General features: G+C 66.5%; 56 protein-coding genes and 1 tRNA gene (1 of these 57 cut by a window edge). 33 read left to right on the top strand and 24 right to left on the bottom strand.

What is annotated here, in order from left to right; genetic code table 11:
* The 6 genes from NUW87_RS09115 to NUW87_RS09090 all read left to right on the top strand — a co-directional run.
* A protein-coding gene (locus NUW87_RS09115; protein WP_269028184.1) for a response regulator transcription factor crosses the window boundary here: on the top strand, positions 1-540 show its 3' portion. 63 nt of this gene lie to the left of the window's left edge; the window shows 540 of its 603 coding nt (coding positions 64-603); the start codon falls outside the window, past its left edge; its stop codon occupies positions 538-540.
* Between the two features lie 320 nt (positions 541-860).
* Positions 861-1,097, top strand: a complete 237-nt coding sequence (gene rpmB / locus NUW87_RS09110; protein ID WP_034999474.1) for a 50S ribosomal protein L28 — start codon at positions 861-863, stop codon at positions 1,095-1,097.
* Complete coding sequence (gene rpmG, locus NUW87_RS09105; RefSeq protein ID WP_006841072.1) at positions 1,097-1,261, top strand: 50S ribosomal protein L33; 165 nt, start codon at positions 1,097-1,099, stop codon at positions 1,259-1,261. The genes rpmB and rpmG overlap by 1 nt, the downstream gene beginning before the upstream one ends.
* A 3-nt stretch (positions 1,262-1,264) precedes the next feature.
* Positions 1,265-1,570 (top strand): 30S ribosomal protein S14, encoded by a 306-nt coding sequence (gene rpsN, locus NUW87_RS09100; RefSeq protein ID WP_070472882.1) that lies wholly within the window; start codon positions 1,265-1,267, stop codon positions 1,568-1,570.
* Between the two features lie 11 nt (positions 1,571-1,581).
* Positions 1,582-1,833 (top strand): 30S ribosomal protein S18, encoded by a 252-nt coding sequence (rpsR, locus tag NUW87_RS09095; protein ID WP_172796731.1) that lies wholly within the window; start codon positions 1,582-1,584, stop codon positions 1,831-1,833.
* 147 nt (positions 1,834-1,980) lie between these two features.
* Positions 1,981-2,664: a TetR/AcrR family transcriptional regulator gene (locus NUW87_RS09090; protein WP_269028182.1), complete on the top strand. Its 684-nt coding sequence runs from the start codon at positions 1,981-1,983 to the stop codon at positions 2,662-2,664.
* Here the strand turns inward: NUW87_RS09090 and NUW87_RS09085 are convergent.
* From NUW87_RS09085 to NUW87_RS09060, 6 genes are read right to left on the bottom strand one after another with little or no spacing between them, the layout of a single operon-like run.
* On the bottom strand, positions 2,661-3,473 hold the full coding sequence (locus tag NUW87_RS09085; RefSeq protein ID WP_269028180.1) for a hypothetical protein: 813 nt from the start codon (positions 3,471-3,473) through the stop codon (positions 2,661-2,663). The two genes, NUW87_RS09090 and NUW87_RS09085, sit on opposite strands and share 4 nt — an antisense overlap.
* Positions 3,474-3,484: 11 nt before the next feature.
* Positions 3,485-4,057, bottom strand: coding sequence for a hypothetical protein (locus NUW87_RS09080; RefSeq protein WP_269028178.1), 573 nt, complete (start codon positions 4,055-4,057; stop codon positions 3,485-3,487).
* 9 nt (positions 4,058-4,066) lie between these two features.
* The gene (locus NUW87_RS09075) at positions 4,067-4,915 is read right to left on the bottom strand and encodes a serine hydrolase (RefSeq protein WP_269028176.1); all 849 of its coding nucleotides are present in this window, start codon (positions 4,913-4,915) and stop codon (positions 4,067-4,069) included.
* A gap of 35 nt (positions 4,916-4,950) precedes the next feature.
* On the bottom strand, positions 4,951-6,489 hold the full coding sequence (gene purH, locus NUW87_RS09070; RefSeq protein WP_269028173.1) for a bifunctional phosphoribosylaminoimidazolecarboxamide formyltransferase/IMP cyclohydrolase: 1,539 nt from the start codon (positions 6,487-6,489) through the stop codon (positions 4,951-4,953).
* Positions 6,482-7,066: a phosphoribosylglycinamide formyltransferase gene (purN, locus tag NUW87_RS09065; RefSeq protein ID WP_239217384.1), complete on the bottom strand. Its 585-nt coding sequence runs from the start codon at positions 7,064-7,066 to the stop codon at positions 6,482-6,484. Before purN ends, purH begins: the two co-directional genes overlap by 8 nt.
* A gap of 10 nt (positions 7,067-7,076) precedes the next feature.
* Positions 7,077-8,312: a cell division protein PerM gene (locus NUW87_RS09060; protein WP_239217385.1), complete on the bottom strand. Its 1,236-nt coding sequence runs from the start codon at positions 8,310-8,312 to the stop codon at positions 7,077-7,079.
* Between the two features lie 306 nt (positions 8,313-8,618).
* Here NUW87_RS09060 and NUW87_RS09055 point away from each other — a divergent pair, with 306 nt between their 5' ends.
* Entirely contained in the window at positions 8,619-9,359 is a 741-nt protein-coding gene (locus NUW87_RS09055; RefSeq protein WP_269028170.1) for a M23 family metallopeptidase, read from the top strand.
* A gap of 316 nt (positions 9,360-9,675) precedes the next feature.
* On the top strand, positions 9,676-10,374 hold the full coding sequence (locus NUW87_RS09050) for a M23 family metallopeptidase (protein ID WP_269028168.1): 699 nt from the start codon (positions 9,676-9,678) through the stop codon (positions 10,372-10,374).
* A gap of 4 nt (positions 10,375-10,378) precedes the next feature.
* On the opposite strand, the gene pcrA is transcribed toward NUW87_RS09050, so the two are convergent.
* Positions 10,379-12,820 (bottom strand): DNA helicase PcrA, encoded by a 2,442-nt coding sequence (gene pcrA / locus NUW87_RS09045; protein WP_377734660.1) that lies wholly within the window; start codon positions 12,818-12,820, stop codon positions 10,379-10,381.
* Between pcrA and NUW87_RS09040 the strand changes: the two genes are divergently transcribed.
* A complete protein-coding gene (locus NUW87_RS09040) occupies positions 12,759-13,052 on the top strand; it encodes a chorismate mutase (protein ID WP_034999457.1) in 294 nt (97 codons plus the stop codon). The genes pcrA and NUW87_RS09040 overlap by 62 nt on opposite strands.
* Before the next feature lie 6 nt (positions 13,053-13,058).
* Here the strand turns inward: NUW87_RS09040 and NUW87_RS09035 are convergent, their stop codons facing one another.
* Positions 13,059-13,397 carry an antibiotic biosynthesis monooxygenase family protein gene (locus NUW87_RS09035; RefSeq protein ID WP_269028166.1) on the bottom strand — a complete coding sequence of 113 codons (339 nt, stop codon included), beginning with the start codon at positions 13,395-13,397 and terminating at the stop codon, positions 13,059-13,061.
* 110 nt (positions 13,398-13,507) lie between these two features.
* Between NUW87_RS09035 and pgi the strand changes: the two genes are divergently transcribed.
* Genes pgi through NUW87_RS09020 form a run of 3 tightly spaced genes read left to right on the top strand, consistent with a single transcriptional unit; the run spans position 13,508 to position 17,301 of the window.
* Positions 13,508-15,145, top strand: a complete 1,638-nt coding sequence (pgi, locus tag NUW87_RS09030) for a glucose-6-phosphate isomerase (protein ID WP_269028164.1) — start codon at positions 13,508-13,510, stop codon at positions 15,143-15,145.
* A complete protein-coding gene (locus NUW87_RS09025; protein WP_269028163.1) occupies positions 15,145-16,632 on the top strand; it encodes a glutamate-cysteine ligase family protein in 1,488 nt (495 codons plus the stop codon). Before pgi ends, NUW87_RS09025 begins: the two co-directional genes overlap by 1 nt.
* 15 nt (positions 16,633-16,647) lie before the next feature.
* On the top strand, positions 16,648-17,301 hold the full coding sequence (locus NUW87_RS09020) for a DedA family protein (RefSeq protein ID WP_239217391.1): 654 nt from the start codon (positions 16,648-16,650) through the stop codon (positions 17,299-17,301).
* Here the strand turns inward: NUW87_RS09020 and NUW87_RS09015 are convergent.
* Positions 17,231-18,073 (bottom strand): DNA-formamidopyrimidine glycosylase family protein, encoded by an 843-nt coding sequence (locus NUW87_RS09015; protein ID WP_269028162.1) that lies wholly within the window; start codon positions 18,071-18,073, stop codon positions 17,231-17,233. The two genes, NUW87_RS09020 and NUW87_RS09015, sit on opposite strands and share 71 nt — an antisense overlap.
* 11 nt (positions 18,074-18,084) lie before the next feature.
* On the opposite strand from NUW87_RS09015, the gene NUW87_RS09010 reads away from it, so the two are divergent.
* Together NUW87_RS09010 and NUW87_RS09005 are read left to right on the top strand one after the other, a co-directional pair.
* Positions 18,085-18,324, top strand: coding sequence for a YciI family protein (locus NUW87_RS09010; RefSeq protein WP_239217393.1), 240 nt, complete (start codon positions 18,085-18,087; stop codon positions 18,322-18,324).
* Positions 18,325-18,414: 90 nt separating this feature from the next.
* Positions 18,415-19,962 carry an HNH endonuclease signature motif containing protein gene (locus NUW87_RS09005; protein WP_269028160.1) on the top strand — a complete coding sequence of 516 codons (1,548 nt, stop codon included), beginning with the start codon at positions 18,415-18,417 and terminating at the stop codon, positions 19,960-19,962.
* Positions 19,963-19,985: 23 nt separating this feature from the next.
* Here NUW87_RS09005 and NUW87_RS09000 read toward each other — a convergent pair whose 3' ends face one another.
* Positions 19,986-24,617, bottom strand: coding sequence for an ATP-dependent helicase (locus tag NUW87_RS09000; RefSeq protein ID WP_269028158.1), 4,632 nt, complete (start codon positions 24,615-24,617; stop codon positions 19,986-19,988).
* Positions 24,618-24,647: 30 nt separating this feature from the next.
* On the opposite strand from NUW87_RS09000, the gene NUW87_RS08995 reads away from it, so the two are divergent.
* Genes NUW87_RS08995 through NUW87_RS08980 form a run of 4 tightly spaced genes read left to right on the top strand, consistent with a single transcriptional unit; the run spans position 24,648 to position 26,977 of the window.
* Positions 24,648-25,421, top strand: a complete 774-nt coding sequence (locus NUW87_RS08995) for a 3'(2'),5'-bisphosphate nucleotidase CysQ (RefSeq protein WP_239217396.1) — start codon at positions 24,648-24,650, stop codon at positions 25,419-25,421.
* Entirely contained in the window at positions 25,418-26,215 is a 798-nt protein-coding gene (locus NUW87_RS08990) for a thymidylate synthase (RefSeq protein WP_269028156.1), read from the top strand. The genes NUW87_RS08995 and NUW87_RS08990 overlap by 4 nt, the downstream gene beginning before the upstream one ends.
* A complete protein-coding gene (locus NUW87_RS08985) occupies positions 26,212-26,691 on the top strand; it encodes a dihydrofolate reductase (protein ID WP_269028155.1) in 480 nt (159 codons plus the stop codon). The genes NUW87_RS08990 and NUW87_RS08985 overlap by 4 nt, the downstream gene beginning before the upstream one ends.
* Position 26,692: 1 nt before the next feature.
* Positions 26,693-26,977: a mycoredoxin gene (locus NUW87_RS08980; RefSeq protein ID WP_126858355.1), complete on the top strand. Its 285-nt coding sequence runs from the start codon at positions 26,693-26,695 to the stop codon at positions 26,975-26,977.
* Here the strand turns inward: NUW87_RS08980 and NUW87_RS08975 are convergent.
* A complete protein-coding gene (locus tag NUW87_RS08975; RefSeq protein WP_269028150.1) occupies positions 26,961-28,361 on the bottom strand; it encodes a phytoene desaturase family protein in 1,401 nt (466 codons plus the stop codon). The genes NUW87_RS08980 and NUW87_RS08975 overlap by 17 nt on opposite strands.
* Positions 28,362-28,390: 29 nt before the next feature.
* On the opposite strand from NUW87_RS08975, the gene NUW87_RS08970 reads away from it, so the two are divergent.
* Positions 28,391-29,422 carry a hypothetical protein gene (locus NUW87_RS08970; RefSeq protein ID WP_269028149.1) on the top strand — a complete coding sequence of 344 codons (1,032 nt, stop codon included), beginning with the start codon at positions 28,391-28,393 and terminating at the stop codon, positions 29,420-29,422.
* 28 nt (positions 29,423-29,450) lie between these two features.
* On the opposite strand, the gene NUW87_RS08965 is transcribed toward NUW87_RS08970, so the two are convergent.
* Positions 29,451-29,523 (bottom strand) — tRNA-Arg (locus NUW87_RS08965).
* A gap of 119 nt (positions 29,524-29,642) precedes the next feature.
* On the opposite strand from NUW87_RS08965, the gene trhA reads away from it, so the two are divergent.
* Together trhA and NUW87_RS08955 are read left to right on the top strand one after the other, a co-directional pair.
* Positions 29,643-30,341 (top strand): PAQR family membrane homeostasis protein TrhA, encoded by a 699-nt coding sequence (gene trhA, locus NUW87_RS08960; protein ID WP_269028148.1) that lies wholly within the window; start codon positions 29,643-29,645, stop codon positions 30,339-30,341.
* A gap of 16 nt (positions 30,342-30,357) precedes the next feature.
* Positions 30,358-31,182, top strand: coding sequence for a DUF1906 domain-containing protein (locus tag NUW87_RS08955; RefSeq protein WP_377734624.1), 825 nt, complete (start codon positions 30,358-30,360; stop codon positions 31,180-31,182).
* Positions 31,183-31,241: 59 nt separating this feature from the next.
* On the opposite strand, the gene NUW87_RS08950 is transcribed toward NUW87_RS08955, so the two are convergent.
* The 5 genes from NUW87_RS08950 to NUW87_RS08930 form a co-directional block, all read right to left on the bottom strand.
* Positions 31,242-32,891, bottom strand: coding sequence for a monocarboxylic acid transporter (locus tag NUW87_RS08950; protein WP_269028145.1), 1,650 nt, complete (start codon positions 32,889-32,891; stop codon positions 31,242-31,244).
* 3 nt (positions 32,892-32,894) lie between these two features.
* On the bottom strand, positions 32,895-33,233 hold the full coding sequence (locus tag NUW87_RS08945) for a DUF485 domain-containing protein (protein ID WP_181890168.1): 339 nt from the start codon (positions 33,231-33,233) through the stop codon (positions 32,895-32,897).
* 223 nt (positions 33,234-33,456) lie between these two features.
* Entirely contained in the window at positions 33,457-34,284 is an 828-nt protein-coding gene (locus NUW87_RS08940) for an aldo/keto reductase (RefSeq protein ID WP_269028143.1), read from the bottom strand.
* A 9-nt stretch (positions 34,285-34,293) separates the two neighbouring features.
* A complete protein-coding gene (gene fkpA / locus NUW87_RS08935; RefSeq protein WP_063938216.1) occupies positions 34,294-34,653 on the bottom strand; it encodes an FKBP-type peptidyl-prolyl cis-trans isomerase FkpA in 360 nt (119 codons plus the stop codon).
* Between the two features lie 148 nt (positions 34,654-34,801).
* Entirely contained in the window at positions 34,802-36,097 is a 1,296-nt protein-coding gene (locus NUW87_RS08930; protein WP_239217406.1) for a citrate synthase, read from the bottom strand.
* Positions 36,098-36,306: 209 nt separating this feature from the next.
* Between NUW87_RS08930 and sepH the strand changes: the two genes are divergently transcribed.
* A complete protein-coding gene (gene sepH / locus NUW87_RS08925) occupies positions 36,307-37,362 on the top strand; it encodes a septation protein SepH (protein ID WP_269028141.1) in 1,056 nt (351 codons plus the stop codon).
* An 18-nt stretch (positions 37,363-37,380) separates the two neighbouring features.
* Complete coding sequence (locus tag NUW87_RS08920; RefSeq protein ID WP_269028139.1) at positions 37,381-38,226, top strand: DUF6928 family protein; 846 nt, start codon at positions 37,381-37,383, stop codon at positions 38,224-38,226.
* A 34-nt stretch (positions 38,227-38,260) separates the two neighbouring features.
* Here the strand turns inward: NUW87_RS08920 and NUW87_RS08915 are convergent, their stop codons facing one another.
* Genes NUW87_RS08915 through NUW87_RS08905 form a run of 3 tightly spaced genes read right to left on the bottom strand, consistent with a single transcriptional unit; the run spans position 38,261 to position 41,270 of the window.
* The gene (locus NUW87_RS08915) at positions 38,261-39,061 is read right to left on the bottom strand and encodes a TrmH family RNA methyltransferase (RefSeq protein ID WP_269028137.1); all 801 of its coding nucleotides are present in this window, start codon (positions 39,059-39,061) and stop codon (positions 38,261-38,263) included.
* On the bottom strand, positions 39,062-40,531 hold the full coding sequence (locus tag NUW87_RS08910) for an NCS2 family permease (RefSeq protein ID WP_269028135.1): 1,470 nt from the start codon (positions 40,529-40,531) through the stop codon (positions 39,062-39,064).
* Positions 40,532-40,589: 58 nt separating this feature from the next.
* Complete coding sequence (locus tag NUW87_RS08905) at positions 40,590-41,270, bottom strand: DUF3027 domain-containing protein (protein WP_239217411.1); 681 nt, start codon at positions 41,268-41,270, stop codon at positions 40,590-40,592.
* A gap of 39 nt (positions 41,271-41,309) precedes the next feature.
* Here NUW87_RS08905 and NUW87_RS08900 point away from each other — a divergent pair, with 39 nt between their 5' ends.
* The gene (locus NUW87_RS08900) at positions 41,310-42,104 is read left to right on the top strand and encodes a glutaminyl-peptide cyclotransferase (RefSeq protein ID WP_269028132.1); all 795 of its coding nucleotides are present in this window, start codon (positions 41,310-41,312) and stop codon (positions 42,102-42,104) included.
* Positions 42,105-42,115: 11 nt separating this feature from the next.
* Positions 42,116-42,619: a DUF2771 family protein gene (locus tag NUW87_RS08895; RefSeq protein WP_239217413.1), complete on the top strand. Its 504-nt coding sequence runs from the start codon at positions 42,116-42,118 to the stop codon at positions 42,617-42,619.
* 15 nt (positions 42,620-42,634) lie between these two features.
* Here the strand turns inward: NUW87_RS08895 and NUW87_RS08890 are convergent, their stop codons facing one another.
* Positions 42,635-43,018, bottom strand: a complete 384-nt coding sequence (locus tag NUW87_RS08890; protein ID WP_034999423.1) for a cold-shock protein — start codon at positions 43,016-43,018, stop codon at positions 42,635-42,637.
* A 253-nt stretch (positions 43,019-43,271) separates the two neighbouring features.
* Between NUW87_RS08890 and NUW87_RS08885 the strand changes: the two genes are divergently transcribed.
* Positions 43,272-43,994 (top strand): resuscitation-promoting factor Rpf1 domain-containing protein, encoded by a 723-nt coding sequence (locus NUW87_RS08885; RefSeq protein WP_239217414.1) that lies wholly within the window; start codon positions 43,272-43,274, stop codon positions 43,992-43,994.
* Between the two features lie 248 nt (positions 43,995-44,242).
* Here NUW87_RS08885 and NUW87_RS08880 read toward each other — a convergent pair whose 3' ends face one another.
* Positions 44,243-44,437, bottom strand: coding sequence for a hypothetical protein (locus tag NUW87_RS08880; RefSeq protein WP_034999421.1), 195 nt, complete (start codon positions 44,435-44,437; stop codon positions 44,243-44,245).
* A 53-nt stretch (positions 44,438-44,490) separates the two neighbouring features.
* Between NUW87_RS08880 and NUW87_RS08875 the strand changes: the two genes are divergently transcribed.
* Positions 44,491-46,548, top strand: coding sequence for a helicase-associated domain-containing protein (locus tag NUW87_RS08875; RefSeq protein ID WP_269028126.1), 2,058 nt, complete (start codon positions 44,491-44,493; stop codon positions 46,546-46,548).
* Here NUW87_RS08875 and NUW87_RS08870 read toward each other — a convergent pair.
* A complete protein-coding gene (locus NUW87_RS08870) occupies positions 46,545-49,361 on the bottom strand; it encodes an FAD-binding and (Fe-S)-binding domain-containing protein (RefSeq protein WP_269028124.1) in 2,817 nt (938 codons plus the stop codon). The two genes, NUW87_RS08875 and NUW87_RS08870, sit on opposite strands and share 4 nt — an antisense overlap.
* 84 nt (positions 49,362-49,445) lie before the next feature.
* Here NUW87_RS08870 and NUW87_RS08865 point away from each other — a divergent pair, with 84 nt between their 5' ends.
* From NUW87_RS08865 to NUW87_RS08850, 4 genes are read left to right on the top strand one after another with little or no spacing between them, the layout of a single operon-like run.
* Positions 49,446-49,703 carry a helix-turn-helix transcriptional regulator gene (locus NUW87_RS08865; RefSeq protein WP_063938196.1) on the top strand — a complete coding sequence of 86 codons (258 nt, stop codon included), beginning with the start codon at positions 49,446-49,448 and terminating at the stop codon, positions 49,701-49,703.
* Entirely contained in the window at positions 49,700-50,197 is a 498-nt protein-coding gene (locus NUW87_RS08860; protein WP_269028122.1) for a hypothetical protein, read from the top strand. Before NUW87_RS08865 ends, NUW87_RS08860 begins: the two co-directional genes overlap by 4 nt.
* The gene (locus tag NUW87_RS08855; RefSeq protein WP_239217418.1) at positions 50,194-51,072 is read left to right on the top strand and encodes an ABC transporter ATP-binding protein; all 879 of its coding nucleotides are present in this window, start codon (positions 50,194-50,196) and stop codon (positions 51,070-51,072) included. Before NUW87_RS08860 ends, NUW87_RS08855 begins: the two co-directional genes overlap by 4 nt.
* Positions 51,072-52,274 carry an ABC transporter permease gene (locus tag NUW87_RS08850; protein ID WP_239217419.1) on the top strand — a complete coding sequence of 401 codons (1,203 nt, stop codon included), beginning with the start codon at positions 51,072-51,074 and terminating at the stop codon, positions 52,272-52,274. The genes NUW87_RS08855 and NUW87_RS08850 overlap by 1 nt, the downstream gene beginning before the upstream one ends.
* 242 nt (positions 52,275-52,516) lie before the next feature.
* Here NUW87_RS08850 and NUW87_RS08845 read toward each other — a convergent pair whose 3' ends face one another.
* Entirely contained in the window at positions 52,517-52,747 is a 231-nt protein-coding gene (locus NUW87_RS08845) for a type II toxin-antitoxin system ParD family antitoxin (RefSeq protein WP_239217420.1), read from the bottom strand.
* Positions 52,748-52,782: 35 nt separating this feature from the next.
* Between NUW87_RS08845 and NUW87_RS08840 the strand changes: the two genes are divergently transcribed.
* Complete coding sequence (locus NUW87_RS08840) at positions 52,783-54,423, top strand: DNA repair helicase XPB (protein ID WP_269028116.1); 1,641 nt, start codon at positions 52,783-52,785, stop codon at positions 54,421-54,423.
* Positions 54,424-54,443: 20 nt separating this feature from the next.
* Complete coding sequence (locus tag NUW87_RS08835) at positions 54,444-55,088, top strand: DUF3239 domain-containing protein (protein ID WP_239217429.1); 645 nt, start codon at positions 54,444-54,446, stop codon at positions 55,086-55,088.
* Positions 55,089-55,621: the final 533 nt, after the last annotated feature.

Raw genomic sequence — 55,621 nt, 5'->3', positions numbered from 1 at the left:
CTGGAAACCGACGACCGGGTTGAGGTTGTCGCTACAACTACAGACGGCGCACAAGCGATCAAACTGGCCCGGCGCTGGGACGTCGACGTGGTGGTCACCGACGCTGCCATGCCGGGAACCGACGGCGTCGGGGTCGCAAACGCCTGCAATCCGCACTTCCCTGTGCTCGTCCTCACCACTTTTGACGATGCAAACTTGGTCAAGAAACTACTCGACGCTGGGGCCTCCGGCTACATCCTTAAAGATGTGTCCCCGGAAGAATTATCGAGCGCCATTGTCGCCACCGCCCAGGGCGGTCTCGTCCTCGACCCGCGGATTGCGCGCTACGCCGCAGGTAACCCTCAGCTGACGATTCTGACCCCGACAGAGCGCTCCGTCGCGGAGAAGGTCGCGCGAGGTATGAACAACCGGGAAATTGCTAGTGCTCTCTTCCTGGCTGAAGGAACCGTAAAAAACCACGTGTCTGCATTGCTCCGGAAACTCGAAGCGCGCGACCGCACGGTACTCGCGCTGCACCTTGCCAAAGCTCTCGGGCTCTAGACTTCAACTTCGTGCGTCTTGCGTTCAACGATGCCTCTGCCGCCTAGGTAGCACGAACTCCCCCTTGGCCTGTGTATATGACGTTTAGTGGTGTACTGGCGTCACTCGCTGTGTCGCTGGGAAGCCTCGCCACCCGAGATTAGGAGTTTCGGCGCTGAACATGTACTGTTTACTCTCGCTGTTGTCGAAGTACACGTATACGCCTGCGTCAACCGATTGCACTTGCGCTGGTCGCGGACCCTCACTCCGCTTCTCACCTGGCGCTTTTCCTCACATAGCGATCGTGTCGTGGGCGGCAAGAAGAGTAAGGAAGCTAACCCATGTCGGCACATTGCCAGGTCACGGGACGTAAGCCGTCTTTCGGCAAGACCGTCTCGCACTCGCACCGCCGCCACTCGCGCCGTTGGAACCCCAACGTGCAGAAGCGCCGGTTCTACCTGCCCTCCGAGGGCCGTACCATCACCCTGAACGTCTCCACCAAGGGTCTGAAGATCATCGATCGCGACGGCATCGAGTCCGTCGTCGCCAAGATCCGCGCACGAGGTGAGAAGATCTAATGGCACGTAACGATATCCGCCCGATCATCAAGCTCAAGTCCACTGCGGGCACCGGTTTCACCTATGTGACCCGCAAGAACAAGCGCAACAACCCGGATCGCATCACGCTGAAGAAGTACGACCCGGTTGTTCGCAAGCACGTCGAATTCCGCGAGGAGCGATAATCCATGGCGAAGAAGTCCAAGATCGCTAAGAACGAGCAGCGTAAAGAGATCGTCGCCCGCTACGCGGAGCGTCGTCAGGAGCTCAAGGCCATCATCAAGAACCCGGAAACCTCTGACGAGGACCGTCTTGAGGCACAGTTCGAGCTCAACCGTCAGCCGCGCGACGCCTCCCCGGCCCGCGTGCGCAACCGTGACTCGCGTGACGGCCGCCCCCGCGGCTACCTCCGCAAGTTCGGTGTTTCCCGTGTCCGTATGCGCGAGATGGCTCACCGTGGTGAGCTGCCTGGCGTCCGTAAGTCTTCGTGGTAAGGAGGACTCACATTATGAAGCGCAACAATTCGCGTAAGCCGCGCATTGAGCAGTCCCGCCGCCCGAAGAAGAACCCGCTGAAGGCGAAGGGCATCGAGTCGGTCGACTACAAGGATGTTGAGACCCTGCGTCTGTTCATCTCCGACCGCCACAAGATCCGTTCCCGCCGCGTCACGGGCCTGACCCCGCAGCAGCAGCGCCAGGTCGCTACCGCTGTGAAGAACGCGCGCGAGATGGCTCTTCTGCCGTTCACCACCCGCTAATTAGCCGGTTGACGATGACAGCGTAGAGTCTTCGGCTCAAAAGAAGCACCCGCACTCCCCTCCCCGGAGGGTCGAGAGCGGGTGCTTTTCGTCTATAGTTATCCCGCGCAACCGTACACAGAGAGCTCCCTGGAAAGGACGCAAGGCATGGCGAAACCGGTCGGACGGCCACGCAAGCAAAGCCCCCGCCGCAGAGGCGCCACCGCGCGCGAGGAGATCCTCGACGCCGCCTCCGAACTGTTCACCCGCAAAGGTTTCGCCACCACCTCCACCCATGACATCGCGGACGCGGTGGGCATGCGCCAGGCCTCGCTGTACTACCACTTCCCTTCCAAGCGCGACATCTTCCTCACGCTGCTGATGGGCACGATCCAGCCGGCCCTGGCGCTCGCGTCGGACCTGGCCAAGACCGACGAGTCGGCCGCGGTGAAGCTGTGGGCGCTGGTTGCCGCGGAGTCGCGCATCCTGCTGTCCTCGAATTGGAACATCGGCAGGCTTTATCAGCTGCCGGTGCTGTTGTCCGAGGAGTTCACCGAGTACCACGAGGCGCGACAGGAGCTGGAGGGGATCTTCCGCAAGCTGTCGGGGCAGATCGTCGGCGAGGACGACCCGCGCATCGACCTTCCATTCCACATGACGCTCGCGGCCATCGAGATGAGGGACAACACCGGCACCGCGCCCTACCCGCTTGTCGACGACGCCCTGCCCGCCCCCGCCGTCACCATCGCCGACGCCGTGCTGGACGTCCTCCACACGGACCTGCCGGACCGCCGCACGGAGCGCATGCTCGAGCTGGTGGACCTGGTCTCACGCAAGAACGAGCAGAACTAGGGCTGGCAGGCCGCCACCGGCAACTGCATCGGATCGGCGGCCAGTGTTTCCGCAGCAGCGCTCAGCATGGCCTGGCCCGTCTCGTAGGTCCCGTCCGCGGGCAAGGCCGTAATCGCGACCGGCGCCCACGTGCCGTCGCCGCGCGGGACGAGTCCGAACTGCCGTATTTGGTAGGCCCCCGTGGTGTCCGGACCCCAACCTCCCTTGAACAGCGCCCCAATAGTCCCCAGTCCGTACGCCTGCGAAGGGTCGACCTGGCCCATGAGCGCAAGCACGGGGCCAGCACCGTCCACGCAGGCGACCTGGCCTGCGAGCACGGCTTCGTCGGCCACGCTGAGCTGGGTTTGTCCGTAGGTGGAAAACTCGGGCCGGAGCGGTTCCGTGTTCAATCCCGTGGCAAGTCCGACCTGGGAAAGCACCCCGTCGACGGCCTCTGCTCCGACGGCGTCGTAGAGGCGTTGCGCCGCCGCGTTGTCCGACGCGCTCACCGCGGCGCGGGCGTCTTCCTCGAGTCCGGGAAAAGCGCGCATGGCGGCTACGACGATTGGCACCTTGATAGTGGACCAGGCGGGGCTCGGGGCGGTGAATCCGGCCGCTACCGGTCCCTCATTCCCTACCGTGGCGATACCCAGCTGGCCGCCGTAGATGGATTCGACGTGCGCGACCGTGGCGTCGAGAAGCAATTGCGCATCGGGGACGGAGGCCGGCGCCTCCGTGACCTCAGAGGTGACCACGGAAGTAACGGTCGCGGCTTCTTGGCCGCCCGAACAGGCGGCCAAGAACACTGCGCCGGCTGCGGCGAGTCCCAAGCGCCAGCGAGCTACCAAATCTTGACCCGGGCGTTGTCGCCGCCAGTGCAGTACACCGTCTCCCCGCCAGAGCAGGTCATGCGGTAGGTGATTTCGGTGGCCGGGCTATACACGGACACCGTGAAGTCTGGCGTGCCGGTGCGGGCGTAGGTACCCTGGAATGCCTCGTACACGTTGGCGGCAAAGCCTGGGGTGGTCACCCCCGTATCCGGGGCGTACTGCGAGTACGTGCGCTTCGCCGGCTCACTGGGTCGCTGTTCGGGAGACTCCGATTTGGGCAGCGTACGAGTCTCAACCACTGTGCTGGTCACCGGCTCGCTAGAGCGGTTGAACGCGCCGGAACCGCCCATGAAGGCGAGCACACCGACAAGTGCGGCGAGCAGCAGCGCCGCGAGCACGTAGAGCCACGGGCTCGGCCCGCCGCGCTCTTCCACTGGCTCAGGCGGCTGGTAGCTCGTCTGGTACTCGTTGGGCTGGCCGTACTGCTGCTGTGGCACCGCGCTGAACTGCTGTGTGTGTCCTACGTCCGGATCCGTGAAGTGCGGCTGGTCCGGTGACCATTTGCTGGAGCCTTGACCGGTCATGGCGTGCCCCTAACAGCGCGACGTGGGCAGGTCGCCGCGCATGGCGTTCAGCCCGTTTGCGAGCTCGTCCAGCATGGCGAAGCTACCCTCGTAGCCCTTCGGGCTGTGGGCGGTAATCGCCACGGCGATGTCACCGTTCGGGCCCGGGATCAGGCCGAACTGACGGGCCAGGTGCCCGCCCTCGTGGTGGTTCCAGCCGCCCTTGAAGCGGGCGCCGCCGACGCGGCCCAGGCCCCAGTGCTGGTAGTCCACGATGCGCCCCATCATGTCCAGCACCGGCTCGTGCCCCGCAACGCAGCGCAGGCCCGAGGCGAACTCGGCCTGGTCGCTGGTGGTCCACATCGTGCCCATCTGGTAGCCGGCCGGGGTGGTCGTACGGGCACCCGCCTCGCGGATCACGCCCTCGTAACTCGCGGCCGGCACTTGGCCGAACATGCGGTGCGCGGCGGGGTTGTCGGAGCGGGTCACAGCGGCTTCAGCGTCCGGGTAAAACGCCTGGTCCTGGCGCAGCGCGGCAATGGCCAGCGGCACCTTCATCGTGGAAAACGCCGGCTCCGGCCGGTTGTCGCCTGCGGTGAAGGGGCCGACCGCCACGGTGGCGCGGCCACCATGGCGCCCCACCACGTCCGCCACGAGTCGGTCCAGCTGCGCCTGGACGTCCACGGCCGGTGCGACATGCTGCGCCTTGCCGGGCTTCGGGGTGGTCAGCGGCAGCGGCAAGCGGATGGCGTTTTTCACCTGCGGGGGCAGCTGATTGTAGGCCTGCACGATCGGCTGGCCAATCACGGGAATCTGATCGATTGCCGTGTAGGTCGGCACCGACGACATGGGAAACGCCAGGCCCGCGGTCAGGGCCAAGGCTGCAACTTTAGAGGGCACGGGAAACGATCTTTCTAGTGTGCGAAGTGGCGGGTGCCGGTCAGGTACATGGTCACGCCGGCGGCCTCGGCGGCGGCGATGACCTCCTCGTCGCGGATGGAGCCGCCGGGCTGGACCACGGCCTTGATACCGGAGTCAGCCAACAGCTGGAACCCGTCCGCGAACGGGAAGAACGCGTCAGAGGCGGCGACGGCACCGTTGGTGCGGTTGCGGCCCTCGTCGAGGGTGTTGGCGCGGTCCACGGCGAGCTTTGCGGAATCCACCCGGTTGACCTGGCCCATGCCAATGCCTACCGACGCCCCTTCGGCCGCGATCAGAATCGCGTTCGACTTCACACAACGCACTGCGCGCCACGCGAATTCGAGGTCCGCGAGGGTCTGCTCGTCGGCAGCCTCGCCGGCCGCCAGGGTCCAGTTGGCAGCACTGTCGCCCTCTGCCTGGAAGCGGTCGCGCTCCTGCACGAGCCAGCCGCCGGCGATCTGCTTGCGCTCCTCGTCCTGCTGCTTCGGCTCGACCTCGAGGATGCGCAGGTTGTTCTTCGTCTGCAGCAGCTCGAGCGCGTCCGCGGAGTAGGACGGCGCGACGACCACCTCGGTGAAGATCGGCTTGATCTGCTCCGCCAGCTCCAGGGTGACCTCGCGGTTGCAGGCGATCACGCCGCCGTAGGCGGAGACCGGGTCGCATGCGTGGGCCTTCTTGTGCGCGTCCGCGATGGAGACATCGGAGACGGCCACGCCGCACGGGTTGGCGTGCTTGATAATTGCCACGCACGGGCGCTCGTGGTCCCAGGCGGCGCGCCACGCGGCATCCGCGTCCTGGTAGTTGTTGTAGCTCATCTCTTTGCCACCGTGCTGGGTGGCGGCGGCAAGGCCCCAGCCCTCGTTTTCCAGGCGGGCGGCCTGGTGCGGGTTCTCGCCGTAGCGCAAGTCGGTGGTGCCTTCGCCGGCGCCGGAGGCGTCCGCGCCGAGCTGGTTGGACAGCCAGGAGGAGACCGCGGCGTCGTAAAGCGCAGTGTGCGTAAACGCCTCGAGCGCGAGCTGCTTGCGCTGCTCGATGTCGAAACCGCCGCCCTTGACGGCCTCGACGACCTCACCGTAACGGGCAGGCGAAGTGACCACGGCGACCGACGGGTGGTTCTTGGCCGCGGCGCGAACCATGGACGGACCGCCGATATCGATCTGCTCGACGCACTCGTCGAAGGTGGCGCCGGAAGCAACGGTCTCTTCAAACGGGTAGAGGTTGACCACAACGAGGTCGAACGGCTCGATGCCCAGCTCCTGCAGCTGGTCCACGTGGCTGTCCTTACGCAGGTCCGCGAGGATGCCGGAGTGCACGCGCGGGTGCAGCGTCTTCACACGGCCGTCGAGCACCTCCGGGAAGCCGGTCACGTCCGCGACCTCGGTGACGGAAACGCCCGCGTCCGCGATGCGCTTGGCGGTGGAGCCGGTGGAGACAATCTCCACGCCCGCCTGGCCGAGCGCGCGTGCCAGCTCCTCCAGCCCGGTCTTGTCGTAGACGCTGATCAGCGCGCGCTTAATTTCCCGCTTAGACATTAAATACAGCCTTTCCGTTTGCAATTTCGAGGTTGCGGAGCAGGTGAACGATCTGTTCGCGCTCCGCCTTCTTAATGCGTTCGTGGAGCTCCCACTCTGTATCCCCCGGCTGCACCTCAACGGCGCGCTGGGCGATGATCTCGCCGCTGTCCAGGCCGGCGTCCACGTAGTGCACCGTGCAGCCGGTGACCTTCACGCCGTGCTCCAGCGCATCGCGCACCGCGTGCGCCCCCGGGAACGACGGCAAAAGCGACGGGTGGGCGTTAATTGTTCGCCCCTCGAATTCCTGCACGAACGCCGGGCCGAGCAGCCGCATGAACCCCGCAGAAACCACCAAGTCCGGCTCGACGGAGGCCACAGCGGCCACCATCTTGTCGTTCCAGGTGTTGCGGTTTGCCTCCATCGGCACCACGGCCGTACGGATGCCAGCGTTTTTAGCCCGTTGCAGCGCTGGACAAATTTGATCCGCCACCACGATGTCAACGCGGTAGCGGTTCTCTTGGTTATCGATGATCGCTTTCAGCAGGGTGCCGGTGCCCGACGCGAGGACGGCCACCGATTTCGCAGAGTCACTCACGGGCTTAAGTCTAACTACCGCTGCGCGCGGACGCGCGTTGCCTCACCAGCGCCACCCCGCGCACAAGCGCGCCGGTCAGCGCCACCCAGATAAACAGCGACAATGCGAGCGCGAACGGATCAGTTCCGACGAGCCCGTAGGCACCGGCACCCCCAGCCGAGAAGATGCCCAGCAGCGCTCCCATGAGCGCGGCCCAGGTCGCGGTCGCCGCGACGCCCTCGAGGGTCAGCGGCTTGACCACGAACGCATGCGCCAGCACCGCCGCCGGCACAACCAACAGCACCGGAGCCCACTGCGGCATCTGCGCCGGGATCGCCGCGAACAGCGGCAGCGGCGGGTAAGCCACGTTGGAGGCGGCGAACAGGCTCACGCCCGCCCCGGCGGCCTCGAAGCTGCCGCCGAGTAGCACAGCCAGCTGTGCGACCGCCGCGTTAGGCAGGTACAGCAGGCTCAGCACCGCCAGAGCAATTCCCCCGGCGACGCCGAGTTGCGGGAACTGCGAAACCAGCTCACCGACGCGGGCGTAGCCGACGGCGAGGGCGATAACGAAGACTACGGCCGCCGCCGCGAGCAGGCGAAGAATGAGGTCCGCAGCATTCGCCCCGGCATCGACAGTCTCGGCTGGGATGCCGCTGCGCTTTGCCAGGGCGTGCCACACCACGCGCCGTACGCCGATGATGAAGCCCAGCAGATGCACGATCAGCGGGTAGGCGAACGCCGCGACGACAGGCGGCGTCCCAACCGGGTACACGTGCGAGGCGTCAAAGACCATGAACAACGCGATGCCGCTGATCACGAGCGGCAGGCCGAGCGCAAGGCCGAGCAGAGTTAGCAGGTCAAGCACACTGACGCGGCCCGCGGTGGCTTTGCGCACCTGCACCGCCACCACAGCCGCGACGCCCACTGCGGGCAGGAGCGGCATTGCGGTGAGCGAGACGCCGTCGATAAGCAACGGCACGCCGTGGAGCGCGAACCATGCCTCACCGACCGCACCGGGAAAATACGTGAGGCTCCAACCGGCGATGAGGATCACCGCGAAGCACAACGCAACAAGCCCGAGCACCAACGCCAAATTGGGCACGATCGCGTACGGCAGGTAGTGGCGCACGCGCTCCTTCGCGGTGGCAGGAACCTTGTCGTTCGCAGCCGGGCGTTTGATGCCCGTGATCTTGCGCTTGCTTGCGCCTTTGCGACGCTGGCGGCGCGCATCCGACTGACGCGGCCTCTGGTTGGGTGTGGTGCTCATCGCGTCCCACTCTGCCACCCCAGGCGCATCGCCCACCACAATGACACCCGCACGCCCCGCCTTGAGCCCATGCCACCTGGTAAAAAGCGGCGTTGCACCTTCACCGCGCAACGGCGTGGCGCGCATCTCCAAAAAGACGGGGATGTAACGTTCACCCAAATAAGCCCGATTTAAGAATTATTTCAGCTTCTGTCTTGCTCCGACGAAACCAATTCGTTACAGTAGCCTCTCGTAGATAACAGGAAGGTTACGATTCTGCCGTGAACAGCGGGAGGAACGGCCAACGGAAGATCTCAAAGAGGGCTCATGTTCAACTCTAAGAAGCAGGGCGGCAAGCACCGCAAGCAGTCCCCTAACAAGGGGCGCGTTGCCGTCGTCGCAGCAGCCACTGGCGCTGTGTCCACCGCTGGTTTCTCCGGCCTGGTCGCCGGTGCCCTCACCAGCAACCAGGACGCCGAGCAGGGACAGAACATCAAGCTCGCCGCAGACGCCGACGAGCTGCAGAGCACCGATCCGGGCGTGGACGAGGTTTCCGCCGAGGAGACCCCGCAGATCCTCTCTATCGCCGAGTACAAGCCGGTGGAGAACCTCACCGAACAGCTGGACAAGGCTATCCAGCACTCCGACGAGGTTGCCCGCCTGGACGAAGCCGCCCGCGCGCCGCTGTTTACTAAGCCGGCCGAGGGTGCCTTCACCTCGGGCTTCGGCATGCGCTGGGGCTCGATGCACAACGGCATCGACATCGCCAACACCCCGGGCACCCCGATCCGCGCAGTTGCTGCCGGCACCGTGATCGACTCCGGCCCGGCGCAGGGCTTCGGCAACTGGATCCGTATCCGCCACGAGGACGGCTCCATCTCCGTTTACGGCCACATGCAGTCCCTCTACGTCGCCGTCGGCGAGGTTGTGCAGCCCGGTCAGCTCATCGCCGGCATGGGCAGCGAGGGCTTCTCCACCGGCTCCCACCTCCACTTTGAGATCTGGCCGGACGGCGCCACCCCGTCCGACCCGGCTTCCTGGCTGGCAGCCCGAGGCATCGGCCTCTAAACTTTTCAGCCCTTTTCCAACGGGGCCTTCCGCGCTTTTCGACGTGCGGGAGGCCCCGTTTTTGCGCAGTTGACGCGCGCAGCCTCTTTGACGGGGGTAAACGCTCTACCCCCGACCTCTAATACCATGCGCAACAATTTTCACATCAGCAACACGCCGGGTGAGCTGGACGGACTCCTAAGTTATGCCCAAAATTCGAACAAACGTGCACGTCACAGCATTGCCAGGGCCCATTTCGCCGGTTAGATTCTCTGCCTGTGTGCGTGGCCGAGACCGCGCCTAGCCCTCTACAGAGTTAGAAAAGGTATCCCCTAAAATGAATCGACGTCTCACTTCGAGCATCGCAGCCGTCTCGGCCGCAGCGGCAATGGCGCTCACCCTGGCGCCCGCGCCTGCTACCGCCCTGACCGTCACCGTGGGCGGCGCAACCATCTCCGACGCGGGCCAAGCTGCGGGCGCAGTTGCGAAAGCCGCAGGCGCCATCAAGGAAAACGGCGCGACGATTACCGTCGGCGACTACAAGATCGTCTACGACCCCCGCGCTCTCGACGCCCCGCTCTCCGCCGCGTTCGCTCCGGCAACGGACAGCGACTGGGTGGCGCCGCAGCGAGGCCGCACCGCCGACGGCCGCACCGTGGTCACCCCGACATCCGGCCGATTCACCTCTGGCTTCGGCCCGCGCTGGGGCACCATTCACCAGGGCATCGACATTGCTAATGACCTGGGCACCCCGATCTACTCCGTCATGGACGGCACCGTCATCTCCGCGGGCCCGGCACGCGGGTTCGGCAACTGGGTCGTAATTAAGCACGACGGCGGCGAGGTGTCCGTCTACGGCCACATGCGCCACTACGACGTCTCCGTGGGCCAGCGCGTCACCGCCGGACAGAAAATCGCCTCCATCGGCAGCGAGGGCCAGTCCACCGGCCCGCACCTCCACTTCGAGATCAAACCGGACGGCGTAAACCAGGTGGACCCGGTGCCGTGGTTCGCCGCCCAAGGCATCAAGATCTAGCGGGCTAGAGCTTCTCCATGGGCACGCCGCCGATCGTCATCAAACGGACGGTGCCCGAGGAGCCGAAGTCAATCGTCACCGTCTCCCGCACGCCCGAGCCCTCAACCGCCATTACGGTGCCAAGCCCGTACTTGGCGTGATTGACCCGGTCCCCCACAGCCAGGTTGAGGTTCTTGTGCACCTTGGCCCCGGACCCGCCCCGGCGGGAACGGGCCGGCGGGCGGGAGCGGGTGGGCGCGCCCCATGCGTCAGAACTGAACGAACGCTCCGGTTCCAACCGCCGCCAGTCGATGAGGTCCTCCGGGACCTCTGCGAGGAAGCGACTGGCGGGGTTGGTCACCGGGGAGCCCCATGAAGAGCGCAGGATCGCTCGCGTCAGGTAGAGCTGCTCCTTCGCGCGGGTGATGCCCACGTACGCCAGGCGGCGCTCCTCGGCGAGCTCCGCCGGATCCCCCAGGGCGCGCAGGTGCGGGAACTGCCCGTCCTCCCACCCGGTGACAAACACCACCGGAAACTCCAGGCCCTTCGCCGTGTGCAGCGTCATCAGCGTGACCACGCCTTGCTCGTGCTCCGGCAGCTGGTCCGCGTCCGCCACCAGGGAGACCTTCTCCAGGAACGCCTGCAGGGAGCCCGGGGCGGGTTCGCCTTCCTGCATCACCTCGTTGAGTTCTTCGTCTGTCATGTACGCCACCTGGTTGGCGGCCTCGGAGGAGAACTCCCGGGCGACAGAGACCAGCTCGTTGAGGTTGTCCAGGCGCGCGCCGTCCTGCGGGTCGTTGGACGCCTCCAGCTCGGCGCGGTAGCCGGTGTCCTCCAGCACCCGGGTGATCAACGCGCCCAAGTCCGGCATGCCCGTGACCTCGTTGCGCATCGACGGCATGTCGTCTCGTATCTGGCGGATCATGTCCACAAAGCGCGTGATCGAGTTTGTGGCGGCCTTGGCCAGCATGTCAACGTTGCCCGAGGTGGCGTCGACAAGCGATCGCCCGAAGCTTTGATTGTTGTTCTCCGAATGCAGCGCCACCATCGCCTGCGCCTTGTCGCCGATGCCGCGCTTGGGCACGTTGACAATGCGGCGCATGCTCACCGTGTCGTCCGGGTTCTCCAGGACCTTGAGGTAGGCGACGATGTCTCGGATCTCGCGGCGCTCGTAGAAGCGCGTGCCGCCGACGACCTTGTACGGGATGCCGGAGCGGATGAAGATGTCCTCGAGCGCGCGGGAGGCGTTGTTGGTGCGGTACATCACCGCCATGTCCGAGTACGGCACTCCCCTGTCGGCAAGGGTGTCGATCTCGGAGGCGATAAAGCGCGCCTCGTCGTGCTCATTGTCCGCGACGTAGCCGACGATCTTCTCGCCGGAGCCCTGATCCGTCCACAGCTTCTTCGGGCGGCGGCCCTCGTTCTGCGCGATCACCGCATTCGCCGCGCCCAGGATGTTCTGCGTGGAGCGGTAATTCTGCTCCAGCATGATCGTGGTGGCGTTCGGGTAGTCTCGCTCAAACTCCTCGATGTTGCGGATGGTCGCGCCGCGAAACGCGTAGATGGACTGATCCGAATCGCCCACCACCGCAAGCTCCGGCGCATCCGGGCCGTCGCCGACAAGGGTGTGGATGAGTTCGTACTGAGCGTGGTTGGTGTCCTGGTACTCGTCCACCAACACGTGGCGGAAGCGGCGACGGTAATAGTCCGTAACCTGGGGGTGCTCCTTGAAGATGCGCACTACCTCGCCGATGAGGTCGTCGAAATCCAAGGCGTTGGACTGGCGCAGGCGGCGCTGGTACTCCGCGTAGACCTTGGCCACCGTGGTCTCGAACGGGTTGTGTGTGCGCTCGGCGTCCGCCAGCGCGCGCTCCGGGCCGACCAGCTCGTTTTTGAGGTTTGAAATGCCGTTGGCCAGGGTGCGCGGTGTGAACTTCTTCAGATCAAGGTTGAAGTCCTTGGCAATCATGCCCAGCAGCCGGCGCGAATCGTCCGAGTCGTAGATGGTGAAGTTGGTGTTCAGCCCCGGCACCAGCTGCGCCTGTTGGCGCAGGATGCGCACGCACACGGAGTGGAACGTGGCCACCCACATCCGCTCCGCTTCCGGGCCGACCAGCTGGCCCACGCGCTCCTTCATCTCTGCGGCGGCCTTGTTGGTGAAGGTGATGGCCAAGATCTGCCACGGCGCAACACCGCGGTTGTGCAGCAGATAGGCAATTCGGCGGGTGAGCACCGCGGTCTTGCCGGAACCTGCGCCCGCAACGATGAGCAGCGGGCTGCCCTCATGGACGACGGCGGCCTGTTGCTGCGGATTCAATCCCAGGGTCAGATCAGTCATGGCCGTAACTGTACTAACGCCTCCGACACGACCCGTGCGGGTGTTTGAACTGGCATAATGAGCATCCATGAGCGAGCTTGAAATCCGCATGCCTTCCGGCACAGACGACCCATTATCGGACGCGGAGATTCAGGCGTACCGCAAAGAAATCGACAAGCTCGACCGCGTGATCCTCGACGCGGTGAAGCGCCGCAGCGAAATCTCCCGCGCCATCGGCAAAACCCGCATGGGCTCCGGCGGCACCCGCCTGGTGCATACCCGCGAAGTGGCCATAATTAACCAGTTCCGCGACGAACTGGGTGAGGAAGGCCCCGGCTTAGCGCAGATCCTGCTGCGCCTGGGCCGGGGCAAGCTGGGGTAAGACCCGTTACGCCTCGTCGGCGGCGCTTGCGCCGTCGGTGGAGTCGAGCACGACCTCGAACTCCAGCAAGTCCGCGGACTGCGACACCGGCTTGCGGGGTTTCTCCCCCGCGTTTTCCCCGTGCCCGGCGCGGCCGGCGCCTTCCCACCACGCGTTGTAGGACTCCTCGTCCGCCCAGCGGGTGACCACGAAGTAGCGGTCCTCGCCCTTGACCGGGCGCAGCAACTGGAAGCCCTCGAATCCGGGGTGGCCGTCGATGGAGTGCTTGCGGGCGGCGAACCGGCGCTCCAGCTCCTCGCCGGCGCCCTCGGGGACGGTGATTGCGTTGATTTTCACAATGCTCATGGGCGCCATTATCCATGCATTCCCGCCACACGGACGTTCCCTGCGAGTTTTGGCTACCTTTGAACAAGGACAACCCGACCGCGACCTGGACTGCCACCTGGGAGGCTGACATGCACGACATCACGTCCACTGAAAGCTGGGGCAAGCTGGAAAAACTCCACGCTGAAAAGTCCCGCACCACCCTGCGGGATTTGTTCCGGGCGGACGACGAGCGTGCGCAGCGCTACACGTTCGACGCAGCCGGGCTCCGGGTGGATCTTTCGAAGAACTTGGTGGACGGAGACGTCGCAAAGCAATTGCTCACGCTCGCGGAAGAAGCGGACCTGCAAGGCCGCATCGAGGCGATGTTTAGCGGCGAGCGCATCAACACCACCGAGGACCGCGCGGTGCTGCACACCGCCCTGCGAGCCCCCGAAGGCGCCGAGCTGACCGTGGACGGCCAGGACGTCACCGCGGACGTGCACGCGGTGCTGAAGCAGATGCGCGAGTTTTCCACCAAGCTGCGCAGCGGCGAGTGGGTGGGCCACACCGGCAAGACGATTTCCAAGGTGGTCAACATCGGCATCGGCGGCTCGGATCTGGGCCCAGCCATGGCTGCGCAGGCGCTGCGCACTTACGCCACCGCAGGGATTACCGCGGAGTTCGTCTCCAACGTGGACCCGGCGGACATGACGCGCGTGCTTGCGGAGGTCGATGCGGAAGAAACGCTGTTCATCGTCGCCTCCAAGACGTTCACCACCCAGGAGACGCTGGCCAACGCGCACGCCGCGAAGCGCTGGCTGCTCGAGCAGTTCGACGGTGCCGAATCCGCGATTGCGAAGCACTTCGTGGCCGTGTCCACCAACGCGGAGAAAGTGGCGGAGTTTGGCATCGACACTGCCAACATGTTCCCGTTCTGGGACTGGGTAGGCGGGCGTTACTCCATGGATTCCGCGATCGGGCTCAGCCTCATGGCCGTGATCGGCCCGGAAGATTTCATGCGCATGCTCGAAGGCTTCCACGCCATGGACCAGCATTTCCGCACCACTCCGTTCGAGGAAAATGTGCCGGTGCTGATGGGCCTTTTGAACATTTGGTACCGCAATTTCCACAAGGCGCAGACGCACGCGGTGCTGCCGTACTCGCAGGACCTCGCCCGCTTCCCGGCGTACCTGCAGCAGCTGACCATGGAGTCCAACGGCAAGCACACGCGTATCGACGGCGCAAGCGTTGACCACGACACCGGCGAAATTTACTTCGGCGAGCCGGGCACCAACGGCCAGCACGCCTTTTTTCAGCTGATCCACCAGGGCACCACGCTTGTGCCGGCGGACTTCATCGGCTTTGCCAAACCCCGGGCGGACCTGCCCACCGCCACCGGCGAGGGTTCCATGCACGACCTGCTCATGGGTAACTTCTTCGCGCAGACGAAGGTCATGGCGTTTGGTAAGACCCAGCAGGAGATTGAGGCCGAGGGCGTGGCGCACGCACTGGCTCCGCACAAGGTGATGCCGGGCAACCGCCCCACCACCACCATCCTGGCGGAGGAGCTCTCCCCGTTCAGCCTGGGCGCGCTTATTGCGCTGTACGAACACATCGTGTTCGTCGAGGCCGCGATCTGGGGCATTAACGCCTTCGACCAGTGGGGCGTGGAGCTGGGCAAGGCGCAGGCGAACGACCTGGCCGCTGCCGTCGCGGGCGAGGAGGCGCCGGACACGGGCGATTCCTCCACCGACAGCCTGATCGCCTGGTACCGGAAGCACCGCTAATGGGCGACGCCGTTTCTTCGGAGACCTACACTCCGCGCCAGCGCACCACGTACCGGCGTCGGCTTGAAGACGAGCTGGAGCGCTTCGACCGCCACCTCCAAGACGCAGACTTCGTGGACCACGGCACGATCGGGCTCGAACTCGAACTCAACCTGGTGGACGGCGACATGCAGCCACACCCCAACAACAAGGCTGTGCTGGAGATACTTGGCGACGAGTACCAGTCCGAGATCGGCGCCTACAACGTGGAGATGAACCACCCGCCGCTCGGTATTGAGGGTGACGGGTTGGCGAGGTTGGCCGACGGCGTGGAAAAACGCCTTGCCACCGTGCGCGACGCCGCGGAGAAGGCGGGCTCGCACTTGGCGATGATTGGCACGTTGCCCACGATGACTTCGCAGTTTTTGGACAGCGACGAATGGATGACGCAGGAAAACCGCTACGCGGGGTTGAACAACTCCATCCTGGAATCGCGCGGTGAGCTGGTAAAGATCGACCTGCGCCGGGACGAGAAGTACACCCACTACTTCGAAACCATCGCCCCGGAATCCACCTGCACCTCCATGCAGCTGCACTTACAGGTCGCGCCGAACCGCTTCGCGGAGGCATGGAACGCCTCCCAGGCGATCGCCGGTGTGCAGGTGGCGCTGTCGGCCAACTCGCCGCTGTTCATGGGACACAAGGTGTGGCACGAGTCGCGCATCCCGGTGTTCAAGCAGGCCATCGACACCCGCACCAAGGAGCTGATCAACCAGGGCGTGCGCCCGCGCGTATGGTTCGGCGAGCGGTGGATCACCAGCGTGTTCGACCTGTTCGAGGAGAACGTTCGCTACTTCTCTCCCCTGCTGCCCGAGGGACGCATGGCAGCAGGCGCACCGTTCATGAACGGCGATAACCCCGGCCTGCACTACCTGAACCTGCATAACGGCACCATCTGGCGCTGGAACCGCGCCATCTACGACCCGGCCGGCGAGCTCAGCCACATCCGCGTGGAAAACCGCCTACTCCCCGCAGGCCCCACCGTGACAGACATCGTGGCGGACGCGGCGTTCTACTACGGGCTGGTTAAGGCGCTGGGCGACCAAACTCGGCCGGTGTGGTCGCGCCTGAGCTTCGAGGACGCCAACGAGAACTTCCTGGCAGGGGCGAAAGATGGCATCAACGCCGAGCTGAAGTGGCCGACGCTGGGGACGGTCGCGGTGGCGGAGCTCGTCGACAAGCATTTGCTCGAACTCGCGCACGAGGGTCTGCGCACGCTCGAAGTGGACGGGGCCTGCATCGACGAGTATCTCGGCGTGATCGAAGGGCGCGTGCGGGCGCGGCAAAACGGTGCGACGTGGCAGCTCGCCGCGCTGGAGCGCGTGGCCGGCGGGTCGAAGGCCCTGACCACAGAGCGCGCCGATGGACTCGCGCGGGTTTTACGCCAGTACATGAAAAATTCCCAGGCAGACGCGCCGGTGCATACTTGGACGCTTGAGGTTGAGTAGGGCAAGATAGGCCCAATGCAGAGCATCATCGACTGGATTGTGGGCCTCATGGAGACCCTCGGCGCACCCGGCGTCGGCATCGCGATCCTCTTGGAGAACCTCTTCCCGCCCATCCCGTCCGAGGTGGTGCTGCCGCTCGCCGGCTTCACCGTCGCGCAGGGCTCGCTGAACATGGTCAATGTGTTCATCTGGTCCGTGCTGGGCTCCGTCATCGGCGCATACGTGCTCTACGGGGTCGGCGTGTGGCTGGGACTCGAGCGGCTGCGCAAAATCGCCGACTGGATGTGGCTCGTCCGCGCCTCCGACGTGGACTCCGCGATGAATTTCTTCACCAAATACGGCAAGCCGAGCGTGTTCTTCGGCCGCCTCATCCCCGGCGTGCGTTCGCTCATTTCCATCCCCGCGGGCCTGGGCAAGATGAACCTGGTCACCTTCGGCCTGTGGACGACACTGGGCTCCGGCATCTGGAACGCCATCCTGATCTACCTGGGCTTCGTCCTCGGCGATAACTGGGAGAAGGCCACCGAGTACGCCGACACCTACTCCAACGTGATCTACGTGGTGCTGGTGCTGATCATCCTGGGCTTTTTGGTGTTCTTCATCCGCCGTGCGGTGCGGGAGAAAAACGCGGCGAAGGTGCAGGCTGACACCGCGGGCACCACCAAATAACCCGCTCCAGGTCGCCCACCCCGCCGAGGAATCCCTTGGCGATCAGGGTGCCGCACCGCCTGCACGGCTTATTGTTGCGGCCAAACACATAGCTCGTCTCCCCCGCCCGCTTGATCCCGGTGGTCACGCGGACGGGGGCGTCTTTATTCGCCCACATCAGACGACGCGCGAGGCGCACATGCTTTTCGACGTCCACGTCACGCACCAACTCCGCCGGATGCGTTCCAGCCAAAAAGTTGATCTCCGCCCGGTACTCGTTGCCAATGCCGGCGAGTTTGTGCTGGTCTAGCAGCGCGCGGCCGATCTCGCGGTCGGGCTCGGCTTCGATGCGCCTCACCGCCTCGTCGAGGTCGAAATCCGGGTCCAGCAGGTCCGGGCCGAGATAGCCCATCTCCTGTCGGTATTCCCGGGCAGGGAAGACGCGGACCAGCCCGAGCCAAAAGCCGACGAGTTCGATGTCGGCCTTTGGTGCGTCGCTAAGCGAAAGCACCACGCGGGCGGCATGAGCGGGCTTTTTCCACCTAGCGCCGGCGCGGTGCATGGACCACGTGCCCTCCATCTTCAGGTGGGTGTGCAGGATCTGCGGCTGGTGGCCTGGCGCGCCGAACTGCATGAACAAGTGCTTGCCGTACGGCCAGACGCGCTCGCAGGTCATGCCCGTGAAATCGACGGTGGCGTAGCGGGGAACGCGGATGGAGGTGGCTGTGACCTCGCGGCCTTGCATCCATTGCAGGCGCTTGGAGAGCTGATAGACGGAGTCGCCTTCGGGCATAATCGGATTCTATGTTCGATTTTCTCCGCAAGGTATTCAACTCTGGCTTCAACTCCGGCCCGACCCCGGAAGAATCGCTCGTCGGCTTCTTCCCCGACATGGACGCCGCGATCGAGTGGGCGCGCGGCGTTTTGGATGAAACTGGCACAGACCCCAAAGCGCAGTTCGTGCGCGCGGTGAAAGACGTGCGTGAAGCGAACCCGCGACTCGGGCTTGCGGCTGCTAACCACCTGGTCAAGCAGCTTATTTAGAACATTTGTTCTATTTTTGGTTTGGCGTGTCGGCCGCACCGATACATTGACACCCAACACCCGAGAAATGTTGCGGGAAGGAGGGGTGTCATGAACGGGATCGCCGAGCTCGTGGACCAGGTCGCCGACGGCTTGTCGCAGCTGCGCCAGCTTCTGGACGACCCTTCGGCCCTCCCCCTCGCCACCATCACCCGCGACATCGCGCGCCTCGAACGAGCGATGGATAAGAAGGCCTACGTCGACGCCGCCTTTGCGCAGGCGTGCGTGCTGGCGGACGCCGGCAAGCTGGTCGGCGCGAACCACCCGGACGCGTACTTGACCGAGAAGCTCGGCATCTCCCGCGGCGAGGCCTACAACCGCATCGCGCGAGCGAAGGCGCTGTTCGACGCGCCGCCTCCGCCCGAGCCGGATTTGGGTGACCTCTTCGGCGATGATGACACGGAGGAGGACCGTTCCGCTGCGGAGGACGCCGCACGCAAGGCCGCCGACGAGGAGGCAGAGCGCCGCCGCAAGGACCAGGAGGAGGCGCGCAAGCGTGCCGACGAGGTCCCGGCCGCCAAGCAGGACATCATCCGCCGCGAGCTGGACAAGCTGCTCAAGGCAGCCGAAGGCGAACGGATGCGCATCTACGCCCGCGCGATGGAGCAGGCGAAATACCGCGACGAGAAAGATCTGCGGCTGTTTGTGAAGCGCCTGGTCGCCGAGGCCAACAAGCCGCACGTGAAGGCAAACCCGAACGCGGGCTTTGAAAAGCGCGACGCCTCGCTGGGCAGAGAGAACAGCGACGGCACCTTCGACGTGACGCTGTCCATGACCCGCGCCGATTACGCGCTATACAAGGCGCTCACCGACAAGGGGCTGTCGCCGAACTCCAACATCCCGGAGGAGCTGCAGAGCGACCGCGACCCGCGCACCAAGGGGCAGCGCCGCTACGACCAGTACATGGCCATCCTGCGCCAGTACGAGGAGGGGCAGCAGGCTGCGAACGGCGGCGCGGCGTCGGTGGTCGTGTCCATCACGTTGGACGACCTCGCCGGGGCCGACGCCAACACCCTGTTCCAGACCAACGTCGGGGTGGAGCTCGACGCCTTCGACCTGGTTCGGTTGGGGATGGACGGCACGAGCGATTTCCTCCTCACCGTCGACGGGCTTTCCGGGGTGCCGCTGCACCTCGGCCGGTCGCGGAGGCTCGCGTCTGTGGGCCAGCGCATCGTCATGTTCGCAGTACAGGGCGTGTGCTCCTGGGCCGGCTGCACGACCTCCATGAGCGAGTGCGAGGCCCACCACATCATTTCCTGGCTGCGGTACGGCGCGACCGACATCGAGAACCTCACCGGCCTGTGCCCCACCCACCACAGGTGCAACAACGACCACCGCGACGGCTCCTTCAACAAGGGGTACATGGATTACGACCCCAACACCGGCGGCGCCGTCCTAGTAAAAGCCGACGGCACCCGCCACACCAACACCACGGATCCCGCCATGCACTCGGCGGTCAACCGGATCCGGGCGAAACGGGCCGCAACGTCGGCGCCACCACCTGCGGAAACACACTGGCCCACTTCCCCACCGCCACCACTGGGGCGCGCGGGCCAGGCCAACCACCGCCCCACCCACCGGATGCCGATGCGGCCCTAAAAGGCCTGCGCCTCCAACGTGAATTAGTCGTCGAAGGTTGGTCCGGCACCTTCGTTGCCGTCGAGCTCCCCCAGCGCCTCCGCCACGCTGCGGCCGCGCCGCTTCGGGGGTGCCGAGGCGCGCCCGCCGATCTTCGCGCCCTTGTGGGTCGCCGTCGCCCCGTACTCCTTCAGCGAATACGCCGGCCCGCCGTCGAGCTTCTCCACGCTCAGCGGCTGCATCCGGCCCGCCCGCACCGCGTCCGTGAGCGCGCCGACAACCAACGGCATCGGGTCGCCGACCCCGTCCGGGAAAGTATCGAAGAACGTGGTCATCGTCTTCCCGCCGCGGGTGACGTGGGCGGCCAGGAGTCCATCGATCAACACCACCATCGCCCCGGCCGAGCGGGTCGGCCCCTGCGCTGGCCACGGTAGCGCCGCCCCGTAGGGGTTCGCCGGGTCCGTCGCCGCCAGCACGTGCACGTGCGGCTCGCGGGCGCCCGAGGGCCAGCCGACCACGTCGTCGGAATCCTGGTGGCCGCGCAGCCGGTCGATCGTCGCCGGGGTGGAAAACTGCGAGGCCCCGAGCCCCTCCACCAGGTAGCCGCGCATCGATTTGCCGGAGGCCTCGAACCCGGACAGGGTCTTGTAGGCCAGCGCGAACCCGCCGAGGATGTCCTCGGCGACCACCGAGCCGCGGGTGACTACCCCGTAGCGGTCCAGCAGGCTCTCCCCCAAGGCAACCGACCGCCGCGTCGCGTCGTCGTCAGGCGTAGGTGTGAGCGACCACCGCCCCACCATGTCCGGCGGCACGCTCGCCGCGAACGAGGTCCGCCCCGAGCGCACCCTGCTTCTCGACGGCCTCCGCCTCGCCCTGTGCGCCGTCTTGCCCCCGGCGAGCCGCGCCCGGATCGGCGCGAACGAGTCGGGGGCCAAAAACCCGGCCTCGACCAGGTCCCACATCGCCTCGCGCAGCTCCTCGGTCGTGGTGGTGGGCTCGAGCAGATCGGTGAACAAGAACCCGCCGCCGCCGCGCACCTTCTCCATCACCTGGGACTGGGTCAGCGACAGCAGCGGCTCGTCGACCTGCGGCATGAGCTGGGCGGCGTAGTCCGCCGGCAGCAGCATGATCCACGGGTCGCGCGCGCCCGCCTTACCGGCGCCGACGATGGTGACCTCGCCCGAGGCTGTGAGCTCGTCGAGCATCACCGGCGAGTAGTCGCCCACCCGGGCCGGCAGGATGTGGGACTCCCACGCGCTGGCCGGCAGCCGCACCCCGGCGAGCTGCTCCAGCACCGAGTAGACCCCGTCCGCCCCGCGCAGCGCCGGCGTGACCCCCACCGGGGCGACGTTCGACCATGCGGGCAGGAAGCGCCCGTAGGCGGACTGCGAAACGGGGCGCGTCTGGGCGCGCGCCGCCGCCAGCGAGCGCGACCGGATGATCCGCAGCACCTCGGCCGCGACGTATTCCTCTTCCTCGACGCCCTGCCGGTAGCGGCCCGGGATGACCTTGTCCTTGTCCACCAGCGGCTGCAGCGCCGCGTGCGCCGCGCCCACCGCCAGGCCGAAGGCGTCGGCCAGGTCGCGCAGGGCAAACGGCCCGCGGGTGCGCACCCAGCGGCCGACCAGCTGGGCCAGCGCGTCGGGGATGGTCTGCACCTGGGCGGCGACGCCGGGCGGGACGGGCACGCCGAGGCCGTCGCGAAGCAGCGGCGCGTCCAGCACCTGGGCGACGTGCTCGCGCCCGCCGATGCGCACCCGCATCATGCGCGCGCCCAGGGCCTGCTCCAAGGACTCGAGGGGCACCGTGGTGTGGAGGCGGAGCTCGTCGATAGGCACGGGCCCCACGATGCGCAGGGTGTCGGCGAACTGCTCCGAGGTTTCGGCGCGGCCGAGCCGGCGAAGCGAGGCATCGACCTCCGCGATGATGTCGGCGTCCAAGAGCTCGCGCAGCTCCACGGTGCCGAGCAGCTTGGCCAGCAGCGACGGGTCCAGCGACAGCGCCGCCGCCCGCTTCTCCGCCAGCGGGGTGTCGCCCTCGTACATGAACGCGCCGGTGTAGTTGAACAGCAGCGACGAAGCGAAGGGGCTCGGCTGGTCCGTGGTCACCTCGGCGATGCGCACCCGGCGCGTGTTGATGTCGCGCATGACCTCCTGCAGCGCGGGCAGGTCGTAGACATCCTGGAGGCATTCGCGCACCGTCTCCAGGATGATGGGAAACGACGGGTAGTTGCGGGCCACATCCAGCAGCTGCTCGGCGCGCTGGCGCTGCTGCCACAGCGGCGCGCGCTTGCCGGGGTTGCGGCGCGGCAGCAGCAGGGCGCGGGCGGCGCACTCGCGGAACCGGGAGGCGAACAGGGCGGAGTTGCCCACCTGCTCGGTGACGATGTCGGCGATCTCGTCGGCGTCGAATTGGAAGATCGCCCCGTCCGGCTCCTTGTCGCCTTGCGGCAGGCGCAGCACGATGCCGTCGTCGCCCGCGACCGCCTGGGCGTCCATGCCGGTCTCCTGCGCGACCCGCCAGCCGGTGGCCAGCGCCCACGCCGCGTTCACGCCCTTGCCGAAGGGGGTGTGCAGCACCACGCGCCAATCCCCCAGCTCGTCGGTGAACCGCTCGAGCACCAGCGTCGTCTCGTCCGGCAGAATGCCGGTGGCCTCCTCCTGCTCTTCGAGGTATTGCAGCAGGTTGGTCCGCGCCCGCTCGTCCAGGCTCTCATCCAGGGAGCTCTTTGCTTCTCGACGAAACGCGCCCACGGCCTTGCCCAGCTCGTAGGGCCTGCCCAGCCCGTCGCCGGTCCAGAACGGCAGCCGGCCGGTATGCCCCGGCGCGGGTGAGACCTGCACCTGGTCGCGGGTGATGTTCTCGATGCGCCAGCTGGAGGCGCCGAGGGTGAACACGTCGCCGACGCGGGACTCGTAGACCATCTCCTCGTCGAGCTCGCCGACGCGACGGGGTGCCTTGTCCTCGGCGCCCGCGAGCAAGAACACGCCAAACATCCCCCGGTCCGGGATGGTGCCGGCGTTGGTAACCGCGACCCGCTGGGCGCCGGGGCGGGCCTTGAGGGTGGTGCCCTCGAGGATGGCGCGGGGCCGCAACTCGGCGAAGTCGGTGGACGGGTAGATGCCGATGACCAGGTCGATCACCGAGTCGAACACTTCGCGCGCCAGGTCCCGGTACGGCCAGGCGCGGCGCACCGTGTCGTACCACTCGTCGACGTCCAGGTCCTCCACCGCCACCGCGGCGACCGTCTGCTGCGCCAGCACGTCGAGCGGGCTGCGCGGGGTGTGCAGCTCTTCGATGAGGCCTTCGCGCATCCGCGGCACCGTCACCGCCGTTTGCACCAGGTCGGAGCGGTGCTTCGGGTAGAACGTGCCCTCCGAGACCGCGCCCACGGTGTGCCCGGCGCGCCCCACGCGCTGCAGGCCGGAGGCCACCGACGGCGGGGACTCCACCTGGATAACCAGGTCGACCGCGCCCATGTCGATGCCCAGCTCCAGCGAGGAGGTAGACACCACCGCGCGCAGGGTGCCCTCTTTCAGCATGGTTTCGGTCTGGGCGCGCTCGTCTTTGGACACTGAGCCGTGGTGGGCCCGCGCGATCACGTTCGCGGCGTGGCCGGCGGTGTCGACCGACTTCATCAGCTGCGCCGGCGGGCGCCGCGTCTGCGGCGACAGGGCCTCCGGGTCGTGCTCCTTGGCCCAGAGCTCGTTGAGCTGGCTGGTCAGCCGCTCGGCGGTGCGACGCGAGTTCACGAACACGATGGTGGAGCGGTGCGCCATCACCTCGTCGTAGATGGAGCGCTCGATGTGCGGCCAGATGGAGTTCACCGCGCCCGGCGGCTGGACGGGCTCCGCCTCTTCCAGCGCGTCGTCGAAGACCGCGTCGCCGATCGTGGAGGCGTCCTCCGGCACGGGCAGGTCACTCATGTCCTCGACGGGCACGCTCACGGAAAGCTGCCAGCGCTTTTCCGCGGGCGGGTTGATAATCGTGGTCTTCGGGCCTAAAAAGTTCGCCACCGCCTCGATCGGGCGCACCGTGGCCGACAGGCCGATGCGCTGGAAGTCACCCGCCAGCCGCCGCAACCGCTCCAGCGAGAGCGACAGGTGCACGCCGCGCTTCGTGCCGGCCAGGGCGTGGATCTCGTCCACGATGACCGTGTCCACCGTCTTCAGAATGCCCGCCGCCTTCGAGGTGAGCATGAGGTACAGCGACTCCGGCGTGGTGATCAAAATGTCCGGCGGCTTTCGCACCTGCCGGTTGCGCTCGGACTGCGGGGTGTCGCCCGAGCGCACCCCGACCGAGATGTCGGGCATGTCGCGGCCCAGCTTCTGCGCCACCCGCGCGATGCCGGCCAGCGGCGCGCGCAGGTTGTTTTCCACGTCCACGCCCAGCGCCTTCAGGGGCGAGATGTAGAGGACTCGCACGCCGCCGTGGGTGGAGGCGGATGCGCCGTCGATAGGCAAAGCTTGCTGCCCGGCGCGCTCCACTAGCGAGTTGAGCGACCACAGGAACGCCGCGAGCGTCTTGCCGGAGCCGGTGGGGGCGACCACCAGCGCGTTTTCGCCGTCGGAGATCGCGCGCCACGCCTGCTCCTGCACCGCGGTCGGCGCGGCGAATACGTCTCCGAACCACTGGGCCACCTGCGGGTGGAAGCGGCTGAGGATCGGCGCGTTCATCACGCCAACCTTAGCGGTAGAGTCGGGTGCATGACTGCTCAGTACTCGGATTCCCGGCTGACCAACCTCATCGCCGAGGGCACCGGCGAGATCCTCAAAGGCGTGCGCGGCGTGGGCCTGTTGCGGGGCCGCGAGCTCGGCGAGGCGGGCGACGAGCTCGCCCAGAGCTGGATCTCCAGGGTGCTTTCGCAGCACAGGCCCGACGATGGCTTCCTGTCGGAGGAGGCCGCCGACAACCAAGACCGCCTGTCGAAGGACAGGGTCTGGATCGTCGACCCCCTCGACGGCACAAAGGAGTTCGCCACGGGCCGCCAGGACTGGGCGGTGCACGTCGCGCTGGTGGAGGACGGGGTGCCCACCCACGCCGCGGTGGGCCTGCCGGACCTGGGCGTGGTGTTCAAGTCGTCCGATGTCCGCCACGTCTCCGGGCCGTTTGCGGGCAAGGTGGCGATGTCGAGGAACAGGCCCCCGGCCGTCGCGAAGCATGTTGCCCAAGCCCTCGACTTCGAGGTGCAGCCCGTGGGGTCCGCGGGCGCGAAGGCGATGCACGTGCTGCTCGGCGACTACGACGCCTACGTCCACGCCGGCGGCCAGTACGAGTGGGACCAGGCCGCGCCGGTGGGCGTGGCGCTCGCGGCGGGGCTGCACGCCTCGCGCCTCGACGGCACCCCGCTGCGCTACAACAACACCGACACCTATATCCCCGATATTGTGATCTGCCGGCCCGAGCTTGCCGACGACATTCTCGAGGCCGCCGCCCGCTACCACGACGAGCACGGCACCTTTGAAGGAGTAGCTAAGTGATTTCCACCCCGTACGAGGACCTGCTGCGCGACGTTTTAGAAAACGGCACCGAGAAGGGCGACCGCACCGGCACCGGCACCCGCAGCGTGTTCGGCCGCCAGATCCGCTACGACTTGTCCGAGTCCTTTCCCCTGCTGACCACGAAGAAGGTCTACTTCAAAGGCGTTGTGGGCGAGCTGCTGTGGTTCTTGCGCGGCGACTCCAACGTGCGCTGGCTGCAGGACAACGGGGTGCGCATCTGGAACGAGTGGGCCGACGACGACGGCGAGCTCGGCCCGGTCTACGGCGTGCAGTGGCGCTCCTGGCCCACCCCCGATGGCGGGCACATCGACCAGATCGAGGAGGTCCTGCGCACCCTGAAGGAGAACCCGGATTCGCGCCGCAACCTCGTCTCCGCCTGGAACGTGGCCGAGCTGGACAAGATGGCGCTGATGCCATGCCACCTGCTGTTCCAGCTCTACGTCGCCGACGGCCGCTTGAGCATGCAGGTGTACCAGCGCTCCGCCGACATGTTCCTCGGCGTGCCGTTCAATATCGCCTCCTACGCGCTGTTGACCCACATGTTCGCGCAGCAGGCGGGCCTTGAGGTCGGCGAGCTGATCTGGACGGGCGGCGACTGCCACATCTACAACAACCACCTCGACCAGGTGCGCGAGCAGCTGAGCCGCGAACCCCGCGAGTACCCGCAGCTGAAGCTGCGCAAGGCGGCGTCGATCTTCGACTACGACTTCGCCGACATCGAGGTCGAAGGCTACGACCCCCACCCCACCATCAAGGCGGAGGTGTCCGTATGACCCTGGGCGCGATCTGGGCGCAAAGCCTCGACGGCGTCATCGGCGACGGCGCCGGCATGCCGTGGCACCTGCCCGAGGACCTCAAGCACTTCAAGGAGACCACCCTGGGCAGCCCCATCATCATGGGGCGGCGCACCTGGGAATCCTTGCCGGTCAAGCCGCTGCCAGGCCGCAAGAACATCGTGCTGTCCTCGCGCGAGGACGACGAGTGGTCGGACGGCGCGTCGGTGTGCCGCGACATCCCGGACCTGGATTCGGACGCGTGGATCATCGGCGGCGCCCAGGTCTACGAGGCCACCCTCGATGAGGTTGATGTCATCGAGCGCACACTTATCGACGTCCATCCGGACCTGCCCGCAAGCAAAGCCGTCCACGCGCCCCGGATCGACGACGCCTTCGAGCTGGTCCGCGACGGCGAATGGCAGGTTTCCACGACCGGCCTACGCTACAAGTTCCAACGTTTTGAAAGGGTTTGACATGACCGTTGCCGCACCTGAGACCTCCTCGCACGTGACCATCTTCGCCGCGGAGTGGTGCCCGTTCTGCCGTAAGCTGCGCGAGCGCCTCGACCGCACCGAGACCCCCTACGACCTGGTCGACGTGGACGCCGACGGCATGGACGAGGTCAACGCCTGGATCGAGTCCGTCAACGACGGCAACCGCATCGTGCCCACAGTGCTCTACTCCGACGGCACCCACGCCACCAACCCTGAGGCCTCCGCGGTGCGCGCGAAGCTGCGCGAGCTCACCGGCGAGGAGTAGCCCCGAAGTCCCGCAGCGCCGCCTCGGCGGCCCACCAGCCGGGCATGCCGTGCACCCCGGCGCCCGGCGCGGTCGACGCGGAGGCCAGGTACAGCCCCTTGCGCAGCCGGTGCGGCTGGCGCATGAGCAGCTGGGCGCCGTCCATGGCGCCGCCCGCGATGTCGCCGCCGACGAGGTTGGGGTTCCACGCCTCCAGTTCTTGCGGCGGCGTCTCAATTCTCTCTTCGACCACAGCGCGAAAGCCCGGCGCGAACCGCTCGATCTGGGCTGTGATCCGCTGTGCCACCTCGCCGGGGTAACGCTCCCGGTAGCCCTGCGGGACGTGGGCGTAGGTCCACAGCACCAGCCCCCGCGAGGGGTCGGCGGCGTACTGCTGCGCCGCCATCACGAAGGGGCGCTCGGGCATGATCCCGTTGGCCACGTCCCGCTCGGCGCGCACGATCTCTTCCGCGGTGCCGCCGACGTGCACCGTGGCCGCCTTCCCCACCCGGGGATCCGCCCACGGCACCGGGGCGCCCAGCAGGAAGTCCACCTTGTGCACGCCCGGCCCGTAACGCCACCGGCGCATCGACCGGGCGCGGCGCGCAGGCAGGGCGGCGCCGCCAATGGGCAGCACCTGCTTGGGCGTGAGGTTGAGGATCACCGCGTCCGCATCGGGCAGGGCGCGGACCTCCTCGCCGCAGCGCACCACGCCCCCATGCTCCTCGACGATCCGACGCAGCGCTGCCGCGACCTCACCCGAGCCGCCTGAAGCCACCGGCCACCCGCGCGTCATGCCGAGCGCCCCGAACAGCAGCCCGAACGCCCCGGTCAGCGGGCGCGACGGCGAGGTGATCGCGTGCGTCGCGCTGCCGGCGAACAGGGCGCGGGCCTCCTCGGTGCGAAACGCCGCGCGCCCCAGCGCCGTGGCCGGCCACAGCCCGCGCGCGCCGAACCGCGCCAGCGCGAGCGGGTGGCCGGGCACGCGCGGCATCGGCGCCAGCACGTCTTCAAGCAGGTCGTCCACGCGCGCTACCACCGGGGTGTGCAGCCGCGCCCAGGCTTTCCCGTCGACGCCAAGGCCCGCCGCGGTGTCCTCCAGCGAGCCCGCCAGCACCGCCGCGCCGTCATCGAGCGGGTGCGCCATCTCGTACGGCGCGCGCAGCCAGCGCACCCCGTAGTCCTCCAGCTGCAGCGCTCGGAAAGCCGGGCTGGCGGCGCCGAAGGGGTGGCAGGCGGCGCCGAGGTCGACCAGCGTGGTGTCGTCAAGCATTTGCGTCGCAGCCGCGCCCCCGACCTTGGCTGCGCGCTCGAGCACCTCCACCCGCCACCCGCTGGCCGCGAGGCGCGCGGCGGCCGTGAGCCCGTTGGGCCCGGCGCCGACGACAACTGCCAAAGGTTTCACCCCGCCAATTCTAGCTAGACTGCTGCCCCATGAACACGAAACAAATTGGATGGGCACTGCACTGGGTCATACGCATGGCGGCGTTTGTTCTGCTCATGCCGTACGCCCTGTTCAAACTCGGCCTGATGCAGATGGGCCGGCCCGACTTCCCGGAGCTGCTGATCACCCTCGGCGAGAAGTCCCCGATGGGCCTGTTGTGGACCTTCATGGGGTTCTCCCCCGTCGTGCAGTTCCTCGCGGGGCTGGCCGAATTCGTCGCCGCCCTGTTGTTGCTGTGGCGGCGCACCGCCTGGCTCGGCGGGCTGATCGGCTTCATCGATCTGGCCGTGGTGTGGCTTTTGAACATGACGTTCGACGTGCCCGTGAAGCTCCCCTCGGCCTTCCAGGCGCTGCTGTACCTGCTGGTGCTGGTGCCGTGGCTGCCGCGGCTGTTCCGCTTCCTCGCGGGGCGCGCGACGGAAGCCGTCGAGGCGCCGCAGGTGATCACCAACGAAAAAGTCCACCGCGTGACCCGTTTCTTCCCCGCCGTCGCCGCCGTGGCCGCGCTCGGTGCGGGCGGGTTCATGATGGCCAACGGCATCCCGAAGGCGCTCGACCGGGACGGCACCGAGCTCTCCGGCCTGTATGCGGTGTCCGGCGGCGACATCGACGCGGCTCCCGCCTTGTCCGACGACCAGCGCTGGGCGGCGATCGCGTTCGGCTCCATCGACGGCCCCGCGGCTGGCAGCTTCTACCGGGTGGAGGGCGCAGAAACCCCCGAGGGCTCCTTCCATGGGCTCGTTGCCTTACGACGAGCCTCCGGTGACCTCCAGGAAGGCTTCTACACCCTCGACGGCGACCGGGTGATTATCCAGCTCACCGCCCCCATGACCGACGACGGCGTCAACGCCGCCCCGCGCGGCCCCATCGAGGAAACGCTGGAGTTCACCTGGCGCGCCGACGGGGACTCGCTCGAACTCACCCCAGCCGGCGGCGAGGCGTTCGTACTCACCCCGTCGAAGCTGGGCACCACCCTGCTGGACCGCCCGTTCACGTGGGTCTCCCCGCCGTTCAACCGGTAGTTTGGGCAGGTAAATCGGCAAAAAATTGCGCCCCAGAGAGGAATCGAACCTCCGACACCTTCTTTAGGAGAGAAGTGCTCTATCCACTGAGCTACTAGGGCAATGGGGTAAGAGTACCGCAGCGGTTGCGCTCGCCGAAAACAGGCTCGCAAGCCCTTCCACCGCAACCTACGGTCCGGTAGGGTTTGAGCGAAAAGCCCCCCTACCCTGCGAGGCGCCCATGACCGCCCTGAAAACCGGCCAAGTCCAGCGCACCTACGTGATCGCGGACCGCGGCGACCGGCCAGCCGCGCGCGGCTGGTTCCACCTCGTGGCCGCCGCCCTGTCCGCCATCTCTTCGGCCGTGCTGATCACGTTCGGCTGGATGACCCTGCCGTGGCCGCAGGCCCTCGGCGTGACCATCTACGGCGCCGGCGTGGTGCTGTTGTTCGCCGTCTCCGCGATGTACCACCGGTGGCCGTGGCGCTCGGTCGAGGCAGTGCAGTGGTGGCGTCGGGCCGACCACGCCACCATCTCCGTGTTCATTGCCGCCACCTACACCCCACTGTGCCTGATCGTCTTCGAGCCGCGCACCGCCGCGATCATGCTCGCGGTGGCATGGGCGGGCGGCATCGGCGGGGCCGTATTGAACCTGGTGTGGATCAACCACCCTCGCTGGCTGGACGTCGTCGTCTACGTGGGCCTGGGCTGGATCATCGTGCCGCTGCTGCCGACGCTGTGGAGCTCCGCCGGCCCCGCCGTGGTGTGGCTGCTGTTTGCCGGCGGCGTCGTCTACACGCTCGGCGCGCTGGTCTACGGCTTCAAGTGGCCGGGCCGCTCCGCGCGCTACTACGGCTACCACGAACACTTCCACACCGCGACCGTTGTCGCCGCCGTGTGCCACCTCGTCGCCATTTGGATGGTAGTTGTGGCGCACTGAGACTAGAGTGACGCATGTGACTACCTTTAATCGCCGCACGTTTCTCAAGTCCGCGGGCGCCGCAGCCGCCGCAACCACAGCCGCCGTCGCCGGCATCACCGCCCCCGCCGCCCGGGCCCAGCAGCGCCGGGTGCTTGGCACGGTGGTGGATTACTCGGCTGGCGTGCCGCAGGCCAGCGCCGTGAAAGCCGCCGGCCACATGGGCGCGGTGCGGTACGTCTCCGACCGCCGCCCCGGCGCCGAGTGGATGCGCGGCAAACCGGTCACCGCCGCCGAGACCCGCGACTACAAGGCCAACGGCCTGGCCGTCGCTTCGGTGTACCAGTTCGGCCGCGCCGAGACCGCCGATTGGAAGCGCGGTGCGCTCGGCGCCGCCGCCCACGCCCCGAAGGCGATGGCGCTGCACACCGCGGCGGGCGGGCCGACCGGCCGCCCGATCTACGTGACCATCGACGACAACCCCACCCTCGAGCAGTTCAACAACCAGATCAACCCGTATCTGACCGCCATGGGCGCCGCTTTCAGCGCCGCCGGCTACCAGCTCGGCGTGTACGGCAACTACTACACCATCGCCTGGTGCCTCGAAGACGGCATCGGCTCCTACTTCTGGCAGCACGACTGGGGCTCCCGCGGCAAGGTCCACCCGCGGGCGAACCTCCACCAGGTCGCCGGCCAGCAGGCCACGATCCAGGGCGTGCAGGTGGACATCAACCACGTCTACGCCTCCGACTGGGGCCAGTGGACGCCGGGGCAGCCCTCCCCGCTGACCAACCTGACGCCGGGCGACTGGTCCGCACTGCTCCAGGGCAGCAGCCAGCTGTCGTCCTCCTGGATGAGGTAGCGCAACGAAAAACGGCCCGGAGCCTCCGGGCCGTTTTTGTTTCGAGCTAGCGCTCAGCCTTAGTGGTCGACGGGGGCCTCGACGCCGACACCGGTCAGCGAGCGGACCTCCATCTCAGCCTGCAGCTCGTCGAAGTTGTCCGGCTTGCCCAGGTAGGTGCCGACAATGCCGCCGAGGAAGCCGAGCGGGATGGACACCAAGCCCGGGCTAGTCAGCGGGAAGATGGACCAGTCTGCGTTGGGGAACATCGCCGTCGGGCTGCCGGAGACCGCCGGCGACAGGGCGATCAGCACCAGGGCGGAGATCAGGCCGGTGTAGATCGACGCCACCGCGCCGGTGGTGTTGAAGCGCTTCCAGTACAGCGAGTACAGGATGGTCGGCAGGTTCGCGGACGCCGCGACGGCGAACGCCAAGGAGACCAGGAAGGCCACGTTCTGCTGCATCGCCAGGATGCCCAGGATGATGGAGACGATACCCAGCACGACCACGGTGATGCGCGAGACGCGGACCTGCTCTTCTTCGGTGGCCTGGCCGTCGCGAAGCACGGCGTCGTAGATGTCGTGGGCGATGGATGCGGAGGCGGTGATGGCCAGACCGGCGACGACCGCGAGCACAGTCGCAAAGGCGACTGCGGAAATCAGCGCCATGAAGATGGAGCCGCCGAGCTCGAATGCGAGCAGCGGGGCCGCCGAGTTCGCGCCGCCGGGGGCGGCAAGGATGCGGTCCGGTCCGACGAAGGCGGCCGCGGCGTAGCCCAGGATCAGGGTGAGCAGGTAGAAGGAGCCGATGAGCACGATCGCCCAGGTCACGGACTTACGTGCCTCCTTAGCGGTAGGCACGGTGTAGAAGCGCATGAGCACGTGCGGCAGACCTGCGGTACCGAGCACCAGGGAGAGCCCGAGGGAGATGAAGTCCAGCTTGGAAGTGGTGGTCTCGCCGTACTTCAGACCCGGCTTCAAAATCTCCTCGGCCTGGTAGCCCTTCTCCGCAAGGTAGCTGGACGCGGAGTGGGTGTCGATGGCCTGGCTGAAAACCGCGGTCAGGCCACCCTTGGCCATGATGAACGCCAGCACCGACATGATCAGCACACCGGCGATGAGCAGCACGGCCTTGATCATCTGCACGTACGTGGTGCCCTTCATGCCGCCGACGAGGACGTAGACAATCATGATCACGCCGACGATGCCCACGCAGATCGCCTGCGCGGTAAAGGAGTGCAGGTTCAGCAGGACGGACACCAGGGAGCCCGCGCCAGCCATCTGGGCGATGAGGTAGAACAGCGACACGAACAGGGTGCCAAACGCGGCGGCGACGCGCACCGGCTTCTGGCGCAGACGGAACGACAGCACGTCGGCCATGGTGAAGCGGCCGACGTTGCGCAGCGGCTCCGCCACCAGCAGCAGGGCGACCAGCCACGCGACGAAGAAGCCGATGGAGTACAGGAAGCCGTCGTAGCCGTTGAGCGCGATCGAGCCGACGATGCCGAGGAAGGATGCGGCGGAAAGGTAGTCACCGGCGATGGCGAGGCCGTTTTGCGTGCCGCTAAACGACGCACCACCGGTGTAGAAGTCCGCGGATTCGCTTGTGGTCTTACCGGCGCGGGTCACGATGTAGAGGGTGACCACGATGAAGGCGGCGAAAATGGCGATATTGAGCAGCGGGTTGCCGGCTGCTTCCCCGGCGTCGGCTGCAAACAGGTGGGTCTGCATGGTTTAGCCCTCCATCTCTTCGCGGATATGAGCCGCGCGCGGCTCGATGTTCTTGTTCGCCCACTTCACGTAGATCCAGGTGATCAAAAACGTGGTGAAAAATTGCGCCAAGCCGAGCCAGAGGCCGACGTTGAGGCCGAGGAAGTCCTTGGCCATCACGTCGGGGGCGAAAGTGGCGAAGACGACGTAGAAGACGTACCAGAGGAACGCCGCGATCATCACCGGGAAGGTGAATCCGCGGAACGTGCCTCGCAGGTCCTGGAATTCGGGGCTTTGCTGCATGGCCACGAACTCGTCAGGAGTTGGCTCGCGGCGTTGCGGGACAGCGGTGGAACCGGCCATGGCCTCGATCCTTTCTTATGCACGGGAATAAGGTCCTTGCCGCGCCGGAATTATGTGATCTCCGACTCAACAATGTGAATGTAACCTACCACACAGACACATACCCGTTGTTCGGCAAATCGCTTTGAATTCTTTTCCAGGAAATATCGCAGCAAAAGAAAAGCAGCAAAAGAAAAACCGCCCGGCCGCGATCAACGCAGCCGGGCGGCTCACCCCAAATCCCCTACCCGGGGAACGTCAACGGGTCGCCGGAGAGGCGCTCGCCTTTCACGCCGTCGAGGGCGGCGACGTCCTCGCTGTCCAGCGTGACGCCCACCGCGCCGAGGTTTTCCTCCAGGCGCTTCGGGTTGGCGGTCTTCGGCACCACGGAGCAGCCAAGCTGCATCAGGTACGCCAGCGAGACCTGCGCGGGGGTCGCGCCGCGCTTGTCGGCGACGGCCTGGATGGCCGGGTCGTCGAAGTTCGCGCCGCGGGCCAGCGGTGCCCACGCCTCGGTGACGATGTCACGCTCGTCGTGGTAGGCGCGCAGCTCGGGCTGGGTGAACCCGGCGTGCAGCTCCACCTGGTTGAGCACCGGGGAAATACCAGTCGCATCGATGATCTCGTCGAGCACCTCCGGGTAGAAGTTGGCCACGCCGACAGACTGCAGCCGGCCCATCCCCTGCAGCTCCGCGATCTGCTCGAAGGCCTTCACGTAGGTGCCGTGCTGCGGCCACGGCCAGTGCACGAGGTAGAGGTCAATAAACTCCAGGTCGAGGCGTTCGAGCGACTCTTGGTAGGCCTCGGCCACGCGCTCCTGGTCGTCGTTCCACAGCTTGGTGGTCACAAACAGCTCTTCGCGTGTGACGTCGCCGGCCTTGATCGCGGCGTTAATGGCCTTACCCACCTCGACTTCGTTGCCGTAGAACGCAGCCGTGTCGATGTGGCGATAGCCGAGTTCGATCGCGGTGCGCACGATGGGCTCCACCTCGTCGCCGGTCAGCTTGTAGGTGCCAAGGCCGAGGAGGGGGAAATCGTACCCGTCGTTAAGTGTGGTGACCGGGATGCGCATGGCAGCCTCCTAGCTGGCGTCGAGCAGGTCAATGATGAACACGAGGGTGCGCCCGGATAGCGGGTGCCCGCCGCCCGCGGGGCCGTATGCCTTCTCCGGCGGGATGGTCAGCTGGCGGCGGCCGCCGACCTTCATGCCGGGGATGCCTTCCTGCCAGCCCTGGATCAGGCCGGTGAGCGGGAACTCTGCGGCCTCGCCGCGGTCCCAGGAGGAGTCGAACTCCTCGCCCGTTTCAAAGTCCACGCCAAGGTAGTGGACCTTGACAAAACCGCCGGCCACGGCCTCTGCGCCTTCGCCGACAGTGATGTCCTCAATGACGAGGTCTGCAGGCGCCGGGCCCTCCGGCTTGTCGATGAACGGCTTTTCCATAGCGATGAAACTCCTTGCAAATTATGTGGGCAAGTTGTGCGGCCCAATACAAAACCGCCGAGAACTTCCTCCCGAAATTATAAGGGAAGCTTAGTTCTCGGCGGTGGAGCGTCGAAGCATGCTGCTTATCGACGCCTTTCGGTTGCGCCTAGCGCTGGTCGCGCGGCACGAAGTCGCGCTGCTGGTAACCGGTGTAGATCTGGCGCGGGCGGTTGATCTTCGTGTTCATCTCGAGCTGCTCGCGGTACTGGGCGATCCAGCCCGGCAGGCGGCCGATGGCGAACAGGACGGTGAAGAAGTCCGTCGGGAAGCCCATGGCGCGGTAGATCAGGCCGGTGTAGAAGTCCACGTTCGGGTAGAGCTTGCGCTCGATGAAGTACTCGTCCTTCAGCGCGATCTCCTCGAGCTTCATCGCCAGGTCCAGCAGCTCGTCGCCGCCGAGGTGCTCGAGCACCTCGTGCGCGGTGTCCTTGACGATCGCCGCGCGCGGGTCGTAGTTCTTGTACACGCGGTGGCCGAAGCCCATCAGGCGCACGCCCTTCTCCTTGTTCTTCACGCGGTTCATGAAGTCGGTGGCGTCGCCGTCATGGTTGTTCTTGATGTCCTCGAGCATCTCCAGCACGGCCTGGTTTGCGCCGCCGTGCAGCGGGCCTGCCAGAGCGTTGATGCCGCCTGCGATGGAGACGAACATGTTGGCCTGGGCGGAGGCGATCATGCGCACGGTGGAGGTGGAGCAGTTCTGCTCGTGGTCCGCGTGCAGGATGAGCAGCTTGTCCAGGGCCTTGGTCAGCACCGGATCGACGTGGTAGTCCTCGGTCGGGTACCCGAACATCATGCGCATGAAGTTCTCGCGCGGGTTGAGGGAGTTGTCCGGGTACATGTACGGCTTGCCGCGGGATGCGCGGTAGGCGTACGCGGCGAGCATCGGCACCTTGGCCATCAGGCGCACGGTTGCCTTGTCCACCTGCTCCTCGTCCAGCGGGTCGAGCTGGTCCTGGTAGTAGGCGGAGAGAATGTTCACCGAGGAGGCGAGCACGGCCATCGGGTGGGCGTTGCGCGGGAAGATGTTGAACGCGGCCTTGAAGTCCTCGTCCAGCAGGGTGTGGTGGCGCAGGTCGGAGTTGAAGTTCTCCAGCTCGTCGGTGGTGGGCAGCTCACCGTTGATCAGCAGGTAGGACACCTCGTTGAAGGTGGCGTTTTCTGCGAGGTCGGCGATGTCGTAGCCGCGGTAGCGCAGGATTCCTTCGTCGCCGTCGATGTAGGTGATCTTGGACTCGGTGGAGCCGGTGGAAACGTAGCCGGGGTCGAAGGTGACCAGGCCGGTCTCGCCGAGAAGCTTGCCCAGCACGACGCCGTCGTTGCCTTCGGTGGCGTGCATGATGTCCATCTCGTACTCGCCGCCCGGGTAGTGGAGTACGGCCTTATCCTTGTTCTCAGTAGCCACTGATTTCCCCTTCCAGGTAGTTTTCTCGGCTGTCTTTGGGATAGCTCCCGGCAACCTGTTTTTACGTAAGGCACTGTATCAAAGTTTGTGACGCGTCTGACAACAACGGCAGCTGCCTGGACACACCACAGAGAACCGGGCGGGTACGCCCGCAGGTGCGGGCTTGTCCGTTAAGCTGGTCGGGTATCTGCCCGGCGGAAAGGTGACGTATGCGCGAGCTGTACTTCTTGGAAGACGAGTCGACGGAGACGTTTTTCGTCCTCCGCGACGATAACGGGATGCGTTACCAGTTGGCGCGCACCGAGCTTGAGCCCTCGCTTATCGACGGCGTTTCCGTCACCGATTCTGCCTCTGCCCCCTCCACCCCCGACCGCGACTCCGGGGTGACCGTGTTGGACACGACCGCCGACGAGCCCGAGACCGACTCCGCCGAAGTAGAGGAACCCGCCGCGCAAAAGCCAGCGCCCGCGCCGGTGGAGCGCTCCCTGCCGGAGCCGGACCCGCTCTACGCCACTCCCCTGTCCATGCGCCCGAACGAGATCCAGGCTCGCCTGCGCGCCGGCGCCACCGCCACCGCGCTGGCCGAGGAGATGGGCGTGGCCGAAAGCCGCCTCGATGTCTACGCCCACCCGGTACTGCTGGAGCGCGCACAGGTGGCGGAGGCCGCGAAGCAGTCCCACCCGGTGCGCGAGGACGGCCCCGCGAAGCAGACCCTGTTCGAGATCCTCGCCACCGCGTTCGCGGCCCGCGGGCACTCGATCAGCGACGCGGAATGGGACGCTACCCGCGAGCAAGGCGACAGCTGGGTGGTCCACGTCACCTGGAAGGCCGGGCTGACGGAAAACGAGGCGCTGTGGACCTTCAAGCGCTCCATGAGTTCCGCCGCCCAGACGGAGGCACGCAACGCCATGGCCGCGGACCTGACGGACCCGGATTTCGCGCAGCCGGTGCGTTCACTGTCCGCGGTGCGAGCGGACCGTGACGACGTCAGCGCTGATGGCAGTGACAACGACAACGACTACGACGTGTACGACCCCACCAGCGCCACTGGGCCTCAAGCAGCCCCAGAAGCTGATGTCACGGAGTTGCCGGTCGAGGGCAACCCGGAGGTCGTCGATACGCAAGACGATGTGCTCGAGGGCGACTTCCTGCGCCACCCGGACGAGGAAAGGCAACCGAAGAAGCGCCGCCGCAAGGCTGTCACCCCGCACTGGGAGGACGTGTTGCTGGGGGTCCGCACGAACACCAAGCGCCCGAAGCGCTGAGCACCCTAGGATGTATGCATGAGTTTCCCAGCGGTTCTTACGCTTTGGTTTGTCAACACCGCCGACCCGGCCGGCGTGCTCGAGCGCGAGCCGAAGGCCGACCGCGGGTTCGGCCGCAAGCTGCTTTCCCAGGTCAACCCGGCGTGGCCGATCACCCCGATCGGCTCGTTTCCGCTGAACCGCTCCTCGGTGCCGGGCCGCGACGAGTTCTACATCGCAGGCTTCCCTGGGGTTTCGGTGGTGCGGATGCTTGTCGACGACGCCTCGGCCCTGTCCACCACAACCCCGTGGCATTCGGCCCTTCCCGCCTCTGACGTGTTTGCCATCGCCACCGGCACGGACAGCGACTACGGCGGGTTCGCGCACTTCACCGGCGAGACCGTGGTGCGCAGCTTCAGCGCTACCCGCACCCAAGTCATCGAGGACCTCGGCCTGCCGGAGCCGTTCGAGGCACCGTACTGGGCCGGCGAGCGCGCCGAGGCGGCCGGCGGCATCTCGCTACCCTTCGAGCCGCGGGACTTGGCGCTGTCTGCAGAGCGCCACTGGCTCGGCGTGGACATCGGCGAGGACGGCCCCGACATCAACGTCGTCGGCTACGCGGTGGACGGCCGCCCCGAGCCGAAAATTGAGGAAAAGAAAACGCCCGCGGTGAAGTCGGTGGACGCTGTGGCCGCGAAGTTCGCGGAGAAGTCGAAGGCGTACGACGACTACGAGGACGCCCCCGATCAGCAGCGCGGCGACGAGTTCGCCGAGCTTGCCGACGCCTCCGTGGCCGCCGCGAAACGCGTCGGCCGGGGCCTGCGCGCACGGGCGACGGAGCTGTGGAAGGCGCTTTCGGAGCGCATCCGCCACTTCGACCGCTAAACCCCCCTCGCTCCCTAGCGCGAGCTTGCGAGCGCTAGCGGTTCCTTTCGTAAAACGCGATCGCGGCGGACGTCGCCACGTTGAGCGAGTCCGTCCCCGGCGCCATGGGGATCTTGGCGCGCACGTCGGTGGCGCGCATCGCGTGCGGGGTCAGGCCCGGGCCCTCCCCGCCGACGAGGAAGGCCACCTTGTCGTGGCCCTGGATCGCGTCTTTCAGCTCGACGGCGTCGTCGGCCGGGGTGAGCGAGATGAGCCACCAGCCGGCCTCGCGCAGCTGCTCCAGCGAGCGCTGCCACGTCGTCGGCGTGCCGTCGAGGTGCGCGAACGGGGTGCGCAGCACGTGCCCCATGGACACGCGCACGGCCCGCCGGTACAGCGGGTCGGCGGTGGCGGCGCCGAAGAGCACGCCGTCGACGCCCATGCCGGCGGCGTTGCGGAAGATGGACCCGATGTTCTCGTGGTCGCCCACGCCCTCCAAGATCACGAGGGTGCGCGCGCCGTCGAGCACCTCGGCGACGGAGAGCGGCTCCGGCTTGTCGGCCGAAACCAGCAGCCCGCGGTGCATGTCGTAGCCGGCGACCTCACCCATGATGGCGCGGGTGATCTGGTAGACCGGCACGCCGCGGCGCTCGAGCTCGTCGCCGTAGTCGGCCATGAAAGACTCCAGCCGCCCGCCGAAGCCGAACACGGCGCGCACTGGGAAGCGGGATTCCACCAACCGTCCGGCCACGAGCGGCCCCTCGGCGAAGACCAAGCCCTTCTCCTTATCGGAGTGTTTCAGGTCGCGGATGTCGTCGAGGCGGGGGTCCGACGGGTCGTCGATAGGCACAAGCATTTAGCTCAGCGCCGCCATGATCGGGCCCTGTGCGAAGTACACCACGAACAGGGCGGAGATGAGCCACATGATCCAGTGGATCTCCTTCACCTTGCCGGCGAACAGGCTCATCAGGGTAAAGGAGATGAAGCCGACGCCGATGCCGTTGGCGATGGAGTAGGTCAGCGGCATGGTCACGATGGTCAGAAACGCCGGCAGGGCGATAGTGAACTCGGACCACTCGATCTGGCCGACCTGCATCATCATCAGCGCACCGACGACCACGAGCACGGGGGCTGCGGCCTCGATAGGCACGATCTCGTAGAGCGGGGTGAAAAACATCGCGACGAGGAACAGCACGCCGGTGACAACGTTGGCCAGGCCGGTGCGCGCACCGTCCGCGATACCGGCGGAGGAATCGACGAACACGGTATTCGACGATGCCGAGGTCGCGCCGCCGACCACAGCGCCGAAGCCTTCAACGACCAGGGCGCGCTTCATGTCCGGCAGCACGGCGTGCTCGTCGGTGAGCTCGGCCTGGCGGCCGAGTGCGGTCATGGTGCCCATGGCGTCGAAGAAGTTGGCCAGCACGAGGGTGAACACGAGCAGCGACGCCGAGATCACGCCGAGGTTCACAAACGCGCCGAACAGGTCCACGTTGCCCACGATGGACAGGTCCGGGATGCCGCCGAAGCTGTCCGGCAGTCCCGGCACCGCCATGCCCCACCCCTCCGGGTTATCTGCGGAGGAGCCGGCGCCAGTCAGCGCCTCGACCACCATGGCGATGACGGTGGTGAGCAAGATGCCGATGAACAACCCGCCGCGAACGTTGCGCACAACCATGAAGCCGCAGATGAACAGGCCGATGATGAACACGAACGTAGGCCAGGACGAGATTGAGCCGCCGGTGCCCAGCTGCACCGGCACGGTGGTCATGGCGGCGTCGGGGATGCGGCGGACAAAGCCGGCGTCCACAAGCCCGATGGTGGCGATGAACATGCCGATGCCCACGCTCATGGCCACCTTCATGGAATCCGGGATGGCGTTGAACACGGCGGTGCGGAAGCCGGAGACGGCCAGCAGCACGATGATGATGCCGTCGATGACCACCAACCCCATGGCCTCGGGCCAGGTCAGGCCCTGCTGCCCCACCATGGTCACCGCGACCAGGGTGTTGATGCCCAGGCCGGTGGCGATGCCGAACGGGTACTTGGCAATCACGCCGAACAGGATGCTCATCACGCCGGCGGCGAGCGCCGTTGCGGCGGCGACCTGCGGGATGCCCAGGACAACTCCTTCGCGGTCCGGGCTGGTGCCGATGATCAGAGGGTTGAGCAGCACGATGTAGGCCATCGCGAAGAACGTCACTACCCCGGCGCGCACCTCGGTGCCGACCGTGGATCCGCGCTCGCTGATGTGGAAGAAGGTGTCCAGCGCGCCGCGCGGCTGCGGCTGGTCCTTATGCAGTTTTGCTCCGGTGGTGGTACTCACGTCGCATTAGTGTCGCACCCTGCCTGCGAAAACACCAATCGTTGGGGCTCACCAACGATTATTCCGCCACGGTGGTGTCCGAGTGCGCCCCGCAGCCGTAGGAGGAGGCCACCACGTGCCCGTCCGCGGAGTACTCGTTCGCGCAGATGCCGAAGTTCTCGCCCACCGGCTGCTCCAGCGGAATGTAAAACGCGCAGGAGCGGCACGACAGCGCGGCCTTTTCGGCGAACTCGCTGTTGGGGCCGAACTCGCCGGTGCGCCAGCGCTTCTTCGCGTCCTCCAGGCCGGTGGTGGTGAGGTAGCGCTTGGTTTCGCGGCCGGTAAACGTGACGGCCTCGCGGGAAAAGGAGTCGTCGGTGACGCGGTCGTCGTCAGGCGAAAGCTCCATGATGTCGCCCGGTCCCAGGTCGCCGGGGCGCAGGCGGTCGGAGTACGGCACCCAGTCCGGCGCTTCGAGCGCGCCCTGCGAGGGCACGAGCGCGACCTCGTTGACGGTGACCCAGTCTGCGCCGTCGGCGCAGGCCACCACGGCGTTCCATTCCCAGCCTGCGTAGCCGGGCACGTCGGCGGCGAAACGGTGGGTGGCCACGTTGCGGCCGAGCCCCGTCACGCCGATGTGCTCGCCGACCTCCCCGTCGGCGATTTCGGCCAGCGCCTCCCGTGCAGTGGCGACTGCGTCGGTAGACAGCAGGGGGCTGCGCTTTCGGGGGTTGCGGGATCGGTTGTTGGATCGTGACACGGTTCCCCATTATTGCCCACGTGGTGCAGGATGGTTGCCATGGGTCGATTCACGCTTGCCGCCGTCTGCTCCGCGCTCGTTGTCTTGTCAGGCTGTTCCTCCCCCGAGACCGCGGGGCCGGACACGCAGCGCCTGTCCGCGCACGTCGAGGAGCGCCTGCCTTTCGACGACACCAGCTTCACCCAGGGCCTGGAGGTCGCCGACGACGGCACCATCTACGTCGGCACCGGCCAGGAGGGCGAATCCCGCCTGTACACGCGCACACCCGAGGGCGAAAAGTTACGCTCCGTCGATTTGGATCCGGAGTTCTTCGGCGAGGGCATTACGCTTCACGACGGCACGGTGTGGCAACTGACCTGGCAACACGGCACCGCAATCAAGCGCGACGCCGCGACACTGGAAGAAACCGGCCGGGCGAATTACGCCGGCGAAGGCTGGGGCCTGTGCTCCCGCGCCGACGAGGACGAGCTGATCTTCTCCGATGGCACGGCCGAGCTGCGCCGCATTGACCCGGAAACCTTCGAGGAGCGCGAGCGCTTCACCGTCACCATGGACGGCCAGCCGGTGGAGGGCCTCAACGAGCTCGAGTGCGTGGGCGACGAGGTGTACGCCAACGTCTTCACCACCACCAACATCATGCGCATCGACGCCGACTCGGGGAAGGTCACCGCCGTCATCGACGCCTCCGGGCTGGACAACAACGCCGCGCCCGACCCGAACAACGTGCTCAACGGCATCGCGCGCATCCCCGGCACCGAGGAGTTCTACCTCGCCGGCAAGCGCTGGCCCGATATGTACCGCGTGACGTTTAAGCCTGAGACCGCCGCCAAGTAGGATCGTGCGCCATGGCACCCAAACGCGCAGCAACCCAGCAGTGGAAAGTCCTGGCCATCGCCCTAGTTGGCGTGGTGGTGCTGGTGGGGGCGGTCTACGCCTTTATGAGCTACCAGCAGAACAAGCCGGGCACCCCGGTGCGCGACCTCGAAGTCGCCGTGGCTGCCGCCGGGCAGACCGAGCAGGTGCCCGTATATACAGTGTGCGAGCTGGACGTGGAGTGCCCCGGCGGTGAGCCGCCGAGCGTGCGCCTGCCCGATCAGGGGGACGTGACCTTCACTGTGCCCGGTGAGATCGAGCGCAACAGCTGGCGCCTGCTGCTCATCTACGACGACCCCGCCGCAAACACCGAGCGCGTGTTCACCTCCGGCGAGTCCGGCGAAGAAACCGTCCCGGCGGTGACCGAGTCCGGTGCGAAGCTCGTCGTCGCGGAGATTACAACCTTGGACATTGAAAAAGGCGACGACGGGGAAGAAACTCCCGTCATCGCCACGTGGTCTGTCGGCTTCGACTAGGCCGAAGGTGCGTCGCTAAGCGTCCAGCTCCCGAGCCACCGCCCTCAGGATCCCCGCAACCTGGCGGCCTTCCTTGCGGTCCGGGTAGCGGCCGTTGGTCAGCGCTGGCTGGACCTGCGTCTCAATCAAGGTCATCACATCCGCCAGCATGCTGCCCAGCTCCTCCGGCTTGCGGCGGTGCACGGGGCGACGCTTCGGCTCATCGAGCACTTTCACGCGCAGCGCCTGCGGCCCTCGGCGGCCGGCAGCGAAATCGAACTCGATGCGCTGGCCTGCGACCAGCTCGTCCACGCCGTCGGGGAGCACGGACTTGCCGATGAAGACGTCGTCGTCGCCCGGGTTGGACGCGAAGCCGAAGCCTTTTTCGGTGTCGTACCACTTCACCTTTCCAATAGGCATGGCATCCTCCTTTAAGGTTCCGGTACATGGCCCGCCCATTGCAGGCCAAAATAAAGGCTTTACACTACACCGTCGCCCCGAAAACCGCGACTGTGACTCAGAACACCAAAACTCGCCACGCCGTACACGACCTGCGGAAACGTGGGACTCAGATGCCGCACTAACACCATTCCGTGCCGCTTGCGTGACACAATCGTTACAAATGGTTAGGCTATCCCGAGAATTGGCGGTCAACGACGAGAGGAAACGAATCATGGGACGCCACTCCAAGAAGACCACCTCCACGGGCAAGAAGGCTCTGGCAGGTACCGCAGCAGTCGCAGCACTGGCAGGCATCGTCGCCCCGCAGGCAACCGCAGCACCGGATTCCGACTGGGACAAGCTCGCACAGTGCGAGTCCGGCGGCAACTGGTCAATCAACACCGGCAACGGCTACTACGGCGGCCTGCAGTTCAACTACGGCACCTGGCAGGCATACGGCGGCGGTGAGTTCGCCCCGACCGCAGACCAGGCCACCCGCGAGCAGCAGATCATCATCGCCGAGCGCACCCTGGCCCAGCAGGGCTGGGGCGCATGGCCGGCCTGCTCCGCGCGCTACGGCCTGAACTCCGCGCCGACCAACCGCGACGCGCAGGCAGCCCAGGCGGCTCCGGCACCGAAGCCGGCTCCAGCCCAGGCAGCTGCAGCACCGGCACCGGCAGCCCAGACTTCCTCCACCGGCAACGAGACCGATGAGCTGTACGCAAAGCTGCGCGACGCCATCAACGCCCTCGGTTTCCAGGTCCCGGCTACCGTCCAGGACAACTACGCCGCAAACCGCAACGACTACAACGCGTTCTACGCAGCTAACCAGCCGCTGGTGGACGCCGCACTGTCCGGCGACTACGCCAAGGTCACCCAGCTCGTCGGCTCCAACTTCAGCACCCAGGTCAACGACACCCTGGCTTCCCTGCAGCAGACTTACCTGCCGCGCTAAGAGCTACGCGCCAAAACCCCGCCTCCGGGCGGGGTTTCTTTTTGCCCACATCGCTGATCTGCTAGTTCGCCCAGCCCGGCAACGGCACCGAACTAGCAGATGAACCCACAGTTGGAATCAGTTTTCAATACCACCTGGGCAAACGGAAAGTTGGACACTTGATCTGCTAGTTGTCCAAACTCTTAAACACGCGAAAAAGGTGGCCCCACAGCACAGGGGCCACCTTCGGTGCCGTCGCTAAGCGAAAGCTAGCGGTTGATGCGCGTCGTCGGGTGGACGTAGCCGGTCTCCTCCGCCTTCAGCGGCAGGATCAGCTCGTCGCCGAACGGGCTCGCGGCGCCGGTGAGCTTGGAGGAAATCTCGGTGACCGGGTGACCGTTACCAGGGGTGTGCGTGGGCCACGCCGGGTTCGCGCGACCGATCTTCTCTACATCTTTAGCCATGCCCCTCATTCTTTCACGCCGGGCACGAAAACGCACGTAAACTCACCCCCGCAATGTCTACCTTCCCCGAATTCTTGCAGTCGCTTAGCGACGATCAGCTCCGCCTACTCATCCGCACCCGGCCAGATGCCTTCTTCCCCGCCCCGCCCTCGGCCGGGTCGTTGGCCACGCGCCTGGGCTTGCCCGGCTCCGCGTCGCGGGCGTTGCGCCAGCTCACCGCTGCCGACCTGGCAGTACTGGAGCGGCTCGCCGACGCCGGCGCGGAGCTGGACCCGGTGGACGCGAGCGAGCTCGGCGAGGTGGCGCACCTGCGGGAACTCGCCTTGGTGTTCGGGCCGGATAAGGAGCTGCGGATCTCCCCCGGCACGCTCACCGCGCTGCCCCCAGGCTGGCGCGTCACCGACAGCCTGCCGGCGGGCGCGGCCGAAGCGCTGGAGACGCTGCCCGCCCGCGAGCGCAAGGTGTTGGAGACCCTGGCCTCCTCGGGCGGGGTGGGCACCACCTCGGCGGCCGGGCCCGACGCGGACCCCGCGGCACCCGTGGCGAAGCTGCTTGCGGCCGGTTTGCTGGTGCGGGTGGACGCGAACACGGTGCGGCTGCCGCGGCCGGTGCGCGACGCGATGCGCGGGATCCAGCCGCGTGAGTTCCCGCTTCAGGCGCCCGCGCTGCCGGAGGTGGACCAGTCCGCGGTGGACGAGGCCGCGACCTCGGCGGGCTTGGACGCCGTGCGACAAATGCGCCAGCTGGTCATGGCGCTCATGGACCACCCGGTCGCGCTGAACAAGGACGGCACCGTCGGCGTGCGCGCCGCGGCGAACCTGGAAAAGGAACTCGGCTTCGACCCGAGGTTATTGATCACCATCGGCGAGGCGGCGGGCCTTGTCGGCCGCGGCAACGTCGACGACGAGGACGTGCTCGCCGCCACCCGCGACGCGTTGACGTGGATCGACGCCACGCTTTCAGACCAGTGGGCAATCCTCATGGTCGGCTGGGCCGCCTCCCCGTGGCGCGCCGACACCGCCGCGAAACTTCTGTCCGCGGACATGCACGCGCCCGCGGTGCGCCACGCCCGCACAACCATCCTGCGCCACGCGGGCAACGTCGACCAGTTACTGTTCCACGCCCCGCTGGAGGCCAGCGGGTTCTCGCCACAGCTCATCCAAGCGGTGGTGGATGAGGCCCAGTTCGTCGGCGCGCTCGCAGGCACCCCGCAGCCGGCGCAGTCCTCTCCCCTGCGGGCGCTGTTGGGCGGCCGTGATGGCGAGGACGTCGCCGCCGCGGCCAAACAGCTCGTGCCCGCGTCCGTCGACACGCTGATTGCCCAGGGCGACATGACAATGCTCGCCCCGGGCCCGCTCGAGCCGGACATGGCGTCGTTTTTGGAGCGCATCGCCGAGCTCGAATCGCCGGGCCTGGCCAGCGTGTGGCGGGTCACGGAGGCGTCGGTGCGCCGCGGCCTGGACGGCGGGCTCACCGCCGAGGAGGTCCACACCTGGCTGGGCCAGCACGTCATGGGCGAGGTGCCGCAGGCAATCGCGTTTCTTGTCGACGACACCGCCCGCACCCACGGCGCCATCCGCGCCGGCAGCGCGCTGAGTTACATCCGTTCCGCGGACCCAGCGCTGATCGCCACCGCCGCCGAGCGCTGCGGTCTGCGCGTCCTCGCCCCCACCGTCGCGGTGTCGGACCAGCCGCTGACCAAGCTCATGGCGCAGCTGCGTGCGGCCGGGATGCAGCCCACCGCGGAGGACAACACCGGCGCGACGCTGAACATGGCGCCCGAACCCGCGCTGGTCGCCGCTACCCCGTCTACCTTGCCGCGCACCCCAAAGGCCACCGAGGAGCAGGTCGAAGCGATCGTGGCCAAGCTGCGCGCCGATTCCGGCTCCGACGCGGACGCCGGGGCCGGCGACATCTTCGAAACGCTGCGGGCGGCGGCTCGAGCGAAGCGGCATGTGGCCGTAGGTTTCGTGGATAAGCAAGGGCGCGGCCGCACGCTCACTGTGCTGCCGCTGAGCGTGAGCGCGGGGCAGGTCGACGCGCTCGACGAGGCCGCCGATCGCGTGGTGCGCATCGCCCTGCCGCGCATCACCAAAGTGGTGCTGGCTTAGCGGCTGACGCGCTCCAGGATTTCCAGGATGTGCTCGTAGTCCTCACCGGTCGCCGCGGTCAGGCCCAGCTCGCAGGTGCGGTTGGACGACGCATGGCAGGTCGAGTCCAGCTCGGCCGCCTGCGCCGCCTCGCGCTTCGTCGCGGCGTGGGTCAGCTCCGGGTGCAGCATGCCGCGGTCGCCCGCGTAGCCGCAGCAGTTCCACTCGGCGGGCACGCGCACATCTTCGGCCGCGGCGTCAGCGACGCGCGCCAGCGTATCGACGATCCCAAGGTGCGTCGCCGAACACGTCGGGTGCAACGTCACAGAGTCCACCTTCTGCTTCACGTCGAGGCGCTCGAGCACCTGGTCCTCGACGAACTCGATGGCATCGATGACGGTGATGCCGATGCCCTCGGCCATGTCGCGGAAGCCGTGGGTGCAGCTGGACGCGTCCACGACCACGGGCAGGCGCCCGCCGTCGGTGGCGGCGATGAGCTGGTCGTTGACGCGGCGCTGCATGATGTCGTGGCCTGTGCTCATGCCTTTCGACGCCCACGGGGTCCCGCAGCACATCCCGTCGATGCCCTCCGGGACGGTCAGCGCGAGCCCGGCGCGCTCGACCAGCTTCGCAAACGCCTCGGAGGCGCCCACGCCCTCGCCCTGCGGCCCGAACATGGAGTTCACGCAGGCGGGGACAAACACGCCCGCCGGCTCGGCGCCCGGCGCGCCGATGCGGGTGCCGAACGCCTTGGAGCGCTTCACCCCGCCCTTGGACAGTTCGGGGCGGTATTGCGGCACCGTGTCATCGCCCACCAGGGCGCGGGCGACGTCGGTGACCTTCTGCACCAGCTTCGTCGGCAAGTAGTAAGCACCGGTCAGCGCCGCCGAGGCCAGCGTGTTGCCCGGGCCCCACGCCTTCGCTGCGGCCGCCCAGCCGGCGGATTCCGCAGCGCCCGCCTGGCCGCGGCGCAGGGATTTAATGAACTTGCCGGTGTCGATCTTCACAGGACAGGCGGTGACGCACATCGAGTCCACGGCGCAGGTGTCGATGCCGTCGTACTGGTATGCCTCGTCGATGTGCGCAACCAGCTCGGTGTCGCCTTCCTGGATCGCCTTCGCGCGGGCGCGGCGCACCACGATGCGCTGGCGCGGGGTCATGGTGATGTCGCGCGAGGGGCACACCGGCTCGCAGTAGCCGCACTCCACGCACGAGTCGATCTCGTCTTCCACCTGCGGGTTGAGCTTGAAGTTCTTCATGTGCTCGCGCTCGTCGTCGGTGATGATCACGCCCGGGTTCATCACCCCGCGCGGGTCGGCGGCGCGCTTGAGCTCCACCATGACCTCGTAGAGTTCCTCGCCGTACTGGCGGCGCACGTACGGCGCCATCACGCGCCCGGTGCCGTGCTCGGCCTTCAGGTTGCCGCCGGCGCCGAGCACGAGGTCGACCATCTCTTCGTTGAACCCGTCGTAGCGGGAGAGGTTCTCGTCGCCTTCGAAGCGGTCGGTGATGAGGAAGTGGATGTTGCCGTCTTTGGCGTGGCCGAAGATGACCGCGTCGTCGTAGCGGTAGGCGTCGAAAAGCTGCTGCAGCCCGCCGCACGTGTCCGCGAGGTCGCCCACGGGCACGGCGATGTCTTCGAGCAGCGCGGTGGTGCCGGACGGGCGGGCCTCCGCAACCTGGGCGTAGAGGCCCTTGCGGAAGGCCCAGGCCTTGGCGGCTTCGGCGGCGTCGGTGGTAAACGCCGCCGGGGTCTGCAGGTCGAAGCCTTCCAGCAGCTTCGCGCCGGCGGCCTCGTATTCGCGCAGCTCATCCGCCTCGTTGGCGTGGTACTCGATGAGCAGCGCCGCCTGGCCGGACAGTTCGAAGCCGGTGATCTGCTCCGGCACCGAGTCGAAGGTGCGGCCAACCTTGATGGAGCGCGAATCCATTAGCTCCAGCGTGGCGGCCTTCGAGTCGAACAGCGCGGGCAGCGAGCGCGTCGCCGCGTCCAACGTCGGGTACACCGCGATGGTGGTGGTCTTCAGCTTCGGCACCTCGATGGTGCGCAGCACGGCCTCCGCGATGAACGCGAGCGTGCCCTCGGAGGCGACCAGCAGGTGCATGAAGATGTCCAGGGGCGACTCGTAGTCCAAAAACGCGTTGAGGCTGTAGCCCATCGTGTTCTTCAGCGCGAAGTGGCGCTCGATGGTGTCCACGGATTCCTTGTTCTCCCGCACGCGCCGCTTGAGGTGCTCCAGCTTTGCGACGAGCTCCGCCTCCTCCCGCGCAAACTGCGCCTCCGCGTCCTGATGCGCCGTGTTGATGACGGTGCCGGAAGGCAACACGAACGTCATCGATTCGATGGTGTTGTAGGTGTTGTACTGCGTGCCGCAGGCCATGCCGGAGGAGTTGTTGGCGATCACGCCGCCCATCGTCGCCGCGCCTTCGGACGCCGGGTCCGGGCCGATCTTGCGGCCGTACGGGGCGAGGTGGGCGTTGACTTGGCGCACCGTAGAACCGGGCTGGACGCGCACCCGCGCGCCGCCGTCGAGAACCTCCACGCCGCGGAAATGCTTGCGCACGTCCACGAGCATGCCCGCGCCGCCGGCCTGGCCGGACAGGGAGGTGCCGCCGCCGCGCAGCACCACAGGGGCGCCGGAGGAGGCGGAGGCGCGGAAGGCCGCCGCCACGTCGTGGGCGGTGCGGGCTTCCACCACCACGTCCGGGGTGTAGAGGAAGTGCGACGCGTCGTGGGCGTACTTGATCCGGTCGATCGGGCGGGTGGAAAGCGCCTGGTCGGAGCCGAGCTCGCGGGACAAATGCTCTTCAGGGGAGGAAATGGTTGTGGTCATAAATCCATGCTAGCCCCCTGTGAATCCGCGGAATGCATTTCATAACCATTGACAGAGTGTTGGGTTTATACAACACTTCATTGCGTGTCGCCGAAGAAATTACCCAAAGACCCGATCTATAACCGGGTCCGCGTCCTGCGCGCGGAGCACGACATGTCACGCGCCCGACTCGCGGAACTTATCAACGTCAACCCGCAAACCGTCGGTGCACTCGAGCGCGGTGACCACTCCCCCAGCCTGGACCTCGCCTTCCGTATTTGCGAGGTCTTCGGACTCCCCGTGGAGGCCGTGTTTTCGCGCACCGAGTTCGCCCCTATGTCGAAGGAGCTGTACGCCAAATGAGTCGCATCGACACCGTCCGCAAGCAAGACCCGCTTAATGCCAAACGGTTCCGCAATCCTCGCGACACCCGGTTACTGATCACGGTGGTTTTTGCGGGCATGCTCGTCTCTTTTGCCTGCATGGCATATCAAATCGCGTTCGGCTTCAACTGGTGGCCGAACGCGATGTGCCTGGTAAGCATCGCGGTGAGCATGTGCGCGTGGACATTTCTCCGCTTGGCCAACGAGATGAAAGACACCGCACCCGAGGAACAATTGGACGAGTACGAACGGGTGGTACTAGCCACGTGGCGAAAGCGCTCCCTCAAGCTGTTCTCCGCTCTCGTCGGTTTGGGTGGTATTGCGTTTCTGGCTGCGGGCCTATTTATGGGCGACGACTTCGACCTCGGACTGATCGCCGCCGGCTACTTCATGTTGGCGACACAACTTATCGCCACCCCGCTGCCAATGGTCGGCTATGCCGTAACCTTCAACCGCAAGGAGGATGACAAGTGACAACGATCGAAATCCGCAATCTGAACAAGCGCTTCGGCGACGTCCAAGCCCTCGACGGCATGAGTTTCACCGTCCACGACGGCGAGATGTACGGCTTTGTCGGCTCCAACGGCGCCGGCAAGTCCACCACGATGCGCATCGCGCTCGGCGTGCTCGCCGCCGACTCGGGCGAGGTGCTCCTCGACGGGCGCCCGCTTGACGACGACACCCGCCGCCGCATCGGCTACATGCCCGAGGAGCGCGGCCTGTACGGCAAGGAAAAGATCCTGGACCAGCTGGTCTTTCTGGCCAAGCTGCACGGCGTCGACGGCAAAGCCGCCAAGAAGCACGGCACCGAGCTGCTCGAGCAGCTCGGTCTCGGCGAGCGCCTGGGCGACAAGCTCGACGACCTCTCCCTGGGCAACCAGCAGCGCGTCCAGCTCGCCGCGTCGCTTATCCACGACCCGGACATCCTCATCCTGGACGAGCCGTTTTCCGGCCTCGACCCCGTCGCCGTGGACGTGATGAGCACGATGCTCACCGACCGCGCCCGGGCAGGTGTGCCCGTCATCTTCTCCTCCCACCAGCTGGATCTGGTGCAGCGCCTGTGCGACCGCATCGGCATTGTCACCCGCGGCCGCATGGTGGCCGAGGGCACCGTCGACGAGCTGCGCGCCCACGGCCCCATCCGTTTCAAGGTGGGCACCCAGGCGCGCGGCTGGATCCCGGAGGGCATTTCGCTTATCGACGACTCCGCCACCCACGTCATTCTCGAAGCCCCGAGCGTCCAGGACGACCAGCGCATCCTGCAGGCCGCCATGGCCGCAGGCCCCGTCCACGAGTTCACCCGGGTCGTGCCCGACCTGGCCGACCTGTTCAAGGAGGTTGTGCAGTAATGGCTACACAAAACACCTACTCACCCATGCACACGATCACCACCACCGCGGCGCGCGAGATCCAGATTTTGCTGCTGAAGAAGGGCGTGATCATCACCTTCGTCATCCTGCTTCTGGCCATGGTCGGCTTCATCGGCTTCGCCTCCTGGCAGAAGAACAAGGACGACGCTGACGGCGGCGATGCGAAGACTGCGGTGGCGACCGTAGGCGTCGATAAGCAATTGCTCGACGGCGCCGGGTACGACGCCCACGAAACTACGAGCCGCGACGACGCAGTGCAGTTGGTGCGCGACGGCGACGTCAAGGCCGCGCTGGTAGCCGAGGGCGACCAGTGGGAAGTCATCTCGGACGGCACACCGTCGGCGGGCATTATGGAGGGAATGAAGACGCTCGCCGATAGCTACACCCGCGCCGAAACGCTCAACACGCTGGGCATTTCTCCCGCGGATTACGAGGCGGCCTCCCCAAACATCGACATCGTGCCGGTGGACGTGGACGAGGCCAGCGGCGAGGACTTCGAGCAGCAACTGCTTCGCGTGCTCACCACATTCGTGGCGCTGATGGTGGTGATCTTCACCGTGATCACCTTCGCCGCCCAGGTGGGCAGCCGCGTGACAGAGGAGAAGTCCTCCCGCGTGGTGGAGCTCGTGCTCGCGTCGGTGCGCCCCCTGGACTTCTTGGCCGGCAAGCTGCTGGGCACCCTCGTGCTGGGCTTCGTCGCCACCGCCGTGCTGCTCGCGGTCGGCGGCGTTGGGCTGAAGGTCTCCGGGCTCGTGGACGACATCGCGTTCGACTGGTCCGTCCTCCCCGTCCTGTTGATCGCGTGGGCCCTGGCGATGCTTTTCTTCGGCGCCCTCTACGCCGCGGCGGGTGCGATGGTGCAGCGCACCGAGGACCTGCAGTCCACCCAGATGCCGATCCTGCTGCTCATCATGGCTTCCGCGTACATCCCCGGCTTCGGCTGGATGAGCACCGATGCCACCTGGATGCAGGTGATGAGCTGGATCCCGCCGTTTTCCATTTTCGCCGCGCCGCTGTCGTATGCGGCCGGGGACTTCACCGCGGCGCAGCTGGCTGGCTCCTTCGCCCTCGCAGCACTCGCGACGGCGCTGGCGGTGTGGGTCGCCGCCCGCATCTACAAGCGTTCGATCCTGAACAACGGCAGCGTGACCAAGTGGTCGCAGCTGCTGCGCAGGGGCTAGCGTGTAGCTGTTGGCGCTTTGAGCCAACCGGTATCGTCGGCATACGAGAGAACAGTTCAGGAGGACACTTTGAAGACGACTAATATTTTGAGTTTGGTCTTGGCTCTAGCTTCCATTTCTGTTCTCGTGACGGATTCTGCCCCTAAGCTTGTTCCTCTGGCATTGGCTTCCCTAGCACTTATTGTGTTTTCGCTGGGATCTGAGAAAACGAAAGAACCTCGCTAGTTGGTGCTGCACAGGGGCTAGGAGCGCCCGCGCATTTTGGCGATGAACTGCTCGGCGTCGAACTCGGCGCCGAGTTCTCCTTTTTCTACGGCGAGTTTGAGCGCGTCGAACTTCTGCTCCCGCTCCTCCACCAGCCGCAGGCCTTCGCGCAGCACTTCGCTGGCGGAGGCGTAGCGGCCGTCCTGGATGAGCTGGGCGATGAACGTGTCGTAGCGTTCGCCGAGTACAACTGAAGTGTTCTTAGCCATACACGGCACGCTACCAACATTTAGGAGTAGATCGCATGGCTCTCGGCGACGGCCCACTGATCGTCCAGTCGGACAAAACCGTCCTGCTCGAAGTCGCGCACCCGGACGCGCCCAAGGCCCGCGCCGCGCTCGCCCCGTTCGCGGAGCTCGAGCGCGCGCCCGAGCACATCCACACCTACCGCATCACCCCGCTTGCGCTGTGGAACGCCCGCGCCGCCGGCTTCGACGCCGAGCAGGCCGTGGACGTGCTCGAGCGCTACTCCCGCTTCCCCGTCCCACAGCCGCTGCTCGTGGACGTCGCCGAAACCATGGCCCGCTACGGCCGCCTCAAGCTGGTCAAACACCCCGCCCACGGGCTGATCCTGGAGGCGGACGACCCCGCGATCCTCACCGAGGTCACCCGCTCGAAGAAGATTCAGCCACTCATAGCCAAGCCTATCGACGACACCACGGCCCCCGTCCACCCCTCCGCCCGTGGCCAAATCAAGCAGGAGCTGACCAAGCTGGGCTGGCCCGTGGAGGATCTGGCCGGCTACGTCGACGGCGAATCCCACCCGATCGCGCTGAACCACGACGGCTGGCAGCTTCGCGACTACCAGCAATACGCCGCCGAATCCTTCTGGGAGGGCGGCTCCGGTGTTGTCGTCCTGCCCTGCGGCGCGGGCAAAACCATCGTCGGTGCGGCGTCGATGGCGCAGGCACAAACCACCACCTTGATCCTGGTAACCAACACCGTCGCCGGCCGCCAGTGGCGCGACGAGCTGCTGCGCCGCACCACGCTCACGCCCGAGGAGATCGGCGAATACTCCGGGGAGAAAAAGGAGATCCGCCCCGTCACCATCGCCACCTACCAGGTGGTCACCCGCAAAACCAAGGGCGAATACCGCGCACTCGAGCTCTTCGACTCCCGCGATTGGGGCCTGATCATCTACGACGAAGTCCACCTCCTGCCCGCGCCGGTGTTCCGCATGGCCGCGGACCTGCAGTCGCGCCGCCGCCTGGGGCTTACCGCCACGCTTGTGCGCGAGGACGGCCGCGAGGACGACGTGTTTTCGCTCATCGGCCCCAAGCGTTACGACGCCCCCTGGAAAGAACTCGAGATGGCCGGCTACATCGCCACCGCCGAATGCGTCGAGGTCCGCACCACACTTACCGACGAGGAACGCCTCACCTACGCCACCGCCGAGACCCGCGAGCGTTACCGTCTGGCGGCGTGTTCGGCGGGCAAGCTGGAGGTCGTCGATAAGCTGCTGACAACGCATAAAGGCCAGCAGACCTTGATCATCGGCGCGTACGTGGAGCAGCTCGAGGAGATCGCATCGCGTATCGACGCCCCGCTGGTCGACGGCAAAACCACCACCAAAAAGCGCGAAGCGGCCTTCCGGGCGTTCCGGGACGGCGAGATTTCCACCCTGGTGGTGTCGAAGGTGGCCAACTTTTCCATCGACCTGCCCGAAGCCGCCGTGGCCATCCAGGTCTCCGGCACCTTCGGCTCCCGGCAGGAGGAGGCCCAGCGTTTGGGGAGGTTGTTGCGCCCGAAGGCCGACGGCGCGGAAGCGGTGTTCTACACCGTCGTCGCCCGCGACACCCTCGACTCCGAGTACGCCATGCACCGGCAACGCTTCCTCGCCGAACAGGGCTACGCGTACCGGTTGGTCGACGCCGCCGACCTTTAGACTTGTATGCCATGAGTGGCATGAAGGTATTCAAGTTCGACGTCGACGAGGAGTTTGCGAAGCAGCACAACGAAATGGTGCGCGACACCCGCAGCCTCGTCGCATCCGGCATCGCGATCTTTGTCATCTCCCTGATCGTCGGCGTCGCCGTGTGGTTCCTGGTGGACCCGTCCTCGCCGTGGCACTGGCTCGGTAGTTTCGGCGCCGTCCTGTTCGGCATTTTGATGCTTGTAGTCGCGCTTCTGATTCCGCGCAGCGTGGGAAAGACCCAGGAGATCTACGACTCCAACCCCCTCGCCCCCGCCATCATCACGGAGCGCGCCGGCACGACGGTGACCCTGACCGCGCTGGTGAACCTCAACGTTGATCCTGCCCTTCCTCCGCGCTGGGCTATCACCTCCCGAGTGATGCAGCCGCTGCCGAACACCTCCGACAAGGTGGGCACCAAGGCGCCGGTCGCCGCCGTGGGCGCACAGCGTTCCGCCCGCGACCAGCAGCACTGGCAGACCATCACGCCCATGCCGATCGCCTGGGGCACGCCCGACGAGGCCGTGGTCACCTCGGCCCGGAAGTCGATCCCCCAGGATCAGTGGTCCACGCTAGAGCGCGCCCGCAAGAAGGCCGACCTCGTCGAGCGTTCCAAGAACTCCCTCGTGGAGCTCTAGCGCCTTTGTTTCCGGGGGGTTGGTGGAAGAATCCGGTCAGGGCGGTTGCGTGATCACACGCCGGTTCGTGGGATGCCGGCGCTGGGGGTGCCGGGCTCGGTAGTTCGTGGGGTGCACCAATGATGGGTGGTGGGCCGGTTGTCGGCAATGCGGATGTTCGCGGGGAGCGGTTTTCGTAAATGTTGACGAGTCGGCCGTTTTCGGCCGCTGTGTGTCCAGGTGGGAAATCGCCGGTGTGAACTTTTGCGAGACCGCCAGCGACATGGTCCGTGGGTAAGCACCCATTGTTGGTGCAGGCGTGGTTGTCCGCAATGCGGAGTCGGGCCCCTATCTGCAGTTCGTGGGAGCGCACCAATCATGGGTGCGACCGTGGTTGTCCGCAAGGCGGAGTATCGCCCCTGACCCGGTAATTGGTGGGTGTGCACCAATGATGGGTGGTGCTGGGGTTGTCCGCAATGCGGAGTGTGGACCGGTCTCGGGTTGTTGTGGGTGTGTTGTTGGTCGAGTGGTGGAGGTCGAGTCCGTCGGTGCAG

Origin of the sequence: Corynebacterium pilbarense (assembly GCF_026930265.1) — a bacterium.
GTDB lineage: Bacteria > Actinomycetota > Actinomycetes > Mycobacteriales > Mycobacteriaceae > Corynebacterium > Corynebacterium pilbarense.
This window is presented reverse-complemented; position numbering and strand designations above follow the sequence as displayed.

Bases quoted from the DNA above. Each gene is read 5' to 3' on its own strand.
- rpmB (WP_034999474.1), top strand. From the start codon at position 861: ATGTCGGCACATTGCCAGGTCACGGGACGTAAGCCGTCTTTCGGCAAG.
- rpmG (WP_006841072.1), top strand. From the start codon at position 1,097: ATGGCACGTAACGATATCCGCCCGATCATCAAGCTCAAGTCCACTGCG.
- rpsN (WP_070472882.1), top strand. From the start codon at position 1,265: ATGGCGAAGAAGTCCAAGATCGCTAAGAACGAGCAGCGTAAAGAGATC.
- NUW87_RS09090 (WP_269028182.1), top strand. From the start codon at position 1,981: ATGGCGAAACCGGTCGGACGGCCACGCAAGCAAAGCCCCCGCCGCAGA.
- NUW87_RS09080 (WP_269028178.1), bottom strand. From the start codon at position 4,057: ATGACCGGTCAAGGCTCCAGCAAATGGTCACCGGACCAGCCGCACTTC.
- purH (WP_269028173.1), bottom strand. From the start codon at position 6,489: ATGTCTAAGCGGGAAATTAAGCGCGCGCTGATCAGCGTCTACGACAAG.
- NUW87_RS09060 (WP_239217385.1), bottom strand. From the start codon at position 8,312: ATGAGCACCACACCCAACCAGAGGCCGCGTCAGTCGGATGCGCGCCGC.
- NUW87_RS09055 (WP_269028170.1), top strand. From the start codon at position 8,619: ATGTTCAACTCTAAGAAGCAGGGCGGCAAGCACCGCAAGCAGTCCCCT.
- NUW87_RS09050 (WP_269028168.1), top strand. From the start codon at position 9,676: ATGAATCGACGTCTCACTTCGAGCATCGCAGCCGTCTCGGCCGCAGCG.
- NUW87_RS09040 (WP_034999457.1), top strand. From the start codon at position 12,759: ATGAGCGAGCTTGAAATCCGCATGCCTTCCGGCACAGACGACCCATTA.
- NUW87_RS09035 (WP_269028166.1), bottom strand. From the start codon at position 13,397: ATGAGCATTGTGAAAATCAACGCAATCACCGTCCCCGAGGGCGCCGGC.
- pgi (WP_269028164.1), top strand. From the start codon at position 13,508: ATGCACGACATCACGTCCACTGAAAGCTGGGGCAAGCTGGAAAAACTC.
- NUW87_RS09025 (WP_269028163.1), top strand. From the start codon at position 15,145: ATGGGCGACGCCGTTTCTTCGGAGACCTACACTCCGCGCCAGCGCACC.
- NUW87_RS09020 (WP_239217391.1), top strand. From the start codon at position 16,648: ATGCAGAGCATCATCGACTGGATTGTGGGCCTCATGGAGACCCTCGGC.
- NUW87_RS09015 (WP_269028162.1), bottom strand. From the start codon at position 18,073: ATGCCCGAAGGCGACTCCGTCTATCAGCTCTCCAAGCGCCTGCAATGG.
- NUW87_RS09010 (WP_239217393.1), top strand. From the start codon at position 18,085: ATGTTCGATTTTCTCCGCAAGGTATTCAACTCTGGCTTCAACTCCGGC.
- NUW87_RS09005 (WP_269028160.1), top strand. From the start codon at position 18,415: ATGAACGGGATCGCCGAGCTCGTGGACCAGGTCGCCGACGGCTTGTCG.
- NUW87_RS09000 (WP_269028158.1), bottom strand. From the start codon at position 24,617: ATGAACGCGCCGATCCTCAGCCGCTTCCACCCGCAGGTGGCCCAGTGG.
- NUW87_RS08995 (WP_239217396.1), top strand. From the start codon at position 24,648: ATGACTGCTCAGTACTCGGATTCCCGGCTGACCAACCTCATCGCCGAG.
- NUW87_RS08985 (WP_269028155.1), top strand. From the start codon at position 26,212: ATGACCCTGGGCGCGATCTGGGCGCAAAGCCTCGACGGCGTCATCGGC.
- NUW87_RS08980 (WP_126858355.1), top strand. From the start codon at position 26,693: ATGACCGTTGCCGCACCTGAGACCTCCTCGCACGTGACCATCTTCGCC.
- NUW87_RS08970 (WP_269028149.1), top strand. From the start codon at position 28,391: ATGAACACGAAACAAATTGGATGGGCACTGCACTGGGTCATACGCATG.
- trhA (WP_269028148.1), top strand. From the start codon at position 29,643: ATGACCGCCCTGAAAACCGGCCAAGTCCAGCGCACCTACGTGATCGCG.
- NUW87_RS08950 (WP_269028145.1), bottom strand. From the start codon at position 32,891: ATGCAGACCCACCTGTTTGCAGCCGACGCCGGGGAAGCAGCCGGCAAC.
- NUW87_RS08945 (WP_181890168.1), bottom strand. From the start codon at position 33,233: ATGGCCGGTTCCACCGCTGTCCCGCAACGCCGCGAGCCAACTCCTGAC.
- NUW87_RS08940 (WP_269028143.1), bottom strand. From the start codon at position 34,284: ATGCGCATCCCGGTCACCACACTTAACGACGGGTACGATTTCCCCCTC.
- fkpA (WP_063938216.1), bottom strand. From the start codon at position 34,653: ATGGAAAAGCCGTTCATCGACAAGCCGGAGGGCCCGGCGCCTGCAGAC.
- sepH (WP_269028141.1), top strand. From the start codon at position 36,307: ATGCGCGAGCTGTACTTCTTGGAAGACGAGTCGACGGAGACGTTTTTC.
- NUW87_RS08920 (WP_269028139.1), top strand. From the start codon at position 37,381: ATGAGTTTCCCAGCGGTTCTTACGCTTTGGTTTGTCAACACCGCCGAC.
- NUW87_RS08915 (WP_269028137.1), bottom strand. From the start codon at position 39,061: ATGCTTGTGCCTATCGACGACCCGTCGGACCCCCGCCTCGACGACATC.
- NUW87_RS08900 (WP_269028132.1), top strand. From the start codon at position 41,310: ATGGGTCGATTCACGCTTGCCGCCGTCTGCTCCGCGCTCGTTGTCTTG.
- NUW87_RS08895 (WP_239217413.1), top strand. From the start codon at position 42,116: ATGGCACCCAAACGCGCAGCAACCCAGCAGTGGAAAGTCCTGGCCATC.
- NUW87_RS08890 (WP_034999423.1), bottom strand. From the start codon at position 43,018: ATGCCTATTGGAAAGGTGAAGTGGTACGACACCGAAAAAGGCTTCGGC.
- NUW87_RS08885 (WP_239217414.1), top strand. From the start codon at position 43,272: ATGGGACGCCACTCCAAGAAGACCACCTCCACGGGCAAGAAGGCTCTG.
- NUW87_RS08880 (WP_034999421.1), bottom strand. From the start codon at position 44,437: ATGGCTAAAGATGTAGAGAAGATCGGTCGCGCGAACCCGGCGTGGCCC.
- NUW87_RS08875 (WP_269028126.1), top strand. From the start codon at position 44,491: ATGTCTACCTTCCCCGAATTCTTGCAGTCGCTTAGCGACGATCAGCTC.
- NUW87_RS08870 (WP_269028124.1), bottom strand. From the start codon at position 49,361: ATGACCACAACCATTTCCTCCCCTGAAGAGCATTTGTCCCGCGAGCTC.
- NUW87_RS08860 (WP_269028122.1), top strand. From the start codon at position 49,700: ATGAGTCGCATCGACACCGTCCGCAAGCAAGACCCGCTTAATGCCAAA.
- NUW87_RS08850 (WP_239217419.1), top strand. From the start codon at position 51,072: ATGGCTACACAAAACACCTACTCACCCATGCACACGATCACCACCACC.
- NUW87_RS08845 (WP_239217420.1), bottom strand. From the start codon at position 52,747: ATGGCTAAGAACACTTCAGTTGTACTCGGCGAACGCTACGACACGTTC.
- NUW87_RS08840 (WP_269028116.1), top strand. From the start codon at position 52,783: ATGGCTCTCGGCGACGGCCCACTGATCGTCCAGTCGGACAAAACCGTC.
- NUW87_RS08835 (WP_239217429.1), top strand. From the start codon at position 54,444: ATGAAGGTATTCAAGTTCGACGTCGACGAGGAGTTTGCGAAGCAGCAC.